The organism is Enterobacter sp. K510, assembly GCF_055804875.1.
In genome coordinates this window covers 165,469-221,272 of the sequence record NZ_JBNRLQ010000003.1, presented here as the reverse complement: position 1 = coordinate 221,272, position 55,804 = coordinate 165,469, and the positions used below count along the sequence as shown (strand labels likewise).

Genomic DNA, 55,804 nt, shown 5'->3' with positions numbered 1-55,804 from the left:
TTATCTGGCCCGCGAGGGCTGTCCGCGCACGGTAGAGGAATTAATAAAGCACCGCGCCATTCTTTACGAGCGGGTGGATGGCAGCACCAAGCCCTGGCTGTTCACTACCGCCGACGGGCATCAGAACTGGCGAAACGTGCCGTACCGCATGGCGCTGGGGGATGTGGATGCCCAGCTGCAGGCGGTGGTGGCGGGGCTGGGCGTGGCGCAAATGCCCACCTGGCTGGTGCGCGCCCCGCTGTTGCGCGGGGAGCTTAAAGTGATTATGCCGGAATTGCAGCCCGACGGTCTGGCGCTGTCGCTGGTCTGGCCGCGCCGTAAGCAGTGGCTGCCGAAAGTGGATGCCCTGCTTAACGTGCTAAGCCAGCTGGACATTACCGCGCCGCTGAATGCGTTAGCCGTTTAACAGCGCCAGCACCATTTGCGGCGTCTGGTTAGCTTTCATCAGCACCTGCGCCCCCGCCTGTTGCAGGATCTGCGCCCTCGACATCGCAGAGACTTCCGTGGCGTAGTCGGCATCTTCAATGCGCGATCGGGCGGCGGCGATAGTTGCCGTCGCGCCGCTCTGTAAATTCTGCACAGAAGAGAGGCGATTGGCCACCGCGCCGAGCTTCGTGCGTTGCGCATCCACCATGCTGATGGCTTTATCGAGGGTGGCGAGCGGGTTATCCGGATTGCGTAAGCGGATCTCATCGCCCACTTCCGCAATGCTCATGGTGGTGGCGTTGGTTGACGCATCGGTGGTGGCGCTGTAAGTGGTGGCGAAATAGATCTGCACATCGCCCACGCCCTGCAGGGTTTTCAGCATCAGCGTACTGGCGGCATCATTCTGCCGGACCAGGGTTGCGGTTTTCCCCGTGGTGGAGCCTGACGCGTCCATAAAATAGTTGCCGTCGGCATCCTGACGCAGCACATCATTAGTGGAACGGCCATCGGCATCGGTATAACGCAGCTCGACGTTAGCGCGATCCATGGTTACCACTGAGATACCGTTAACTGAATTCACCGCCGTGAAAGCGTTCTGGCTGGTGGCGCTCAGGGCGCTGACCTGCATGCTGGTGGTGGTGCCGTTCGACGTCGCGGTCACCGAGGCGTTGTAATACTGTACGTTGCCGCCGCCATTATCGACTTCCATCAGATACTGACTGCCGTTCTTCACCAGCCGGGCCGCGCCTGCCACCGGGTTGCCGCTGGCATCGGTAAAGCTTGCGGTGCTGGCATTGGCGAAGGGTGTGCTGGTCACCGCCGTCGGCAGGGTGGCAAAATCGGTATCCAGCAGGCCGGTCGCACTGGACATTTGCGCGCTGACCGCACCGGTCGGGCCGAAGCTTACCGTGGCGGGATACCAGGTATTATTCTGCTCAATATAATACTGACCGCTATCCATGGTCAGCGCCGGGGGCGGGCTGGCACTTAAAGGCGTGCCGCTGATGTCGGTAAAATTCACGGACGGAATAGTGCGGGCGGGCAGGCTGGCGACCGGGCTGTACAGCGGCGAGGTGCTGGTGGTGCCCACGGAAACCGTACCGCTGCCGGTGGCGGTGTACCAGCTGGCGTTGTAGGTTGCCGGGAAAAAGGTCGCCTGGCCGTTGCTGTCGTTGCCCTGGATATAGAGCTGATTATTGACGGTGCTGCGCACCAGTTGCGGGGAGGTGATCCCGGCAGGGGTGGCATAGCTCACGCTCGCCGTGCCATTGGTCAGGGAAATATTATTGGCGATGCCCGTGACGGTGTTCTCATCGGTCACTTTACCGCTGATGCCGCGAATGATCAGATCCTTTAAGCCCAGTTCATCCACGCTGAAGCCCGGTGAGGAAAGGTCGAGATCGATTTTTTCGTTATCGTAAGCGCCGACCTGGAAACCGAGTTTACCGGCGCTGCCATCCAGCAGATTGATGCCGTTAAACGTGGTCGCTGTGGTCAGGCGGTCGATCTCTTTCAGGTTGAGGTTGATTTCTGCCTGAATGGCGTCTGAATCCTGCTGATTCCAGGTGTCGTTAAGCCCCTGAACCGTCAGGTCACGAATGCGTTGCAGCCTGCCGTTAATGGCGCTCATCGCGCCTTCCGCCGTGTCCACCAGCGACAGCCCATCCCCGGCGTTACGCTGTGCCTGCGCCAGCGCGTGTTGCTGGCTGGAAAGCCGGTTGCTGATGGCCTGGCCTGCGGCGTCATCGCTGGCACCGTTAATGCGCAGCCCGGAAGATAAACGACGGATCGCCTGGTCGAGCGACGACGCGCTTTTGCTGAGATTGTTTCCGGCGTTCAGTGAAAACACATTGGTTTTTAGACTTATCATTACCCTGCTCACGAATGGCATCCCTGAGAGGAATTATCGGCAGGCAGGAATTTTCTTTAGGGACAAATTAGGACGTAGTGAAGTTTGCCGATCACTCAGGGCAAATTTCTGGTATTTACTGTGGGATAAGTCGTTTCTTAACAGGTTTTATGCTGCTGGCCGCGACATTAAGCGAAGCGGCCAGCAGCATCAACTGCGATCTACAAACTCTGGTAGGTGGGCTTACTGCTCGCGCCTGCCTTCTTCCATAAAGTCATCGTCCAGCTCGTCAACGTTGCCCTGATGATCTTTACCCGAGAGTAAATTCCAGCAGGCGATAAAGAGCGCGGCGATCAGCGGGCCGATCACAAAACCGTTGATGCCATAAATTTCCATGCCGCCGAGCGTGGTGATAAGGATCAGGTAGTCCGGCATTTTGGTGTCTTTGCCGACCAGCAGCGGACGCAGCAGGTTATCCACCAGACCGACGATCACCACAAAGAAGCCGACAATAAAGAAGCCCTGCCACATCTGCCCGGTGGAGAAGAGGAAAATCGCCGCCGGAACCCAGACAATCGCCGAGCCTACTGCCGGGATCAGCGACAGGAACGCCATCAGCGCGCCCCACAGAATGCTGCCATCGATGCCGACAATGGAGAAGCCGATGCCGCCGAGCACGCCCTGGACCACGGCCACCACCACGGTGCCTTTTACCGTCGCCCGCGATACGGTGGCGAATTTGGCGAATAAATGATGTTTAACGTAGCGGGAGAGGGGCAGCGCCTCCAGCGCCTGATGAACGATCACCGGGCCATCCTTCAGCAGGAAGAAGAGCAGGTAGAGCATGACGCCAAAGCTGATGGTAAAGCCAAAGGTGCCCTTACCAATAATAAAGGCGCTGCCCGCCATATATTGCCCGCCCTTCAGCGCGACGCCGGAGAGCGCCTGCTGGATCTGTGTGGCGTTATTCAGCTCATGTTCCGCAAGGAAATTGCGCGCCCAGTCAGGCAGATGGCGCAGCAAATCGGCAATCACCACCGGGAACTGGGTGTTGTTCTCCTGTAACTTGCGGTACACAACGTTAATTTCAAAGGCCAGCGATGACAGGATGATGGCTAAGGGGGTGAAAACGATAAGGCAGATGATTAAGACGGTGATAAGCGAGGCGATACCGTTTTTATCCGCCATCTTTTCGCGCAGCTTGTTCTTTAGCGGCTGGAAGATCACCGCGAGGATAGTGGCCCACAAAATCGCCGAGAAATAGGGCGACAGGACATCAAAAAACGCCAGCGTGACGACAAACAGGATCAGGATGAAAAATCCTTTCGTTAGTCCCTTAAATCTCATAACTACAACTCCCGATATGCATTCTGTTTCCGAAATATAGAAGGTACTGGCGAGAATACAATAAAGCCTGGCTACGCTTAAAAAAATCATTAGCCGCTGGAGTGTTGTTATGCCGGAAATTTCTTATCCGAATGTCGAAGTGTTGCTGCTGGAGGCCCATGACTGGGTGCCGAACAATTCCCGCCTGCCGGTGCTGCTATATCGTGGCGTTTTCACGGCGGGCACGCAGGCCATCGCCGATGTGGAACGGCTGTTTGCCGATAACGGCTGGCCGGCGCAGTGGGTGGACGGCATTTTCAATTATCACCATTACCACAGCGAAGCCCATGAAGTGCTGGCTTTCACGCAGGGGGAGGCGCAAGTGATGCTTGGCGGACCTGGCGGGACCTTAGTCACCGTGCATGCGGGAGATATTGCGTTGCTGCCTGCCGGAACCGGGCACTGTAATAAAGGCAGCAGCGATGACTTTACGGTGGTGGGGGCATATCCGCCGGGACAGAGTGCGGATATTTGTCGGGCTGCGCCGTCGCCGGAGATGCTGAAAAGCATTGCTACCACGCCGTTTCCGGCATGCGATCCGGTGTATGGCGCAAAAGGGCCTTTATTAAGTCACTGGCTGGGAAGCGAACGGGAAGATGCAAAGCAGGGAGGGTGAGACGAAGAAAGTCGGTAAGGCGACATCGAATCCCCTACCGACAAAAATTTCGTTCATCTGTAAACCGATGTTTCAAAAGCGGGCAAATAGTAACCACCTCTGAAATCTGGAGCAAGTAAAACTTGATCGCCATCACTATATTTACATTACCTTAAGAATACCTTAAGACAGCAATTATTAGCGTTGCTAATTTCGTATTAAGCACTAATTAAACTTAGTGATTATACGACTATTTTGCTCTGCCGCTGCGCATGTAAATTGGCGTAATTTTCAGGTAATTATTCTCTGTAAAGTCCGAAAAAGAGGAATGGCTGACGCAGTTGGACTATAAAAATAATATGTGACAAAAAAAACAGACCCGCCTGAGGTACCGCTATGCAAATAATTTATTTCAAAGCTGAATGCCCTTTTCCTGAACTTTTACCGTCATCGCCGGTTTCCTTACAGGAAGTGATCCTCACCCGTGATGGTGAAATAATTTCAAGCTTCTCGGATTTAAAACTAAAAACATTGCCTTTTTATCTTTTTCATCTGGTTCCGATTGGCTTTCGTAAAATTGAACATCAGGTAAGCGGTGCCAGCGACAGCCATTTGCAGTTCTCATCCGGCTATTTGCAAAGCGGAGAGTATCGGGTGGAAACGCCGGATGGCGATAAAACAATGCGTTATGATGCGCTGACCGCCTTGTGGAAGCCGGATGCGAATATCGAGCGTTATCTGACGACTAATGATTTCACTGCGGAAAATTACTGCATATTGCGACCGCTAAAATTATTTTATCGCAATCGCCGGGACATCATTTGCTGAATGGGATTAACCCTACTAAGCTCAGGTATCAGGTGCACGGATGTACCGACATTTTATTTTTGTGCCAGAGTCTTCAGCGTTAAAAATAACACCTCAAATAAGTGTTGCTTTCCCAAATCAGACGTGCGTTAATGGATCAGTCGGTTTGATACGCAGACATTATCTCGGGTAGTTAACTAAAGCAGTCCTCATTTCTCAGTGTATCTTTGATACCTCTTCTTTGAGCCTCCACTTTTTAAGCGCTGATTAAACTCTGTATTTCAGACCATCTCTGGCCAAAAGGCCCACAGAAAAGGTTAAAATACTCAATGACAACAACTTCTATGCACTTCACCTGTCCGCGTTGCCACGGTTCGCAGTACAGGACATCACCTTTTGACATGACCGAAAGCAACCCGTATGGCGCAAAATGTATATTTTGTAAATCAGCGATGATGGCCAGAACGGTGGTTTATACGCCGGACGTTCATGCAGACAAACGCCTGGTCGGGGCGCGTTAATCCCGACCCGAAGAGAGCCTTGCAGCGATGTGAGGCTTTTTTATGCCCGGACGAAAAAAATCCTCATGCAGCGCCACCTGGTTACGGCCACGCCTTTTCGCGTCATACAGCGCCGTATCCGCCGCCGAATAGAGGGTTTCAAAATCGCTATTGCGCACCCCTAAACTGACGCCAAAGCTGGCGGTCACGTACCGATCCGGCAGGCACTCCAGCGGCGAAGCGTTCAGTGACGCATGCAGATAACCGGCGATCAGCATTGCCTCTTCAATGCGCGCGCGGGGCAGCAGGATCGTAAATTCTTCCCCGCCGACCCGCCCGATTGCGGCGTGATCCGGTAGCGCACGCCGCACCCGTGACACCAGCGAGCAGATCACCCGATCCCCGGTCGGATGGCCGTACTCATCGTTAATGCGCTTGAAATGATCGATATCCAGCAGGATCAGCGCCACGTCGCCGGTCAGCAGAGATTTATCGATCTGATTAATAATGGCGCTGCGGTTGTATACCGCGGTGAGCGGATCGTGCGTCGCTTCATATTCCAGCCTGGCCGCCAGCTTTTGCAGCTCCTCGTTGATGCGGGTTAACTCCCGCTCGGCGCGATCGCTGCGGGAGATGAGGCGGTAAGATTCACGGATCAAACGCTGATAATGCTTCGCGATGGTCCACAGCTTTTCGCGGCAGACCTCCGCAGGCAGCTGCGCATTGGCGGCGGCGATCCGGGCGTCTTCCAGGACGTTATACTCTTCCTGAAAAAGCTCGTTAATATCTAGCATGCGCTCAGGTCCGCTTTTAAAAAGACGGCGATTGCCGGGAAATCCATGCTCACTTCCTGCCCAAACTCTTCCGAGATGTCATCGTCTGCGTCGTAATACCAGTGCAGCTCGCAGGCTGTTCCATGCAGGGCAAAACCGTTCAGCAGTTCGAAAAACTCAAACAGCAGTTTGGTGCTGGAGCTGTTGAAATAGCTGAGCGCCACATGCAGTTGCAGGGGCGCGGTATTGGCCGGTTGTTCTCCCAGCCAGGTTTCCACCGCCAGCAATAGCGGGCGGAAAAAGGCCGCGGCGTTTTCCGGCCAGGATTCGCCTTTCAGCACCAGACGGCGGGCCGCGAAATCGAAATTCACTTCCGGGGTGGCAGGGGTGGCGGCCAGCACGATAGCAGGCGTCAGTGTCATATCAGTCATGGGCGAAAGTGGCCTTAAGATGAAAAGCGGACAACGTGCTGGCCGCTAAAGGATGGATGCGATATTCCAGCGGTTCGCTGGTCTCCCGCGCCATGGTCAACAATCCAATATTTGCGCCCTTACTGCTGGCAGGCGCTTCACTGCGTAAGCCTTCTTTCCAGGCCTGTTTAATTTCGGCCTGCGTCATGGTGCGCAGCACGTCGAGATTGTTTTGCAGTAAGGAAGAGGCTTCATGCCCGACCAGGTTGGCGGTCTCCAGATAATAGTTACCGGCATCGGTGTGAAAGCACAGCGAACCAAAACGCCGCTCGTCAGCCCCGCAGCCAAGGTAACGTTCATCGCAGGAGTAGCGCACGATGTTCTGGCCCATCTCGATAAATACTGAAAACAGACGGCGGCGTAGCGGCAGCGAGGCTTCATGTTTATCCAGCCACGCCCGCACCACATCGCCCATCGACACAATGTGCGCCTGGGAAAAATAGCCGGTGTAAAACAGTTCGACGGCGCTTTGCCGTTGCAGACTAATCAGCGGCAGCAGCACCGCCTCTTTGGCCTGGAGGTCATTAAATTTCATCTCATCACTCACCAGCGAAAACCAAACCATGTAATGTCGTCCCGCGACAACTCCTGTCCCTGCCATGTCTGCAACGCCGAGCCCAGCGCGCGGGAGAGATCCTGCATCGGCAGGTGTCTTTCCTGCAGCAGAACCGACTGAATGCGTTTTTTGCCGAGCATAATGCCCCGCTCGCCGCCAATCTGATCGGTCAGCCCGTCGGTGACGATCAGCACCTGATCGCCCTTCACGAGTGGACGCTGATAGCGACGCCACTGGTGATCGGACGACGTATCGCTGTAGCCCAGGCCTTTGCGATCCGCCTCCAGCACGATGACTTCCTCCGCCTGCGCCCCCAGCACAAAGGCGTGCATTTGCGCGTTCGCCCACACCATCTGCGCATTCTGGTTATCGACATACAGGGCGATGGCATCACAGCCGTCGTTGGACTGGCTGAGATCGGCGCTGGGGTGCAGCTGGCTGAGCGTCTGTTTGATATAGCGGTTGATGATGGCAAGCAGGCGCTCCGGTTCGTGCGGCGCGGCCAGGGTCTGCGCTTTTTCCAGCGCCGAGGCGAAGATAAAGGTCATAAAAGCGCCGGGGACGCCGTGGCCGGTACAGTCGGCGATCACCGCCAGCCAGCCCTGTTCATCACGACGGAATGCATAAATATCGCCGCCCACGCAGTCGCGCGGCTGCCAGAACAGGCACCAGTCGTTAAGGGTTTCCTCAATGCTCTGCCGTGAACGGGAAAGCATCGACTCCTGGATCACCCGCGCATATTCAATGCTCTGCATAATCTGAAAATGCTGTTTGGCCTGTAAATCCGACACGGTTTTGATGAGGTCGATGCCCAGCCCGATGCCGATGTACTGACCGTCTTCCGTCAGGATAAAGCCTTCCGTCACCGCTTTATCGCCGGTTTCCACCACCTGGCCTGCCAGAAACTCCAGCCCGGCGCTGGCCTCGACGATCAGCGGCGTCTTATCCATAAACGCAATACAGCTTTTTTGATCGTAAAGCTCATGAAAGAACGGGCGGCTCATCTGCGAGAGAAAAATATGGCGATTGATCATGCCGACCGGGCGATTATTTTCCAGCACCGGCAGGCCAATCAAAGACTTGTGTTCGTTAAACAGCGCCATCACCCGCAGATTGGTGGAATCGGGTGTGACATGTGGAACGTCAATACGCAACATTCCTGCGTTAAGCTGTCGGGAGGAAAGAGGAATATCCATGAAAATCCGCGTGTTCCCTGAGATAAGAATTATCTGAATCCTACAGGGCATGTATGACGGTTTTATTTCAGTAACAGGGCAGCGGTGGGGCGTTTGCGCAAAAAAAAGCCCGCACAAGGCGGGCAACATAATACTGGAAGCAATGTGAGCAATGTCGTGCTGAATACCTGAGTGTTTTGCTCAACTATTCAGTAATGAGAAAGATAATCCTTATCATCTGAACTATCAACCCCTTCTTTATTGCGGATTTTTTCCTGAGGTTTTGCTGCCTGTTACTGCTGCTGACAATTCGTTAAGGATTGTGGCAAATGATCTTGCTTGCAGAAACATAATGCGTATAGTTCTCATTCTCTTTATTGTTATGGCGCATGAGCGCTACCTCCCTGACTATTCGCATTGAAGGCAAAGGATTTTCCACATGAAAATGAAAACGTCTGCACTGGCTCTGCTGGTTGCGGTTGCCCTGAGCGGGTGCAGCGCGCCGCACAGCTCCGACGCAAAAAAACCGGCTGAAGCGCCGAAAACCCAGACCACCGCTCAGGCTGACAGCAGTGTGGTAAAACGCGTGCTGGCGGAAGGTGTGTACGAACTGGCGTTAAGCCCGGCGGGCGATGCGCTCTATGTCGCCAGCGCAGAAGGCTTCAAAGATGTGCAGGGCGGGATGGTTTACAAACTTGATCCGAAAACGCTGAAAACCCTCGGCGTCACCCATACCGATCTGAAAAACTTCGGCGTGGATATGTCGGCAGACGGCAAAACCCTGTACGTCACCAACTCGCTGGACGCGGGGATCAGCGCCATCAATACCGCCGACGGTAAAGTCATCGACCGCGCCCTGTTCCCGGAGCGTAATCCGGAAGGCTTCCCGTACGGCGCGCGTCAGGTGTTGCTGCACAACGGCCTGCTGTATATCGGCGCGGTCGCCGATCCGGCGCTGATCTGGGTCGTGGATGCGAAAACCATGAAGCTGAAAACGCGCATCAAAAACACCGGCAAATGGATGACCGGCCTGCATTACTCAGAAAAAACCGGGCGCATCTATGCCGCAAACGGCGGCGGCGAGATCCTGGTGATCAACCCGCGTAACAACCGCGTCGAAAAACGCTGGAAGCCGCTCGGCGAAAAAGAGGCGCTGCTGCTGAATATCGCGGAAGACAGCGCCACCGGCCGCCTGTTCGTCACCGATAACTCGAAGGCGAAAACCACGCTGGTGCTGGATATCAACACCGGCACGGTGATCAAACAGCTGCCGGTCGGCGATTCCCTGGCAGTGAAATTCAATGCCAAACGCAACGAGCTTTATATTTCCCAGCGTGATTCCGGCAAAGTGCTGAGCCTCGACGCCACCACCTACGCGGTGAAAAAATCCTGGGATCTGCCGCCACACCCGAACAGCCTGCTGCTTTCCGCTGACGGCCAGACGCTGTTTGTCACCGTCAAGCAGGCGTTTAATAAAGATCACTCCACCAAAGGCCCGGACAGCGTGGTCCGTATTGACCTGAATAAATAACCGAACCGGCCCGGCGACGGGCCTTTTATCCCTTTCTCATAAAAGATGACAATGAACAGTACTGCTCCTTTGCATAAGACGTTGCTGGCGCTGGCGATCGGTGCCGTAACCCATACCGCGACGGCGGAAACCCAGCCCCCGGCGGCGACGGAAGATACGATAGTGGTCCAGGCGGCGGGCAGTGATTTTACCGCTGGCGGCGACCAGCTGGTTCCCGCGTACCTGGATGGACAGGTGGCGCACGGCGGGCGTCTGGGGATGCTCGGCGAGCAAAACGCAATGGACGTGCCGTTCAACGTCATCGGTTACACCGCGAAAGCGGTGCAGGATCAGCAGGCGAAAACCATCGCCGATGTGGTCAGCAACGACGCGGGCGTGCAGGCGGTGCAGGGCTACGGTAACTTCGCGGAAACCTACCGCATTCGCGGCTTTAAGCTCGACGGCGACGACATGACCATGGGCGGTCTGCCGGGCATCGTGCCGCGTCAGGTGGTGGATACGCAGATGCTCGAACGTGTGGAGATCTTCAAAGGCGCAAACGGCCTGCTGAACGGCGCGGCGGCCAGCGGCGTGGGCGGCATGATCAACCTTGAGCCTAAGCACGCGGAAGACACGCCTGTCACCCGCGTTGGCGTGGATTACGCCAGCCAGGCGCAGATCGGCGGCTCACTGGATCTGGGGCGTCGTTTTGGCGATGACAATCAGTTCGGCGCGCGCGTTAACCTGCTGCACCGGGAAGGCGAGGGGGCGGTGGATGACGATCACCGTCGCACCACGCTGGCCGCCATCGGGCTGGATTATCGCGGCGAGCGTCTGCGCACCTCGCTGGACGTGGGCTACCAGAAGAAAACCTTCCACGGCAGCAACGTTGGCATCAAAATCAGCAAGGTTGATTTCATTCCCGATCTGCCGGATCCCACGCACAACTACAGCCAGCAGTGGGGCTACAGCGACATCGAAAACGAATTTGGCATGGCGCGTGCCGAGTTTGATGTGACGGATGCCTGGACCGCGTACACGGCGTTTGGTGGTCAGCATGCCCATGAAACCGGGCTGTACAGCTCACCGGAGATCATCAATAAGCAGGGCGATGCGTGGATTGGACGTCTGGATACCAACCGTATTTCCGACTCCTTCAGCGGCATGGCCGGGCTGCGCGGGCAGTTTGATACCGGCGTGGTGTCTCACAAGGTGAATGCCGGTTATTCGGCGCTGACCAAAAAAGACAACACCGCCTGGCGATCCACCGCCGAAGCGAACCGTCCGCGGATCAATATCTATGATACCGACAGCGTATCGCGTCCGGGTTATAACTCCGTGGGCGGTAACTATTTCGATCCGCTGACCACCAGCCGCAACCGCACCCAGGGCTGGCTGTTCAGCGATACCTTAGGCGTGCTGGATGACCGCCTGCAACTGACCGTCGCCGCCCGTCATCAGAAAGTGGTGGTGCGTAACTACAGCAACGCCACCGGCGCGGAAACCCTGACCGCGCGCTATACCGAAAGCCGCTGGATGCCAACCTATGGCGTGGTGTATAAGCCGTGGGAGCAGGTATCGCTCTACGCTAACCACACCGAATCTTTACAGCCAGGCAGCAACGCGCCGAAAGACGCGGCCAACGCCTTTGAATCCGTCGGTATCATTCACGCGAAGCAAAACGAAGTGGGCGTGAAGGTCGACTATGGGCGTGTCGGCGGGACGCTGGCGCTGTTTGAAATCAAAAAGCCTTCCGCCATTCTGGACAGCGCCACAAAACGTTACGGGCTGGACGGCGAGCAGCGTAACCGTGGCGTGGAGCTGAACGTCTTCGGCGAGCCGGTACTTGGCCTGCGTCTGAACGGCAGCACCACCTGGATCGATCCGGAAATGACCCGCACCAAAGACGGCATCAACGACGGCAAAGACGCCATCGGCGTACCGAACTTCTTCATGGTGGTGGGCGCGGAGTATGACATCAAACCGATCGACGGCCTGACCGCCACCGCGCGCGTCAACCACACCGGTTCACAGTATGCCGACGCCGCCAACACCAAAAAGCTCGACAGTTACACCACCCTGGATCTCGGCATGCGCTACCGGATGCGCCTTAACGAGGCGCAGAACGAGATGATCTGGCGCGTGGGCGTGGATAACGTCACTAATGAGAAATACTGGTCCGGCGTGGAAGATCTCGGCACCTATATTTTCCAGGGCGAAGGACGCACGCTGAAAGTCTCCATGAGCTACGATTTCTGATCCCCCGCACCTCGTTATGACGGGCAGGGACGCCCATCATAATTGCTACCTCCGGCGCTAAATGTTAAAACGTGCCCCTTCAAATAAAAGACACACAGGGGAAAGACGTGAAAAACGCGTCACAAGTCGTGCCGGAAACCGGGCCGACGCTGCAACGGGGCTTAAAAAACCGACATATTCAGCTTATCGCCCTCGGCGGCGCTATCGGTACCGGACTGTTTCTCGGCATTGGTCCGGCGATCCAGATGGCGGGCCCGGCGGTACTGCTCGGCTACGCGCTGGCCGGGATCATCGCTTTTTTGATCATGCGCCAGCTGGGTGAAATGGTGGTCGAAGAGCCGGTATCCGGATCTTTTTCCCATTTCGCCTATAAATACTGGGGCCCGTTTGCCGGCTTCCTCTCCGGCTGGAACTACTGGGTGATGTTCGTGCTGGTGGGCATGGCGGAACTCACCGCCGCGGGCATTTACATGCAGTACTGGCTGCCGGACGTCCCGACCTGGGTGTGGGCGGCGACCTTCTTTATTCTCATTAACGCCGTCAATCTGGTGAACGTGCGCCTGTACGGTGAGATGGAGTTCTGGTTTGCGCTGATCAAAGTGCTGGCGATTATTGCGATGATCGGCTTTGGCCTGTGGCTGCTGTTCTCCGGCAGCGGCGGCGAGCGTGCCGGTATCGACAACCTGTGGCAGCACGGCGGCTTTCTGGCCACCGGCTGGCACGGGCTGATCCTGTCGCTGGCGGTGATCATGTTCTCCTTTGGCGGGCTGGAGCTGATTGGCATTACGGCGGCGGAAGCCAGTTCCCCGGAAACCACCATCCCGAAAGCGGTCAACCAGGTGGTGTACCGCATTCTGCTGTTTTATATCGGCTCGCTGGTGGTGCTGTTAGCGCTCTATCCGTGGGTGGATGTGAAAGCCAACAGCAGCCCCTTTGTGATGATTTTCCACGATATGAACAGCAATATCGTCGCCTCGGCGCTGAACTTCATTATTCTGGTGGCCTCGCTGTCGGTGTTTAACAGCGGCGTTTACTCCAACAGCCGTATGCTGTTCGGCCTGTCGGTGCAGGGCAACGCCCCGGCGTTTTTAACCCGCGTCAACAAACGCGGCGTGCCGGTGAACTCCCTGTTCCTGTCAGCGGCCATCACCTCGCTGGTGATCCTGGTGAACTATCTGCTGCCGCAAGAAGCTTTTGGTCTGCTGATGGCGCTGGTGGTTGCCACCCTGCTGCTCAACTGGCTGATGATCTGCCTCGCGCACCTTAAGTTCCGCGCCGCCATGCGCCGCAAGGGACGTGATACCCAGTTCAAAGCGCTGTTTTACCCGGCGAGCAACTACCTGTGCATCGCCTTCCTGCTGATGATCCTCGGCCTGATGTGCACCATGGAAAGTATGCGTACGTCCGCCATCCTGCTGCCGGTGTGGATCCTCTTCCTGTTTGTCGCCTTTAAGGTGATGCGCCGCCCTAAAGCGTGATCCTTTTCCCCTCATCCCACGGTGAGGGGAGTCCCTGATTATTTATCGTGATCCGCCTCGCGGATCCCATACGATCACCATGCACCTTATTTTGTAATCGATTACTTTTTAGCTGACGGTAATTTGTAATCGATTACTTTTTCAGGTGAGGCAATAAAATGGTGTCAACAACCGAAAGTAGCGGAAGCAATCTGGCGCAGCACCGGTTACTCGTACCGCGGCTGTCGCTGATGATGTTTTTACAGTTTTTTATCTGGGGAAGCTGGTCAGTGACCCTCGGTCTGGTGATGACGCAGCACAATATGTCGCTGCTGATTGGCGATGCCTTTTCCGCCGGTCCCATCGCCTCCATTCTCTCGCCCTTTGTGCTCGGCATGCTGGTGGATCGCTTTTTCGCTTCGCAAAAAGTGATGGCGGTGATGCACCTCGCAGGGGCGGTCATTCTCTGGTTTGTGCCACAGGCGCTGGTGGCGGAAAACGGCGCGCTGCTGATTGGCCTGCTGTTTGGCTACACCCTGTGCTATATGCCGACGCTGGCATTAACCAACAACATTGCCTTTCACAGCCTGCGCAATATCGATAAAACCTTCCCGGTGGTGCGCGTATTCGGCACCATCGGCTGGATTGTGGCGGGGATCTTTATCGGCGTCACCGGCATTGCCTCCAGCACCAGCATCTTTATGGTGGCGGCCATCTGCTCGGTGGCGCTGGCGATTTACAGTCTGACGCTGCCGCACACGCCCGCCCCGGCCAAAGGGCTGCCGGTGAAGGTGCGCGATCTGTTCTGCGCCGATGCCTTTGCGCTGCTCAAAACCCGCCACTTCTTTGTCTTCTCGCTGTGCGCGATGCTCATTTCCGTACCGCTGGGCACCTATTACGCCTATACCGCGTCTTATCTTGCCGACGCTGGCGTCGCGGACGTCAGCTCCGCCATGTCCTTCGGGCAGATGTCCGAGATTTTCTTCATGCTGGTGATCCCGCTGCTGTTCCGCCGCCTGGGAGTGAAATACATGCTGCTGATCGGCATGTTCGCCTGGTTCGTGCGCTACGCCTTTTTTGCGCTGGGCGTCAGCGAAGAGGGGCGCTTCCTGCTCTATCTCGGCATCCTGCTGCACGGCATCTGCTATGACTTCTTCTTCGTGGTCGGCTTTATCTATACCGATCGCGTGGCGGGGGAAAAGGTGAAAGGCCAGGCGCAAAGCATGATCGTGATGTTCACTTATGGTATCGGCATGCTGCTCGGCTCGCAGATTTCCGGCGCGCTCTATAACCGTCTGGTGGCCGGGCAAAGCGTGCCGCAGGCATGGGTAACGTTCTGGTGGATCCCGGCGGTCGCCGCCGCGGTGATCGCGCTGATTTTCATGTTGTCATTTAAATACGACGATAAAGAACAGGCTTAAGTTGTGGGAGAGGTTATGAAAACCATTAAAGGACCGGGTATTTTCCTGTCGCAGTTTATTGGCAGCGACGCGCCATTTAACACGCTGGACGGCCTCGCGGCCTGGGCGGCGGAACGCGGTTATAAAGCGCTGCAAATTCCCTGTCACCACCCGGCGATTTTTGACGTCGCGCAGGCGGCGGAAAGCCAGGCCTACTGCGACGATATTATCGCAAGGCTGGCGGGCCACGGGCTGGTCATCAGCGAACTTTCCACCCATCTGGAAGGACAGCTGATCGCCGTGCATCCCGCGTACGATGCGGCTTTTGACGGTTTCGCCCCGCCGGAGGTGCGCGGCAACCCCGTGGCGCGTCAGGCGTGGGCCGTGGAGAAGCTTGAGCAGGCGGCACGGGCGTCACAGCGGCTTGGTTTAACGGCGCACGCCACCTTTTCCGGCGCGCTGGCCTGGCCCTATTTCTATCCCTGGCCGCCGCACAACGCGCAACTGCTGGAGGAAGCCTTTCATGAACTGGCCGCCCGCTGGCGTCCGATCTTCGACGTTTTCGATCGCCACGGGGTTAACGTCTGCTTTGAGATCCATCCGGGGGAAGATCTGCACGACGGCGCGACCTTTGAGCGCTTTCTTGAGTTAGTGGATCATCACCCGCGCTGCAATATGCTGTTCGATCCGAGCCATCTGCTGCTACAGCACATCGATTATCTGGCGTTTATCGATCGCTATCATGCGCGTATTAAAGCCTTTCACGTTAAGGATGCGGAGTTCCGCAGCAACGGGCGCAGCGGCGTCTACGGCGGCTATCAGCCGTGGATTGACCGCGCCGGACGTTTTCGCTCGCCGGGCGACGGGCAGATCGACTTCGGGGCGATTTTCAGCAAGCTGACGCAGTACGGCTACGACGGTTGGGCGGTACTGGAGTGGGAGTGCTGCCTGAAAGAGGGCGACGCAGGGGCGCGGGAAGGCAGCGAGTTTATCCGCCGTCATATCATTCCGGTGGCGGATCGCGCCTTTGATGATTTCGCCGCCAGCGCGGCGGATCGCGCCAGCATACGCAATATGCTGGGGCTGGGAGACGCCTCATGATCCGGGTCGGTATTATCGGCAGCGGTTTTATCGGCCCGGCGCATATCGAAGCCCTGCGCCGTCCGGGCTTCGTTGAGGTGGTGGCGCTGTGCGACAGCTCGCTGGCGGCCGCGCAGGAGAAAGCGGCGGCGCTGAACGTGCCGCATGCCTACGGCACGGTGGCGGATTTTCTGGCGCATCCGGGGCTGGACGTGGTGCACAACTGCACGCCCAATCATCTTCATGCGGACATTAACCGTCAGATCCTGCGCGCCGGAAAGCACGTCTTTTCCGAAAAACCGCTGTGCATGACGCCGGAAGAAGCCCGCGAACTGGTGGCGCTGGCACAGGCGGCAGGCGTGGTGCATGGCGTCAGCTTCGTTTACCGGCAGTTTGCGATGGTGCAGCAGGCGGCGAGTATGCAGCGCCACGGGCAGACGGGGCGGCTGTTCTCGGTTAACGGCAGCTATTTGCAGGACTGGATGCTGCTGGAAACCGACTATAACTGGCGGGTGGACGCGGCGAAGGGCGGCCTCTCCCGCGCGGTGGCGGATATTGGTTCCCACTGGTGCGACACGGTGCAGTTTGTCACCGGGCGGCGCATCACCGAAGTGATGGCGGATCTGGCGATCGTCTGGCCGACGCGCAAAGCACGCACCGACGGCGGGGCGACCTTCAGCCAGGGGGATGAGGCCGCGCAGTATGAGGATAAACCGGTCACCACCGAGGACGGTGGCGCGGTGCTGCTGCGTTTTGACGACGGCAGCAAAGGTTGTTTCAGCGTCTCGCAGGTCAGCGCCGGACGCAAAAATCGCCTCAGCTTTGAGCTGAACGGCAGCGCCTGCTCACTGGCCTGGGATCAGGAAGTGCCGCAGCAGCTGTGGATCGGCCATCGTAACCAGCCTAATCAGATCCTGACTGACGATCCGGGACTGATGGCGCGGGACGCCGCCGCCAGCGCCCACTTTCCCGGCGGGCATATCGAAGGCTGGCCGGACGCCTTTAAAAATATGATGCTGCACTTTTATGAGGCGGTGCGCGCCGGAAAAATGCCCGATGCCGGAACGGCGGCTTTCGCCACTTTTGAAGACGGCGCGAACGTGATGTTTATCATTGATGCGATTATAAAAAGCCACCAGCAGCAGCGCTGGATCCGCGTGGCATCCTGAACCACAGCCCGGTTCGCCGGGCAGCAAATTTGTGATAGCCTGCAAACATTGCATTGCGTCAACCGCAGGATGTGTCCTCGTTATGTCAATTCAGAAAATCGCCCGGCTGGCGGGCGTTTCCGTCGCCACGGTGTCGCGCGTGCTCAACAACAGCGACTCCGTGAAAGCGAAAAACCGCGAACGGGTGCTGGCGGCTATTCAGGAAAGCAATTATCAGCCCAACCTGCTGGCCCGCCAGCTGCGCACCGCGCGCAGCTATATGATCCTCGTGCTGGTTTCCAATATCGCCAACCCCTTTTGCGCGGAAGTGGTGAAGGGCATTGAAGAAGAAGCCGAAAAAAACGGCTACCGCATTCTGCTGTGTAATTCCGGCTCTGACGTGGCGCGTTCCACCTCGGCGCTGAAATTGCTTTCCGGCAAAATCGTCGACGGCATTATCACCATGGACGCCTTCAGCAAATTGCCGGAACTGACCGCCATGATTGGCCAGGCCCCCTGGGTGCAGTGCGCCGAATACGCCGATTCCGGGAATGTCTCCTGCGTCGGCATTAACGACGTTGACGCCGCCCAGCACGTGATCGGGAAACTGGTGGCCGGTGGTCGCCAGCGCATTGCGCTGATCAACCACGATCTCAGCTATAAATATGCCCGGCTGCGCGAGCGCGGCTATAAAACCGGACTGCATCAGGCCAGGCTGGACTATAACGCCGTGGAATATGCCAGCGAACTGAGCTTTCGCGCGGGCGTTGCGGCGATGGAAAAACTGTTGCAGGGCGACGTGCGCCCGGACGCGGTCTTTGCGGTATCGGACACCCTGGCGGCAGGGGCGATGCTGGCAATTGCTAACGCCGGACTGAAAACGCCGGAAGATATCGCGGTCGTCGGCTTTGACGGCACGGCGCTGGCGGAGATGGTTTCGCCGCCGCTCAGCACCGTTGAGCAGCCTTCTCAGGACATTGGCCGCACCGCGGTCGGGTTACTGCTGAATAAAATTGATAACCCGGACGCGCCCGCCCAGCGGGTGATGATGGACTGGCACTATATTTCTCGCCTCAGCGCGTAGTTTTTAAGGGAGTGTTCCGGTGAACCGGCAACGACAAGCTGATCTTTTTCTCGTCCTGACCACCATGATTGCCGCCTGCGGCTGGATCTTCTCCCGTGAAGCCATTGCCGGGATGCCGGTATTCGCTTTCCTTGCGCTGCGTTTTTGCGGCGGCGCGCTGGTGCTGCTGCCGTTCTGCCGCGGCCAGCGCATTGCCCGTACCCAGCTCAAGCCGGTAGTGATAAGCGGCCTATGGATGGCGCTCAACCTGTGCCTGTGGATCTGGTCGGTGTCGGTGACGCCGTCGCTGGGGGAGGGGGCGTTTATTATGAGCCTCTCCATGCTGTTCGTGCCGCTGGTGGCCTGGGGCATGATGGGCGTGCGTCCGGCGCGGGCCTACTGGGAGTGCCTGCCGCTGGCGATTATCGGGCTGGCGCTGTTAAGCCTGCACGTGCCCATCACCTTTCACGCAAGCCAGGGCTGGTTTTTACTCACCGCCTTTGTGCAGTCGATCTCTTTTTGCTACACCAGTCGCGTCGCCCGCGACGTGCCGCTGATCCCGCTCACCACCGCGCAGCTGGCCATCACCGGCCTGAGCGCGCTGTTGATCTCCGCGCTGTTTGAGCCCTGGACGCAGGGCATCAGCCTCAGCACCTTTGGCTGGCTGATCGCCAGTATTTTCATCGCCACTGCGCTGCGCTTTGGCCTGCAATTGCAGGGGCAAAAACACGCCGCCGTCGCCAGCGCCGCCATCATTATGGTGCTGGAGCCGCTGCTGACGGTGATCGCCGCCTCGGTGTGGTACGGCGAACGGCTGCCGCTGCAGAAGATCATCGGCGGCGTGCTGATCCTCGTGGCGCAAATCTGGTTCCGCTGGCGGATGGTGAAACGGCTGCCTGCGTAGGGTTACTGTTTGTCGGTGCAGACCGGCATCAGGTGCTGACGACCGCAGACCGCTGCCGTCGCCAGCGCCAGCATCATCACCACTTCCACGGCGAGAAAGCCGCTCAGCGCCGACGAATAATTTCCCTGGCTGCGCGCCAGCAGATGCAGGAACAGACCCCCTAACACCGCCGGGCCAAGGCCGAGCGTCGCCTGTTGCAGCGTGCTGAGAATGGCGCTGCCCGCTCCGGCATCACGGGCGGCGATATCCCGCATCCCGATACGATAAAAGCTGTTCACAATTAACGCCTGTCCGTAGCCAATCAGCGCCGTGGACGGGGCCAGCGCCAGCGCGCCCACCACCCGGCCGGAGGCGGTCAGCGTGGCGATCAGCGCCAGCAGGCCGAGCACCTGAATGGCGATGCCGGTCAGCAAAATGGTGCTGGTGGCGTGGCGGGCAATCAGTCTGGGGGCATAGCAGGCGGAAACAAAATAGGCGACGCCGAGCGCGATAAAACTGTTTCCCGACTGCCACGGCGCCATGCCCATACCCGCCTGCATCGTCAGCGCCATACAGAACATAAAGCCGGACCAGGCGCTGAAAAACAGCAGGGCGATAAGAATACCGAAACGGATGCTGGCGAGCTTCAGCAGGCGTGGCGGCAGCAACGGTTGCAGGCCACGCTGTTGCTGGCGCGCGGCATCGCTGCGCATCCACAGCGCCAGCGGGATCACCGCCAGCAGCGCCGCCGTTGTCGGCCACGGCCAGTGCAGTTCCGGGCCGAGGGCCAGCGGGAACAGCAGACAACAGAGGATCAGCGCCAGCAGCAGCGTGCCGCGCCAGTCGATACGTGACGGCGCATCGCTGCGGGTTTCCGGCACGTAACGAGGCGTCATCGCCAGTACCAGCAGACAGATCGGCACGTTAATGAAAAAGGCATTCCGCCAGCCCAGCCCGGCGATATCCGCCGACACCAGCCAGCCGCCGCCCATCTGCCCGATGATAAAGGCGATGCCGCCAATGCCGCCGTACAGGCTGATGGCTTTCGCCCGCGCGCTGCCCGACAGCGTAACGTGCAGGGTAGCGAGAATTTGCGGCACGATCAGCGCCGCGCCCATGCCCTGCAACGTGCGGGCAGCCAGCAGCGCGCCAACCGAGTTCGCCATGCCGCACAGCAGCGAGGCGAGGCCAAAAGCCGCCACGCCCCACATAAACACCCGGCGACGACCAAGGTTGTCGCCGAGCTTACTGCCCATCGCCAGACAGACCGCAAAGGCCACGCCGTACAGGGCGACGATCAGCTCCAGCTGGGTGGCGCTGGTGTGCAGCGAGCCGGTAATGGAATCAAGGGCCACATTGGTAATTGAGGTGTCGATCAGCGGTAACATTTGTCCGGTCAGCAGGACGATCAGCGCCGCCCGACCCGGCGAAACAGCAGCGGTATTCATGGTAACTCCATTGCGTCATTCATCAGATGGACGTAGCATCGCGGAATCATTAAACGGGTACCAGTTCTTGCTTATACTGGTACTGGCACTACCATGCTGGGGATGATTATGACGATGCTGGTTGACCGGGCGGCGACGCTGACCATTCAGGATGAGAACCGCAAACAGCTTGGCGCGTTCTTACGTGCGCGGCGGGAAAGCCTTGATCCGCAGCGTCTGGGGCTGCCGCGCAGCGGGCGGCGGCGCACGCCAGGCCTGCGACGCGAAGAGGTGGCGATGCTCGCCGATGTCGGCGTCACCTGGTACACCTGGCTTGAGCAGGGGCGGGAGGTGAATCCCTCAGCAACGGTAATGCAGGCCATTGCCACTGCGCTGCAATGTTCCCCCACCGAAACCCGGCATCTGTTTGTGCTGGCTGGCTTAACGCCTGGTGAAATCCCGCCGTTGTCCGGCTGCGAACTGATCAGCGACGGCACACGCCGACTGCTCGACAGTCTCAATCCGCAGCCCGCCAGCATCCAGCGCCCGAGCTTTGACATCGTGGCGTGGAACGACAGCTTTAGCCGTCTGATGGGCGTTGATTTTGCGCAGATCCCCGACGATGAGCGCAACTGTATCTATCTGTATCTCACCAATCCCGTCTGGCGCAGCCGCCTGGGAGTGAGTGATACCGTGTTGCAGACCTTTGTGGCCTATTTCCGCGCGGCGATGGCGGAACACCGGGGCGAGCCGTTCTGGGAGAATAAACTGGCGCGCTTTTTTGCCGTCTCGCCGGAATTCGAGGCGCTGTGGCATAAACGCTATGAGGTGTCTGGCGTAGAAAATAAAATAAAAACCTTCAGCCATCCGCAACTGGGGGAATTCACCTTGCAGCAGATGTACTGGTATTCCGCGCCGCGTAACGGCTCGCGGCTGCTGGTTTATCTGCCGGTCGATGCGGCGGGAGAGCAGGCGCTGGCATTTCTGGCGCGCGGCTAAGCAGCGGCAGTATTATTCCGGGCGAATACGCTGACGCGCTTTTTTCGGCAGGCGGTCCACCACCAGATGCCAGGCGTCGAGGACCAGATCTTCCACCAGTCCTTCGCTGATATCCTCGCCGGCGTAGACTGAGATCCAGTGTTTTTTATTCAGATGCCAGCCCGGCTCAATGCTCGGGTAGATCTGCCGGTTGAGCAGCGATTTTTGCGGATCGGCTTTCACGCTGACCAGCGGACGCCCGCGGGCGGTGGCGGTCATCATGAAAATCTTACCGTTGACCTTAAAGACGTCGATGTCAGGACCAAAGGGCCAGCAGTGCTCGGTAAAGGGGAGTTCCAGCGCCACGCGATGCGCGCAGGTCTGAAGTTTTTTGCTGTCCATTATTCGTCCTCAATGGACAGGGCGCGCCACATCGCTTCAAAGCCGTGGGCTTTAATATCTACTGCGCGCGCGGGCTGGCGGCTGGCGAACTCCATGGTGGTTTCCGCCAGCGATAAAAACAGCGCATCGCCGAAGGCGCGAAATTCTTCCGTCATAAATACCGGCAACAATGAACGGCGACACAGCTGACGCAGTTCCGGGAACATGTCTTCCACGATTTGCAGCGTTTCGGGGGTGATCTTTTCGCTGACGGCGAGCTGGCGGATCGCCCCATGGCCGTTGAGATTACAAATGCCCCAGTCGATATAGCGATTCCAGATATGGCGGGTAAAACGCTTTGGATCGCTCTCCGAACGGTCGAGATCCGCCAGCATTGCCTGGCAGAGATCGCTTTTCAGATGCACATAGAGGGCGTTTAAGAGGTCGTCTTTCGTGGCGAAGTAGCGAAACAAGGTGCCTTCCGCCACGCCCGCTTTACGGGCAATGAGCGCGGTGGACGCCGTGATGCCGGATTGCGCAATAGCTTCTGTCGCCGCATCCAGCAGGGCCTGCTTCTTATCTTCACTTTTCGGACGAGCCACTACAGATTTCCTCACATTGGGCAAAAACGCTGATTGAATCATGCCAGACGCGATGTCGCAACGCTCTGTGTCAAAGATCGAAAATCGACTTGACGACTTTCGATGCCTTTCTATAATGAGTGCTTACTCACTCATAATCAAGTTTGCACTTATCGTTCCAGCGGACAGGAGCGATTTTTTTTGAGCCAGGATATGAAACGACTCCTTTTCAGCGTGGTTATTGTCATGTTAGTCGCAGCAACGGCCAGTTTACCTTTTGTCCTGAATGCGGGCTTCGGCCAGCCGCCGCAGGGCGCACAGCTTACTGAAGTGGAAAAATCGCCGCACTATCGTGACGGTCAGTTTCATAACGCGCTGCCCACGCCGGGTTTTACCGGTAAGAAAAATATGCTGGCGGCGTGGTGGGAGTTTCTGGTTACCAAACGCGAGAACGCCCGTCCGGCGCAGCCGCTGCCGATGGTGAACACCGATCTGGCGGGCCTGCCGTTGCAGGAAGACACCGTCGTCTGGCTGGGGCACTCATCCTGGTACATGCAGCTGGCAGGCAAACGCATTCTCATCGACCCGGTGTTCAGCAATTACGCCGCGCCGTTTTCCTTTATCAATAAGGCCTTTGCCGGAGAGTATCCGTGGCGGGCAGAGACGATGCCGGACATCGATCTGCTGATTATTTCCCATGACCATTACGATCATCTCGATCACGCCACCATTACCGCGCTGCTGCCGAAAGTGAAGCGGGTGGTGACGCCGCTTGGTGTGGGATCGCATCTGCGCTACTGGGGTATGGATCCGGCGATTATCACGGAAGCCGACTGGAACCAGGCGGTGCAAATCAGCGAAGATCTGCGCGTGCACGTGCTCCCCGCGCGGCATTTCTCCGGGCGCGGCCTGAAGCGTAATCAGACGCTATGGGCCAGCTTTATGCTGGAAACCCCGGCGCGCAAGGTTTACTACAGCGGCGATACCGGCTACGGCCCGCATTTCAGGGCGATAGGCGAGCAGTTCGGCAGCGTCGATCTGGCGATCCTTGAGAACGGTCAGTACGACGAAGACTGGAAATACATTCATATGATGCCGGAAGAAACCGCGCAGGCTGCCGTTGATCTGCATGCCCGCGCCGTTTTACCCGGTCACGCCGGACGCTTTGTGCTGGCAAAACACACCTGGGACGACCCGTACAAACGCCTGGCCACAGCCAGTGAGAACCGGGATTACCGGCTGCTTACGCCGCGCCTGGGCGAACCTGTACATGCCGCCGACGCGCTACAGCAGTTCAGCGCCTGGTGGCGGTAATCCATCCTGATATAACTTTCGAAGAGCAGAGGGGGAGAAAAATGACTATTTCCGCTCAGGTTATCGACACTATCGTCGAGTGGATCGACGACAATCTGCATCAGCCTTTGCGGATTGATGACATCGCCCGCCACGCAGGTTACTCAAAGTGGCACCTGCAACGCCTGTTTATGCATTACAAGGGTGAAAGTCTGGGGCGTTATATTCGGGAACGTAAACTGCGGCTGGCCGCGCGGGATCTGCGCGACACCGATCAGAAGGTTTACGATATTTGCCTGAAATATGGCTTTGATTCACAGCAGACCTTTACGCGAATTTTTACCCGCACTTTCCATCAGCCGCCGGGAGCCTATCGCCGCGAGAATCACGGCGTAGCGCATTGAGATCCAGAGCAGGGGCGGGGCTTAGACCCAGTCCCTGACCTGAATAAATTCACTCAGTGCCGCTTCCGGGCTGCCGGTTTCCGGCTGATAGTTATATTCCCACGCCACCTGCGGCGGCAGCGACATCAGGATCGATTCGGTGCGGCCGCCGGTTTGCAGGCCAAACAGCGTTCCGCGATCCCACACCAGATTAAATTCCACATAACGCCCGCGACGATATAACTGGAAAGCGCGCTCGCGCTCGCCGAACGGCAGCGATTTGCGTTTTTCGACAATCGGCAGATAGGCGCGGGTATAACCTTCGCCCACCGCCTGCATAAAAGCAAAGCACTGCGCAAAGTCCGGGGTATTCAGATCGTCAAAGAACAGCCCGCCGATGCCGCGCTGCTCGTTGCGGTGTTTTAAGAAAAAATAGTCGTCGCACCATTTTTTGTAGCGCGGGTAGACGTCTTCGCCAAACGGCAGGCAGAGATCCCGGGCGGTACGGTGCCAGTGCACGGCATCCTCTGCAAAACCGTAAAACGGCGTCAGATCAAAACCGCCGCCAAACCACCATACCGGATCGGCGCCGGGCTTTTCGGCAATGAAAAAGCGCACGTTGGCATGGCTGGTGGGCACATACGGGTTATGTGGATGCACCACCAGCGAGACGCCCATCGCCTCAAAAGAGCGTCCGGCCAGCTCCGGGCGGTGCGCGGTAGCCGAGGCGGGCATCGCCGCGCCATAAACGTGGGAAAAATTCACGCCCGCCTGCTCAAACACGCCGCCGTTGCGAAGCACGCGGGTACGCCCGCCGCCACCGGCTTCGCGCTGCCAGTTATCTTCCAGAAAGTTTGCGCCGTCGACGGCGGAAAGCTGCTGACAGATCTCGTCCTGTAATTGCAGCAGGAAGGCTTTTACCAGGTTAGCGTCAGGTGTGGTCATTAACGTTTTCTCGAATGCGCTTTCTGGTTATCGAACCAGTTGAAGTAACTGATGACGCCTGACGCAATGGCGCTGGCGATCTTCTGACGAAAGGCGGCGGTGCCGAGCAATTTTTCTTCCGCCGGATTGGTGATGAATGACGTCTCCACCAGCACCGAGGGCACGGAGGGCGACTTCAACACCACAAACGCCGCCTGTTCCGTGTGCTTACTGTGCAGACGATGCACCGGTTTAATCTGCTTCAGAATATGCGAGCCCAGCGTCAGGCTGTTTTTGATGGTGTCGGTCTGCACCAGGTCGAACAGCACCTGCTGCAAAAGGTGATCTTTATCGGTGGCTTTTTTACCGGCCAGCTCATCCACGGCGTTCTCGCGCTCTGACAGGTATTTCGCCATCGCGCTACTGGCCCCCCGGTTGGAGAGGGCAAACACCGACGCACCCGCGGCGCTGGGATTGGTAAAACCGTCCGCATGGATCGACATAAACAGATCCGCGCCGTGCTTATGGGCAATCTCGACGCGATCGTAGAGCGGGATAAAGGTGTCCCCGGTGCGCGTCAGACGGGCATCGATGCCTTTACTGCGCAGAATGGAGCGCACATTTTTGGCGATCGCCAGCACCACATGCTTCTCTTTCGAGCCGTTACCGCCAATCGCGCCGGTATCAATACCGCCATGACCGGGATCCAGTACCACGACACGGCGTGCGCCGCTTTTTTTCGCCTTCGGCTGGCTATGACTGTTGGCAACCTTCAGCGACGCTTCTTCTTTGGCGAGGGCTTTTGACATGCCGGACAGCGTAAGAACGGCCAGACCGGCTTTGAGCACCTGGCGACGCGAGGTGAGTGTTTTTAAGGGTTTGAATGTGTTCATACGGCCTGAACTGTAAAAAAGGGGTCCGTGGTGTTATATCGTATCGTGTTATCCGTTACGACACTCGTTGTTAAGAATTGTTTTACTTTTCATTTCAATACGTGACAGAGTCCTATTATGCCATTTTTTCGCGCTGACTTCGCCGGATATTGGTTTCCCCGGCACTTCACGCCATAATCAACGTTTTAGCCTGAAAAGAGTAGGTCAAACCATGGAGATACGCGTATTTCGCCAGGCCGATTTCGAAGAAGTCATTACCCTGTGGGAGCGTTGTGAACTCCTGCGCCCGTGGAACGATCCGGAAATGGATATCGAACGTAAGGTAAATCATGACGTCAGCCTGTTTCTGGTGGCGGAAGTGAACGGGGAAGTGGTGGGTACCGTAATGGGTGGCTACGACGGGCATCGCGGTTCGGCCTACTATCTTGGCGTGCATCCGGAATATCGCGGGCGCGGCATCGCCAATGCGCTGCTCAATCGTCTTGAAAAAAAGCTGATTGCCCGCGGCTGCCCGAAAATTCAGATCATGGTGCGTGAAGATAACGACGTGGTGCTCGGCATGTATGAACGTCTGGGCTACGAGCACGCCGACGTGCTCAATCTGGGCAAGCGCCTGATTGAAGATGAAGAATATTGAGTTTTTACCCGCCGATTTTGACCAGCACGGACGCTTACGCCTGCCCCTGATGCTCTGGTGCGTGCTGTTATTACAGGCGCGCACCTGGGTGCTGTTTGTGATGGCGGGGGCATCCCGTGAGCAGGGCAGCGCGCTGCTGAGCCTGTTTTATCCGGACCACGATCTGTTCTGGTGGGGGCTGTTACCGGGTCTTCCGGCAGTGCTGACGTTTTTGTTCAGCGGGCGTCGTCAGCACTATCCGCGCTTGTGGCCACGGTTGCGTGGCCTGTTGATCCTGGCGCAACTGGCGCTGCTGGTCTGGCAGCCGCTGCTGTGGTTGACGGGCGAGGACATCTCCGGCACGGGGTTAACCCTGCTTGCGATCGACAGTTTTGCCCTCTGGTGGTTGCTCACCGACCGCCGTCTGCGCGCCTGCTTCACGCCGGAGGCGTAACCATGGCACTTTTTGCCGTTCTGGTACTCAAACTGGCGTTAACTGAAATAAAAAGGAAGTCATCATGAAATCGCTGCGTTTACTGTTATGCGCTACGCCACTGCTGCTTACCGGCTGCTCCACGCTCAGCAACGTTAACTGGTCGGCGGCAAATCCGTGGAACTGGTTTGGCTCATCACTGGAAGTCACCAAAGAGGGCGTCGGCGATCTGACGGGCAGCACGGCGCTTAACGAAGAGGCCATCAACGCGGCGCTGGGCGGAGATTATCGCCTGCGCAGCGGCATGAAAACCGAAAACGGCGCCATTGTGCGTTATTTCGAAGCGCTGAAAGGCGACGAACTGGCGATGGTGATCCAGGGCGAGCAGGGGACGGTCAGCCGTATCGACGTGCTGGACAAGGACATCGAAACCGCCAGCGGTACCGCCATCGGCACGCCTTTTGGCAATCTCTATGAGAAAGCCTACGGCAACTGTGAAAAAGCCACCGGCGACGACAGCAGCGCCGTGGAATGCCGGGCGAAAGAGAGCCAGCACATCAGTTATCTGTTCAGCGGAAACTGGAGCGGCCCGGAAAACCTGATGCCTGCCGATGACGCCCTGAAAAACTGGACGCTGACGAAAATTATCTGGCGTCGCTAATTTGCGGCGGATCATCTGTCCCTGAGAAAAAACGGGTACAATACGCCCATCAATGCCACGGTCGCGTGGCATCTTTTTTTCAGGAGCGATCGATGTCTCAGGTACAGAGCGGCATTTTGCCGGAACATTGCCGTGCGGCAATATGGATGGAAGCAAACGTCAGGGGCGACATCAACGCCCTGCGTGCAGGCAGTAAAATTTTTGTCGATAAACTGGCCACCTTTCAGGCAGCATACCCGGACGCGGCCCTCGGCGCGGTTGTGGCCTTCGGGCATAACGTCTGGCGCGAGCTGAGCGGCGGCGTGGGCGCAGCCGAACTGAAAGATTTCGTGCCTTACGGTAAAGGGCTGGCCCCCGCGACCCAGTACGACGTGCTGATCCATATTTTATCCCTGCGCCATGATATTAACTTTTCCGTCGCCCGGGCGGCGCTGGAAGCCTTCGGCGATGCGCTGGAGGTGAAAGAAGAAGTGCACGGTTTCCGCTGGGTGGAAGATCGCGATCTGAGCGGTTTTGTCGACGGTACCGAAAACCCGGCGGGCGTGGAAACGCGCACTGAGGTGGCGGTGATCAAAGACGGCGTGGACGCGGGCGGCAGCTATGTATTTGTGCAGCGCTGGGAACATAACCTGAAACAGCTGAACCGCATGAGCGTGCCGGATCAGGAGATGATGATTGGCCGCACCAAAGTCGCCAACGAAGAGATCGACGGCGATGCGCGCCCGATCACCTCGCACCTGTCCCGCGTCGATCTGAAAGAGAACGGCAAGGGGCTGAAAATCGTCCGTCAGAGCCTGCCTTATGGTAAGGCCAGCGGCACGCACGGCCTTTACTTCTGCGCCTACTGCGCCCGCCTGTACAACATTGAACAGCAACTGCTGAGCATGTTTGGCGACACCGATGGCAAGCGCGACGCCATGCTGCGCTTCACCCGTCCGGTCACCGGCGGTTACTATTTTGCGCCGTCGCTGACGCGGTTATTAGCGCTGTAAAAGCCCTGTTGATTCGCAGGCCGGGTAAGCCTTAGCGCTACCCGGCAATTTCCCTGCTGCCTTATTCTCTTTTCAACTTGCAAATCACCAAACGGTATATAAAACCGTTACTCCTTTCGTACTGCTTATAAATAAACTGTGATCCGAACAGTCTTTCTACTTATAAGGGTGCGCACCGCCATGACCAAACTGAAAAAAGGATATCTGACGCTTGCAGCATCCCTGTTGCTGGTGGCTCAGGCGCAGGCAACGGAACTGCTTAACAGCTCCTATGATGTCTCCCGCGAGCTGTTTGCCGCCCTGAATCCGCCGTTTGAACAGCAGTGGGCGAAGGACAATGGCGGCGACAAACTGACCATCAAACAATCCCATGCTGGTTCTTCAAAACAGGCGCTGGCGATCCTGCAAGGCCTGAAGGCTGACGTGGTGACCTACAACCAGGTGACTGACGTGCAGATCCTGCACGACAAAGGCAAGCTGATCCCGGCGGACTGGCAGAGCCGTCTGCCGAATAACAGCTCGCCGTTTTACTCCACCATGGCGTTCCTGGTGCGCAAAGGTAACCCGAAAAATATCCACGACTGGAACGATCTGGTGCGTTCTGATGTGAAGCTGATCTTCCCGAATCCGAAAACCTCCGGCAACGCGCGTTATACCTATCTGGCGGCCTGGGGCGCTGCGGCAAAAGCCGACGGCGGCGATAAAGCCAAAACTGAAAAATTCATGACCCAGTTCCTGAAAAACGTCGAAGTCTTTGATACCGGCGGACGCGGCGCGACCACCACCTTTGTGGAGCGCGGTCTCGGCGATGTGCTGATCACCTTTGAATCGGAAGTAAACAACATCCGCAAACAGTATGAAGCGCAGGGCTTTGAAGTCGTGGTGCCGAAGGTGAATATCCTCGCGGAATTCCCGGTCGCCTGGGTGGATAAAAACGTTAAGGCCAATGGCACAGAGAAAGCGGCGAAAGCTTATCTGAACTGGCTGTACAGCCCGCAGGCGCAGACCATCATCACCGATTACTACTACCGCGTGAACAATCCGCAGGTAATGGAAAAACTGCAGGATAAATTCCCGCAGACCGACCTGTTCCGCGTGGAAGATCAGTTCGGCAGCTGGCCTGAAGTGATGAAAACCCACTTCACCACCGGCGGCGAGCTGGACAAACTGCTGGCGGCGGGGCGTAGCTGATGTTTGCCATGTCGACCCGGCGCGTGCTGCCGGGCTTTACCCTGAGTCTTGGCACCAGTTTGCTGTTCGTCTGCCTGATTTTATTACTGCCGTTAAGCGCGCTGGTGATGCAGCTGGCGCAAATGAGCTGGGCGCAGTACTGGGAAGTGATCACTAATCCGCAGGTGGTGGCGGCCTACAAAGTCACGCTGCTGTCGGCTTTTGTGGCGTCTATTTTCAACGGCGTGTTTGGCCTGCTGATGGCGTGGATCCTCACCCGTTACCGTTTTCCGGGGCGTACGCTGCTCGACGCGCTGATGGATTTACCCTTCGCGCTGCCCACGGCGGTGGCGGGCTTAACCCTGGCGTCGCTGTTTTCCGTTAACGGCTTTTACGGCCAGTGGCTGGCGCAGTTCGATATTAAAGTCACCTATACCTGGCTTGGTATCGCGGTGGCGATGGCCTTTACCAGCATCCCCTTTGTGGTGCGTACCGTACAGCCGGTGCTGGAAGAGTTAGGTCCGGAATACGAAGAAGCCGCGCAAACCCTGGGCGCAACCCGCTTACAGAGTTTCCGCAAAGTGGTGATGCCGGAGCTTTCCCCGGCGCTGCTGGCGGGCGTGGCGCTGTCCTTTACCCGTAGTCTGGGGGAGTTTGGCGCGGTGATTTTTATCGCCGGTAACATCGCGTGGAAAACGGAAGTGACATCGCTGATGATTTTCGTGCGCCTCCAGGAGTTTGATTATCCGGCGGCGAGCGCCATTGCCTCGGTGATCCTCGCGGCATCCTTACTGCTGCTGTTTTCCATCAATACCCTGCAAAGTCGCTTTGGCCGGCGTGTGGTAGGTCACTAATGGCGGACGTTACCCAATTGAAACGCTTTGACGCGCCCCGTATTAACTGGGGCAAATGGTTTTTAATTGGCACCGGGATGCTCCTTTCTGCGTTCATCCTGCTGGTGCCGATGATCTATATCTTCGTGCAGGCCTTCAGCAAAGGGCTGATGCCGGTGCTGCAAAACCTTGCCGATCCGGACATGCTGCACGCCATCTGGCTGACGGTAATGATTGCGCTGATCACCGTGCCGGTGAACCTGGTGTTCGGCATTCTGCTGGCCTGGCTGGTGACGCGCTTTGATTTTCCGGGCCGTCAGCTGCTGCTGACGCTACTGGATATTCCGTTCGCCGTCTCGCCGGTGGTCGCCGGTTTAGTCTATTTGCTGTTTTACGGCTCCAATGGGCCCCTCGGCGGCTGGCTGGACGCGCATGATATGCAGATCATGTTTGCCTGGCCCGGCATGGTGCTGGTGACCATCTTTGTGACTTGTCCTTTTGTGGTGCGCGAGCTGGTGCCGGTGATGTTAAGCCAGGGCAGCCATGAAGATGAGGCCGCCATTTTGCTCGGCGCGTCCGGCTGGCAGATGTTCCGCCGCGTCACCTTACCCAATATCCGCTGGGCGCTGCTCTATGGCGTGGTGCTGACCAATGCCCGTGCCATCGGCGAGTTTGGCGCAGTGTCGGTGGTGTCCGGCTCGATCCGCGGTGAAACCTTGTCGCTGCCGTTACAGATAGAATTGCTGGAGCAGGATTACAACACGGTAGGCTCCTTTACCGCCGCCGCCCTGCTGACGTTAATGGCTATTTTGACCCTGTTTTTAAAGAGTGGGTTGCAGTGGCGTTTGCACAATCAGGAAAAACGCGCGCAACAGGAGGAACATCATGAGCATTGAGATCGCCAACATTAAGAAGTCATTCGGACGCACCCAGGTGCTCAATGACATCTCGCTGGATATTCCTTCCGGACAAATGGTAGCGCTGCTGGGGCCGTCCGGCTCCGGGAAAACCACGTTGCTGCGTATTATTGCCGGGCTGGAGCACCAGTCCAGCGGTCGCATCCGTTTTCAGGGCACCGACGTCAGCCGTCTGCATGCCCGCGATCGTAAAGTTGGCTTCGTGTTCCAGCATTACGCGCTGTTCCGCCATATGACGGTATTCGACAACATCGCCTTTGGCCTGACGGTGCTGCCGCGTCGCGAGCGTCCGGATGCCGCCGCCATCAAAGCGAAAGTGACCAAATTACTGGAGATGGTGCAGCTGGCGCATCTCGCCGATCGTTACCCGGCCCAGCTATCCGGCGGGCAGAAACAGCGTGTGGCGCTGGCCCGCGCGCTGGCACCGGATCCGCAGATCTTACTGCTCGACGAGCCTTTCGGCGCGCTGGATGCGCAGGTGCGTAAAGAGCTGCGCCGCTGGCTGCGTCAGTTGCATGAAGAACTGAAATTCACCAGCGTGTTCGTCACCCACGATCAGGAAGAGGCAATGGAAGTCGCGGATCGCGTGGTGGTAATGAGTCAGGGCAACATCGAGCAGGTGGATGTGCCGGAGCAGGTGTGGCGCGAACCGGCGACCCGCTTTGTGCTGGAATTCATGGGCGAAGTGAACCGTCTGAAAGGCACGGTACGCGGCGGGCAGTTCCACGTCGGCGCGCACCGCTGGCCGCTGGGTTATACGCCAGCCCATCAGGGGGAAGTGGATCTGTTCCTGCGCCCGTGGGAAGTGGACATCAGCCGTCGTACCAGTCTGGATTCGCCGCTGCCGGTGCAGGTCATCGAAGCCAGTCCGAAAGGGCATTATACGCAGCTGGTGGTGCAGCCGCTGGGCTGGTATGACGAACCTTTAGCCGTAGTGATGCGCGGAGATGATGCGCCGGTGCGCGGCGAACGGCTGTTTGTCGGCCTGCAACACGCGCGTCTGTACCACGGCAATGAGCGAATCGAAAATCACGAAGAACTGCCGCTGGCGGAATCCGCGTGAGGACGTAATGCCCGGTGGCGCTTCGCTTACCGGGCCTACATAATGGCTCCTTACCTGTAGGCCGGGCAAGCGAATGTGCCGCCCGGCAAAAAAACACAACCCTGTCGCTTTTTTATTTCCTCCACACACTCGAAATGCAGGTAAGGTCACACTGACTTTCATTCCACTGCCATTTCCTCATAATGACTTGTCATTCATTATGCGCTCTAATAAAACCCATAAATGGTAATACCTGTTATCAGGAGCGCCAGCATATGGATATTAAATTAAGTCAGGATTTTTTCCTGTCGGACACCCATGCCTTTTGTCTTTTTAAATTAAACAATCAGGCCATGGCAGATATTCACGGGCATGAATTCGATGAGTTGGTAATTGTATGTGGTGGCTGCGGATTTCATGTCATTAACGATCAGGTTGAGTTAATTCACCAGGGTGATTTTTTTTACGTGTCGGCAAATGATGTACATTATTATAATCAGACTAGTCATTTGTCACTTATCAATATACTGCTTCACAAACAGCGTCCGTTTCATTTTATTCATCATGTAGATGATCTGCTGGTAATGGTAAAAAAACACACCGTACCCTTTACGCAGCACTATCAGCCGCTTGGTGAAAATGAACTCCGGCAGGTGATCGCCGAGGCGGCAGCAGTAAGCGCACGACGCGATGACAGCTATGACTGCGCCTATTTTGCGCATACAGAGTCGCGGCTGCTGGGGATCTTCTCCACGCTGTATCAGCGTATCGAACAGTCGGCGCATCGCACTGCTCCGGGCGGCAACGGTGTTCTGTATTTATTGAATTATATCCGCCATAACTACCTGCAACAGATTAACTGGCAGAGCTTGTGCGAAACGGCAGGGCTTTCCCAGCGCACCATGTATCGAGCTTTTCACGATCTGACCGGAGTTACTCCGCAAAAATTCCAGCAAATTTTTCGTTTATTAAAAGCGCAGGAGAAATTGCGTACCACCGATTTGCCAGTGAAAACTATTGCCACGCATTGTGGCTTTATTAATGCCCCGCATTTAACCGAAATGTATAAAAAACACTTTTCACGTACGCCCACACAGGAGCGCCAGTTAAGCCGTTCGGTCAGCGAAACATGATCCTCTAATGGGTGGTCAATAATAAGGAAATGGAGTGAATGTTATGGATAAAAATACACAACCGAATGCCTGGTATGTGGGCGTCGTTTCGGGCATGGCGTCTTATATCGACTCAGCGGCCATTGTTTCTAATGGCACTGCGCTGGTTATTTATCAGAAAGCGATCGGCACCACAGCGACAGAAATTGGCATTTTGTCGGGCATATTAACCTTATGCATCGCACTGGGTGCCTGCGTCGGCGGGCGTCTGGGGGATCGCCTCGGCAGGCGTAACGTCTTTATCACCACCATGGCGATGATCGTGGCCGGTACGCTATTACTGGCGTTTGGCAAACTCTTCCCGCTGTTATTTATCGGCACAGTACTGGTGGGGCTGGCGACCGGGGCCGATCTACCGGTATCGCTCGCCACCATCGCCGAAGCCGCCAGCGATACGAATCGCGGCAAGATCATTGGACTGTCGAATTTGCTGTGGACGCTGGGCATTGGCACCACCATGGCGATCTCCGCCGTGGTGGGCGGCTGGGGGGCGACGGGGGCGCAAATCATGTATCTGCATGTGGGCGTGGTGGCGGCAACGCTGCTGGTGCTGCGCTGGTGGATCCCTGAATCCCCGCTGTGGCTGACGGCACGTGATGAGCGATTACGCGGCGTGAGCACGGTGCGTGCGCAAAAGGTGGCGTTTAAAGATCTGCTGCGCGGCAAATATGCCTGGCCATTTTGCGCGTTGTGTCTGTTTTATTCCTTCACCAATCTGGCGGCAAATACCGGCGGGCAGTTTGGTACCTATGTGGCGGTTAACGTCGTCGGCATCAGCGTGGAGCAAAATTCCTTGTGGAACCTGCTCATCATGCCGGTCGGCATGGTATCGGGACTGCTGTTTATGAAGATGGTGGATACGGCGCACCGGATGCGGGTATTTGTCGCGGGGGCCTGTTTTTTTGCCGGTGGGTTCTTGATGCCGGTGCTGCTGAGCTTTTCGCCGCTGTCGTGGTTCTGCTGTCTGTTGTTTACCGGCATCGGCAGCGGTCTGGCGTTTGAGGGCATCATGAAAGTCTGGTCGCAGGAGTCTTTCCCCACCATGCTGCGTTCCACCGCGCAGGGCGCTATTGTCGGCCTGTCACGCCTCTCCTGCGGCATTCTCGCCTTTGTTACCCCGGTGTTGCTCGATGCCGGGCCTGTTGTGCTCTACACCATTTTATCTTCTATCGTCGCCTCGGGGCTGTTGATCGGCTGGCTGTGCTTCCATGGCCAGCAGCGCAATGAATTCAGCCTTGAGGCCAGCGAATTACAGGACGAATTTAAACACCTTCAGCAATAAGGAGTCAGAATTATGCTGGCAGTAAGCAAGATCACCCTCAATTATGAACCCGGACTGTGCGGCGTGGACGCATTTCCGCTGGTGGGCTGGCAAATTGTCAGCGATCGGCAAAACGTCTATCAACAAAGCTGGCGGCTACAGTGCAGTACGGACACCGCGTTTTCACAGCTTCACTATGACAGCGGTGTGGTTACGGATAACGCGTCGGCGAATATCACGCTGCCGGACATCCCGCTATTGCCTTCGACGCGCTATTTCCTGCGCGTGTGTATCAGCGATAACGATGGCGAACAGAGCCGCTGGAGCGAGGCCGCAGAATTCGTCACTGGTATGCTAAATGCCCCCTGGCAGGCGGATTTTATCTCGGCGGAAACGCCGGAAAATCGCCACCAGTCGAACGGCACCTTGCTGCGTCATACCTTCAGGCTGGCAGATAAAGCTATCGCGGTGGCCTTTGTCCACGTCACCGCACTTGGGCTTTACCATCTTTATCTCAATGGCCAACGGGTGGGCAATGATGAACTGGCCCCCGGCTGGACAAGCTATAAGCAGCATTTGCTGTATCAGACCTGGGATGTCACAGCACAACTCCGTCAGGGCAAGAATGCCATTGGCGCGGAAGTAGGCGCAGGCTGGTTTAAAGGGGACATGGGCTTTATGCGGCACCGCAATTTTTACGGTGAGCAAACGGCGCTGCTCTGCCAGCTGGTGGTTCGCTATGACGACGGGACACAGCAGGTGATCGGTTCCAATGACGGCTGGCGCACGGATGCCTCGCCGATCCGCTTTTCCGAACTCTACGATGGCGAAGTGTATGACGCCCGGCTGGTGCAAGATGGCTGGGCGAATACGGAGTTTGACGATCATGGGTGGCGTCCGGCCAGCGTGGTGACTTTTAACCGGCAGGCGCTGACCGCTCAGGGCGCAGGTAAGGTGAAGGCGCAGGAAACGCTGTTGCCTCAGGCTATCATCACCACGCCGCAGGGCGATACGGTGATTGATTTCGGCCAGAATATGAGCGGCTGGGTGGCGTTTTGCGTTAACGGCCAGCGTGGCGACAGGGTGGTATTGCGCCATTTCGAAACGCTGGACGCTCAGGGAAATGTCTATCTGGACAATCTGCGCAGTGCGCAGCAGCGCATCGAATACATCCTTAGCGGCGATGGCGAAGAAACTTACCATCCACACTTCACCTTTCAGGGCTTTCGCTATGTAAAAGTGGAGCAGTATCCGGGCCGGATTGAGGCTGAGAATTTTAAAGCCATTGTGCTGCATTCGGATATGCAGCAAACCGGGCGATTTAGCTGTTCACACGCAGGCCTTAATCAGTTACATCATAATATTTTATGGGGACTGAAGAGCAATTTCGTCGATGTGCCGACGGACTGCCCGCAGCGTGACGAGCGGCTGGGATGGACGGGCGATGCGCAAATCTTCTGCCGCACCGCCAGCTACCTGATGCAAACGCGCAACTTTTTCGCCAAGTGGCTGACCGATCTGAAAATCGACCAGACGCCGGAGGGCGGCGTTCCTCATGTTATCCCGGATATTCTGACCGGACACTGCGAGGCTGACCGTTTTCTGTCTGAAGGGGGAACGCATTCGTCCTCTGCATGGGCCGATGCAGCGGTGGTGATTCCCTGGACGCTGTACCTGATGTACGGCGATACCCGCATACTGGAAACGCAGTATGACAGCATGAAAGCCTGGGTCGATTTTATGCATGCCCATGCTGACAATCACTTGTGGCGCTATAAATTGCAGTTCGGTGACTGGGTGGCGCTGGATGCCGCCGAAGGCAGCTATTTCGGCGCTACGCCGGATGCGCTGATTTGTACCGCCTGGTATGCGTATTCCACCGGGCTTTTCGCCCGCGCGGCGGCAGTGCTGGGTCGCCATGATGATGCGACGAATTACCGGGCGTTATATCAGGCCATTGTGCAGCGCTTTCACAGCGACTTTTTCACCGCTGACGGCGCGATGACCGCCAGAACCCAGACGGCGCATATTCTGGCATTGTATTTCAATCTTGTTCCCGATGCCTGGCGTCAGCGCACGGTAGATACGCTGGTGGAATTGTTGGCGGAACAGGAGGGACATCTGGTAACAGGCTTCGTCGGCACACCCTATTTTTGTCATGCGCTGAGTCAGAACGGGCGGATCAACGAGGCATGGGCTTTGCTGATGAAAGACGATTTCCCGTCATGGCTGTATCAGGTGAACGCCGGGGCGACCACCATCTGGGAGCACTGGGACGGCATCAGACCGGATGGTTCAATGTGGAGTCCTGACATGAACTCCTTTAATCATTATGCCTACGGAGCGGTAGGGGAGTGGTTATATCGTGCGGTGGCGGGTATTGAGGTCGACGAGGCACAGCCCGGCTTTAAGCACGTCATTATTTCCCCGCTGCCGGGCGGTGAGGTGAGTTTTGTTGATGCCGGTTATCAGTCACTGTATGGCGAAATCGCCGTGCACTGGTGTCGTGTTGATGGGCGCATCCGACTAAGCGTGCGTATTCCGGCAAACACTACCGCCACGCTGAAACTCGCCGCCTGCGAGATTATTGTGGCGGGCGGGCTGGCGTTTACGCTACACGGTTCGCAATGGTGTGCAACAACCGGCTCGGGGGCGTATCAGGTGGAATATCTGCCTGCTGACGATAAGGCATAAGGGCTTTTGCCGGGCGGCGCATTCGCTTGCCCGGACTGGGTTGGTTTGCATGCCCGGTAATCGTAGCGCCATCGTGCAACACAGAAACGTCACAGTGAATATAGACCTGACCGGGCGTGGCTGATAAGTTATCGCCATCTTGTTTTTGCCGGGTGGTCCAGGTCTGGGTTATGCATGTAAGCCCGGTAAGCGAAGCGCCACCGGGCTTTTTATTGGACAGCGTTTGTGAATACATTAGAAGACACTATCGGCAATACGCCGCTGGTGAAACTCCAGCGCATGACTCCGGATAACGGCAGTGAAATCTGGGTCAAGCTGGAGGGCAATAACCCGGCGGGATCGGTAAAAGATCGCGCGGCTTTATCGATGATCGTTCAGGCGGAAAAGCGCGGTGAAATTAAACCCGGCGATGTGCTGATCGAGGCCACCAGCGGGAATACCGGCATTGCGCTGGCGATGATCGCCGCGATGAAAGGCTACCGCATGAAATTGCTGATGCCGGACAACATGAGCCAGGAGCGCAGGGCGGCAATGCGCGCCTATGGCGCTGAACTGGTGCTGGTCAGCAAAGAGCAGGGTATGGAAGGCGCACGCGATCTGGCGGCTGAGATGGCGCAGCGCGGCGAAGGCAAGCTGCTGGATCAGTTCAATAATCCTGATAACCCTTACGCACACTACACCACCACCGGGCCGGAAATCTGGCAGCAAACCGGCGGGCGGATCACTCACTTTGTCTCCAGCATGGGTACCACCGGCACCATCACCGGCGTATCCCGTTTTCTGCGCGAGCAGGAAAAAGCGGTGACCATTGTCGGCCTGCAACCGGAAGAGGGCAGCAGCATTCCCGGCATCCGTCGCTGGCCCGCTGAATATATGCCGGGGATCTTTAATGCCGCGCTGGTGGACGAGGTACTGGATATTCATCAGCGTGAAGCGGAGAATACCATGCGCGAGCTGGCCACCCGGGAAGGCATCTTCTGCGGCGTCAGTTCAGGCGGCGCGGTCGCCGGGGCGTTACGCGTGGCAAAGGCCACGCCGGGCGCGGTCGTGGTGGCCATTATCTGCGATCGCGGCGATCGTTATCTCTCCACCGGCGTGTTTGGTGAAGAGAGTTATTCTCAGGGTTCAGGCATCTAAAGGAGGCAACAATGAACATGGTGTTGTTCAACGATAAAACCAGAGCGTTACAGGCGGATATTGTCGCCGTGCAGTCGCAGGTAGTTTACGGCAGCGTCGGTAACAGCATTGGCGTGCCGACCATCAAACGTCACCATCTCAATGTGATCGCCGTTCCGACGGTGCTGCTCAGTAATACCCCGCATTACGATACCTTCTACGGCGGCGTGATCCCCGACGAGTGGTTCAGCGGTTATTTACAGGCGTTGCAGGAGCGGGATGCGCTGCGCCAGGTACGCGCGGTGACCACCGGTTATATGGGCAATGCGTCGCAGATTGCTATTCTGGCGCGCTGGCTGACGGCGCTGAAGGCGCAGCATCCTGATCTGCTGATCCTGGTGGACCCGGTTATTGGCGACATCGACAGCGGTATTTACGTCAAGCCGGAGCTGCCGGACGCCTATCGCCAGCATCTGCTGCCGCTGGCGCAGGGGCTGACGCCGAACGTTTTCGAACTGGAAGTGCTGACCGGCAAACCGTGCCGCGATCATGACAGCGCCATTGCCGCCGCCAAAGGGCTGCTCTCTGATTCTCTGAAATGGATTGTTATCACCAGTGCGCCGGGCGTTGCCGACAGCGACGACATGCACGTGGTGCTGGTCACGGCAGACAGTGTGGAAGTGATCACCCATCCGCGCGTGGCGACAGATTTAAAAGGCACCGGCGATCTGTTCTGCGCCGAACTGACCAGCGGCATCGTAAAAGGCTTAAGCCTGAGCGACGCGGTGAAAAAGGCGGGTACGCGGGTTTTTGAGGTGATGCGTTATACGCTGGATACCGGCCGTGATGAACTGCTGCTGCCGCCAGACCGGACCTGAACGCAAAGCGACAGGCAAAAAAAAGGCACCCTGACGGTGCCTTTTTTATGTGCGGCAAGAATTACTTCTTGATGCGGATAACCGGGGTTTCGCCCACGGTCACGCTACCGGACAGTTTGATCAGCTCTTTGATTTCGTCCATGTTGGAGATAACAACCGGCGTCAGGGTAGACTTGGCTTTCTCTTCCAGCAGTGCCAGATCGAACTCGATGACCGGGTCGCCAACTTTAACGCGCTGGCCTTCTTCGGCGATACGTTTGAAACCTTCGCCTTTCAGTTCAACGGTATCAATACCGAAGTGAACGAACAGCTCAATGCCGCTATCGGATTCGATAGAGAAGGCATGGTTGGTTTCAAAGATTTTGCCGATGGTACCGTCAACCGGTGCCACCATTTTGTTGCCGGTTGGTTTGATAGCGATGCCATCACCAACGATTTTTTCAGCAAACACTACATCCGGCACATCTTCAATATTGACGATCTCGCCAGACAGCGGAGCGATAATCTCAATGGTTCCGGTATCTTTCTTATCGTCAGAAACCAGAGATTTCAGTTTATCGAACAAACCCATGATCTTCTCCTAAGCAGTAATTTGGGCCGCATCTCGTGGATTAGCAGATTGTTTTTTCTTCAATGAACTTGTTAACCAGCGTCATTAACTCGTCCGTTGTCGGTTGAGCAAGAGCCTGCTCTGCTAATACCTTCGCATCTTCGAAGTTCGTGTTACGGATAATCTTCTTAATGCGCGGGATAGAAATGGCACTCATACTGAATTCATCCAGACCCATCCCCAGCAACAGAAGTGTAGCACGTTCATCGCCTGCTAGCTCACCACACATGCCAGTCCATTTGCCTTCAGCATGAGAAGCATCAATGACTTGCTTGATAAGCGTCAGCACGGACGGTGACATCGGCTGGTAAAGATGTGAAATCATATCATTACCACGGTCAACTGCCAGCGTATACTGCGTTAAATCATTGGTACCGATGCTAAAGAAATCAACTTCTTTCGCCAGGTGACGGGCAATGGTCGCTGCGGCAGGGGTTTCCACCATCACGCCCACTTCAATGCTCTCGTCAAAGGCTTTACCTTCGTCACGCAGTTCCTGTTTGTAGATCTCGATCTCTTTTTTCAGCGTACGTACTTCTTCTACAGAGATGATCATCGGGAACATGATGCGCAGTTTGCCGAAGGCGGAGGCGCGCAGGATGGCGCGAACCTGATCGCGGAGGATCTCTTTACGATCCATGGCGATACGTACCGCACGCCAGCCCAGGAACGGGTTTTCTTCTTTCGGGAAGTTCATGTACGGCAGCTCTTTATCGCCGCCAATGTCCATGGTACGGACGATAACCGCTTGCGAGCCACAGGCTTCCGCAACCGCTTTATACGCCGCAAACTGCTCTTCTTCGCTTGGCAGAGAGTCGCGATCCATGAACAGGAATTCGGTACGGTACAGGCCAACGCCTTCCGCGCCGTTGCGCTCAGCACCGTCTACATCACGGACAGTACCAATGTTGGCGCACACTTCAACCTGATGGCCGTCAAGCGTAATTGCCGGCAGATCTTTCAGCTTCGCCAGTTCAGCTTTTTCGCTGGCAACCTGTTCCTGCACGGCACGCAGTTTTTCGATCTCTTCGTTGGTCGGATTGACGTAAACCAGATTGTTTACGGCATCCAGAATCAGATAGTCGTCGTTTTTCACCTGCGAGGTGACGCTACCGGTGCCCACAATCGCTGGCAGCTCAAGAGAACGCGCCATGATAGAAGTGTGGGAGGTACGGCCGCCAACGTCGGTGATAAAGCCCAGCACCTTCTTCAGGTTCAGCTGTGCGGTTTCGGACGGAGTCAGATCGGCAGCGACCAGGATGACTTCATCCTGAATTGCGCTGAGATCGATAATCGCCAGGCCAAGGATATTGCGCAGCAGACGTTTACCGATGTCACGCACGTCAGCGGCGCGCTCTTTCAGGTATTCGTCATCCAGTTCTTCAAGAGCGGTGGCCTGACCTTCGATAATTTCGTGCGCGGCTGCATCAGCAGTGACGTGCTTATCTTTAATCAGGGCTATGATTTCCTGCTCAAGCTCCTCATCCTCGAGCAGCATAATGTGCCCTTCGAAGATGGCTTCTTTTTCTTCACCGAAAGTTTCGCCAGCTTTAGTCTTAATGGCTTCCAGTTGCGCTGATGCCTTGGCACGACCGCTCAGAAAACGTTCAACTTCCTGATCAACCTTGTCGGCAGAAATTTTTTTCCGGTCGATGACGATCTCGTCTTCTTTCAGCAGCAATGCTTTGCCGAAAGCGATACCCGGGGATGCTAAAATGCCTGAAATCATAACCCTACCTTACTTGTGACTGATTTTTAAAAGAACCCGTGAACTTACTCGAGTTCAGCCATCAGTTTAACCAGATGCTCAACGGCTTTCTGCTCGTCTTCGCCTTCTGCGGACAGCGTAACCACAGTACCCTGAGTCAGACCCAGAGTTTGCAGTTTGAACAGGCTTTTAGCACTGGCGCTTTTGCCATTGGAGGTCACAGTGATCTCAGAGGAGAAGCCTTTTGCTTCTTTAACAAACTGAGCAGCAGGGCGGGTATGCAGACCGTTCGGAGCGGTAATGGTAACTTCTTGCTGGAACATTGTATTTCCCCAACTTATAGGTTTAGTGTTGTGGAACTAAAGTCTAGCCTGGCGGCTTAACTTTAGCCTGTATTGTTAGCGCCGAGAGTAACGGGACGCGATACAGAAGCGTGTTGACGCAAATCCGGGCCGGAAACTTCTGGCCGTTAAGGTTTCGTCCGTCATTAATCATTATGCCGCGAAAGCGAGACCTGAACCAAATGATTAAATCGATTCAGCTGGCACAAAGTCACAATTCGATTAATTTCGCGCTTCGAAATAAATGTGGTGCTTAAATACCAGACCTGCAGGGGCGAAGCAATGCTGTGCGAGCGGAAACTTTGACGTGCGCCACAAAAAAGCACCCTGACAGGTGCTTTTTTGCGCGATTTTACTGTGCGGACATTACTGTTGCAGTTCTTTTTCAGTGAAGAGATCGGCAAACAGCGCAGTGCTCAAATAACGCTCACCTGAAGAGGGAAGAATAACGACAATATTCTTGTTGGTAAAGGTTTCGTCTTCCTGCAATTTCAATGCTGCCGCAACGGCGGCTCCGGAAGAGATGCCTGCCAGAATACCTTCTTCTTCCATCAGACGTCGCGCGGTGTCGATGGCTTCTTCGTTAGTGATGGTGACCACTTTGTCGATCAGCTTCAGATCCAGGTTGCCAGGAATAAAGCCTGCGCCGATACCCTGGATTTTATGCGGGCCTGGCTTCAGCTCTTCGCCCGCCAGCGCCTGCTTGATCACCGGGGAGTCGGTCGGTTCAACCGCCACGGTGATGAGATCCGTTTTGCCTTTGGTATTTTTAATATAACGACTCACGCCGGTCAGCGTACCGCCGGTGCCCACGCCTGCGATAAATACATCAACCTGTCCGTCGGTATCTTCCCAGATTTCCGGGCCGGTGGTTTTTTCGTGGATTTCCGGGTTCGCCGGGTTGCTGAACTGCTGAAGCAGCAGGTATTTGGATGGATCGCTGGCGACAATTTCTTCCGCCTTCTGGATCGCGCCTTTCATGCCTTTCGCGCCTTCGGTGAGCACCAGGTTCGCGCCCAGCGCTTTTAGCAGTTTGCGGCGTTCAATGCTCATGGTTTCCGGCATGGTCAGCGTCAGCTTGTAACCGCGCGCGGCAGCCACATAGGCCAGCGCGATACCGGTGTTGCCGCTGGTCGGTTCAACCAGTTCAACGCCCTGTTTCAGCACACCACGTTTTTCGGCATCCCAAATCATATTGGCACCGATACGGCATTTCACGCTGAAGCTCGGGTTGCGGGATTCAACCTTCGCCAGGATGCGTCCATTGCCGATGCGGTTCAGTCGAACCAGCGGCGTATGACCGATAGTCAACGAGTTGTCTTCAAAAATCTTACTCATAGCCCGTCCTTAACTGTATGAATTTGGGAACGTCATCAGCATACGCGGTTAAGAATGATGCGGAAGTAAGGATTTCGCATATCTATATGCTGATGAGAAATAATGACAACAAGTATGGAATAAGAAGAGGAATAATCCACTCACTTCCACATCGCATGTTTTGGCCGATAACAGTCAACCCACATCGCCGTTGCGCCGCATACCGCCACCGGCATGATGACCAGGTTAAGGAACGGGATCAGCGTAAACAGGCTGGTCAATGCGCCAAACTGCATATTTGTGACCTTTTGCTGGCGTAACGCCTCGCGCATGGTTTTAAAGGGCACTTTATGATTATCAAAGGGATAATCGCAGTACTGGATCGCCAGCATCCAGGCGCTGAACAGGAACCACAGCACGGGGGCGACCGTCTGACCAATGCCTGGGATAAAATAGAGCAGTAGCAGCACCAGGGCCCGCGGCAGATACCAGGCCAGCTTCTGCCATTCGCGCTTCATAATGCGCGGAATGTCTTTCATGATGGCACCGATGCCGGTATCCGGCGGCGTTGCGCCGGTCAGACGCGCTTCCAGCTGTTCCGCCAGCAGGCCGTTAAAGGGGGCGGCAATCCAGTTGGCGAGGGTTGAGAAGAAATAGCCGAACACCAGCACCACCGAAATGACCACCAGAGGCCACAGTAAATAGCTCAGCCACTGGAGCCAGTCGGGTACGTGGGACATAAGTTGCGGGATCCAGCTGTCGAGCTGTAAAAAGAGCCATAAAAACGCGGCGCCCATGAGCAGAATATTGATCAGCAGCGGCATGATCACAAAGCGGCGAATGCCGGGGAGGGTGATGAGCTTCCAGCCCTGAGAAAAGTACCAGACGCCGCTACGAGGCGCGGTTGCAGATGATAAACCCATATCAGGCCAGACTCCTTTATTAACAGCCAGGGAAAGTGCACGGCTATATTAGCGGTTTACGCGCCGCTGGCTAGTTCGGAAATGTTCGAAAAAACAGCAAAAAGCACGATTTTGTTCATCTTTATGCAGTGAAAGCCATGTGTGCACTTGCACTTGCGGGAATCGGCAAATACTCTTAGTGAGTAAATGTTTGCCGTGGTGGCAAGGTGTTAGAACAACAGAGAATATAATGATGCAGGATTTGCGTCTGATATTAATCATTGTTGGCGCGATCGCCATAATCGCTCTGCTGGTACATGGGTTCTGGACCAGCCGGAAAGAGCGCTCTTCTATGTTCCGCGATCGCCCATTAAAACGCATGAAGTCGCGTCGCGATGATGAACCTTTTGAGGATGACATCGACGAAGACGCCGACGATGGCGTAGGTGAAGTTCGGGTTCACCGGGTTAACCCTGCACCGGGAACAGCCCCTGAGCAGGATGCCCCGCGTTCGCCTCAGCACCAGTATCAGCCGCCTTATGCGTCGGCACAGCCTCGCCCGACGGCACCCGTGCCGCCGCGTGACAGCGCGCCGGTGGCTTATGAGGAGCCGCCGCGTCAGCCGGTACAGCAGCCGCAGCAGCCTGTTAATCAACAGCCAGTGCATCAGCAACCGGCTCAGCCGCAACCCGTACATCAACAGCCAGTTCATCCGCAACCGGCTCAACAACAGCCTGTTCACCAGCAGCCTGTCACGCATCAACCGCAGCCTGCGCCGCACGTCGAGCCGCAGTACAGCGCGCCGCAGCAGCCAGAACCCGCTCCAGCGCCCGTCGTTGAAGAGCCCGTTACCGCGCCTGAACCGCCGAAGCGTAAAGAAACGGTGATTGTGATGAGCGTGGCCGCGCATCAGGGCACTGAGCTGAACGGCGACGTGCTGCTTAACAGCATTCAACAGGCCGGCTTTATGTTTGGCGACATGAATATTTTCCATCGCCATCTCAGCCCGGACGGCAGCGGCCCGGCCCTGTTTAGCCTGGCAAACATGGTCAATCCCGGCACCTTCGATCCGGAAATGACCGGCAACTTCACTACCCCTGGCGTTACTATCTTTATGCAGGTGCCGTCTTACGGCGATGAGTTGCAAAACTTCAAGCTTATGCTGCAATCTGCTCAGTACATTGCTGATGAAGTCGGCGGCATGGTGTTAGACGATCAGCGCCGTATGATGACGCCGCAAAAGCTGCGTGAGTATCAGGCCCGCATTCGCGAAGTTAAAGAGGCAAACGCATAAACTGCGTATGGCTGTTCTAACCCCTTCCTGAACCCCCGCCTGTCGGGGGTTTTTATTATTGATGGTGTGTTATGGAATCAATCGAACAACAACTCACAGAACTGCGAACCACGCTTCGCCATCATGAATACCTGTATCACGTGATGGACGCGCCGGAAGTGCCCGATGCCGAATACGATCGGCTGTTGCGTGAACTGCGTGAACTGGAAGCGCAGCATCCCGACCTGATCACCCCCGACTCGCCAACCCAGCGCGTGGGCGCCGCACCTTTAAGCGCCTTTACCCAGATCCGCCACGAAGTGCCGATGCTGTCGCTGGATAACGTCTTTGATGAAGAGAGCTTTCTGGCTTTTAACAAACGCGTACAGGATCGACTGAAAAGCACCGACGCGCTGAGCTATTGCTGCGAGCTGAAGCTGGACGGCCTTGCGGTGAGTATTCTTTATGAGAACGGTGTGCTGATCCGCGCTGCCACGCGCGGCGACGGCACGACCGGTGAAGACATCACCACCAACGTGCGCACCATCCGCGCCATTCCTCTGAAGCTGCACGGTGACAATATTCCGGCGCGCCTCGAAGTGCGCGGCGAAGTGTTCCTCCCGCAGGCGGGATTTGAGAAGATCAACGAGGAAGCCCGGCGCACCGGCGGTAAAATTTTTGCCAACCCGCGTAACGCCGCCGCGGGCTCGCTGCGCCAGCTTGATCCGCGCATTACTGCCAAACGCCCGTTAACCTTCTTCTGCTACGGCGTCGGTATTCTGGAAGGCGGCGAACTGCCGCGCAGCCATCTTGAACGGTTACAGCAGTTCAAACGCTGGGGACTGCCGGTCAGCGACCGTATCCGCATTTGCGACACGCCGCAGGCGGTGCTGGATTTTTATCACAAGGTCGAAGAAGACCGCCCGCAGCTGGGTTTCGATATTGACGGCGTGGTGATCAAGGTGGACTCGCTGGATCTCCAGGAGCAGCTGGGCTTTGTCGCCCGTGCGCCGCGCTGGGCGGTGGCCTTTAAATTCCCCGCTCAGGAGCAGATGACCTGGGTGCGCGATGTTGAATTCCAGGTGGGGCGTACCGGTGCCATCACGCCGGTGGCGCGTCTGGAGCCGGTGCATGTCGCGGGCGTGCTGGTCAGTAACGCCACGCTGCATAACGCCGATGAAATTGCCCGTCTGGGGCTGAAAATCGGCGATAAAGTGGTGATCCGCCGCGCCGGGGATGTCATCCCGCAGGTGGTGAACGTCATTGAGTCGGAGCGTCCGGCGAATATCCGCGAAGTAGAATTCCCGACCCATTGCCCGGTCTGCGGCTCGGATGTGGAGCGCGTAGAAGGCGAAGCGGTAACCCGCTGTACCGGCGGCCTGATCTGCGGCGCGCAGCGTAAAGAATCTCTTAAGCACTTTGTCTCGCGCCGTGCCATGGATGTCGACGGCATGGGCGATAAAATTATCGACCAGCTGGTGGAGAAAGAGTACGTCCATACGCCAGCCGACCTGTTCAGGCTCACCGCCGGGAAACTCACCGGGCTGGATCGCATGGGGCCGAAATCCGCGCAGAATATCGTTAACGCGCTGGAAAAATCGAAAGAGACCACTTTTGCCCGTTTCCTGTACGCGCTGGGCATTCGTGAAGTGGGTGAAGCCACCGCCGCCGGGCTGGCAGCCTATTTCGGCACGCTGGACGCGCTGATCGCCGCCTCCATCGACGAACTGCAAAAAGTGCCGGACGTCGGCATTGTGGTCGCCACCCATGTGCGTCACTTCCTGGATGAAGAGAGCAACAGGGACGTTATCCGCCAGCTGGTGGAAGAAGTGGGGATCCACTGGGCTGCGCCTGTGGTGGTCAACGCCGAAGAAATCGACAGCCCGTTCGCCGGTAAAACCATCGTGCTGACCGGCAGCCTGAGCCAGATGTCACGTGATGATGCCAAAGCGGCGCTGCTGGCGCTGGGAGCGAAAGTCGCGGGCAGCGTATCGAAGAAAACCGATCTGGTGATCGCCGGCGAAGCCGCCGGATCGAAGCTGGCGAAGGCGCAGGAGCTGGGGATCGAGGTGATCGACGAGGCGGAGATGATCCGTTTATTAGGTGCGTGAAATGGACAAGGCGCAGCTGATTGAAATCGCCAATACCGAAATGCCCTTTGGGAAATACAAAGGGCGCAGGCTGATTGATTTACCGGAAGAGTATTTGCTGTGGTTTGCCCGTAAGGATGAATTCCCCGCCGGGCATCTTGGTCAGCTGATGGCATTCACCCTGCTGATAAAAACTGAGGGGCTGACGCAGCTGGTGCAGCCCCTGCGACGTCCTTAACCCTGCGTGGCGTCGGAGGCGGTAGCCTCCTGCGCCTGCAACACCTCTGTCTGATGCTTATAGCGTCGCGCCATCACCGCACAGACCATCAGCTGGATTTGGTGGAAAATCATTAGCGGTAACACCATCATGCCGACCGCCGACGCGGGAAAGAGAATGTTCGCCATCGGAATACCGTTGGCGAGACTTTTCTTCGAGCCGCAGAAAACAATAGTGATCTCATCAGCCTTGTTAAACCCGAAGCGGCGGGCGGCAAAAATATTGATGCCGATGATAATCGCCAGCAGCACAATGCTGACGACGACAATAAACAGCAGCGAGCCTGCGCCCACTTTATGCCAGATGCCGTTGACGACCGCCTCGCTGAAGGCTGAATAGACCACCAGCAGGATCGACGTCTGGTCCGTTTTCGAAATCCATTTTTTATGCTTGGTCACAAAGCCTGCGGTCCACGGACGCGACAGGTGGCCCAGCACGAACGGCAGCAGCAGTTGCAGCATAATTTTTCCTACCTGCTCAAGGCTGCCTTCCGCGCCGTGCATATTCATCACCAGGCCCACCAGCAGCGGCGACAGGAAAATCCCCAGCAGACTCGACGCTGACGCCGAACAGACGGCCGCGGCCACGTTACCCCCGGCAAGGGAAGTAAAGGCAATGGCGGACTGCACGGTAGCGGGCAGAATGCACAGATACAGAAAACCGGTGTACAGCTCCGGGCTGACGTTAACCGGCGCCCACCAGGCAAACAGGACGCCCAGCACCGGGAACACCACAAAGGTGCTGCACATCACCCACAGATGCAGCCGCCAGTGGCTGCCGCCGGCGATGATGGCTTCGCGGGAGAGTTTTGCGCCATGCATAAAGAACAGCAAGGCGATGGCGGCGGTGGTCAGTCCCTCAAAAAAGGGCACAAAGCCACCGCGCGCCGGGAAGAACGACGCCAGTAATACCACCGCCACCAGTGTTAAGGTGAAGGGATCGAGAATGCGGAAAATTTTCATAAACACTCCTGAAGTCAGTATCGTTATTCTGCGTTTTTCTCTCTGCGAAATAAAAGTCATTTCTGTCATTCATTTATGAAACAGATAGGTTAAGGATCCGATACGTGCAATTCAGAAGAGTAAAAAAGGCAGGGCGGGGGAAAGGCCCGGCGGATCGCCGGCGCCTTGCGTAACCGTGAGGTTAAATATAGATATCGATATTGTGCTCGTCGGACGGCGTGTTGACACCTTCGACTTTAGCCAGCTGCTTCTCTTCTTGTTTCTTTTCCGCTTCTTTAGCCTGCTGATTTTGCAACTGCGCGATTTGTGCCTGCAACATCTGTATTTGCGACTGGAGCTGCTCCTGCTGCTTGCGCTTCTCTTCGGTCGTACCTGAGCCGTTGGCTACTTCTTTAAGCTGGGCAGTCAGTTTGGTAACTTGCTGCGTCAGACGGCTGATCTGGGCTGCGATGTCATTTCCTGCGCTGGACGAGCCTGAACTGCCGCCGGTTTGCATTGACGGGGTGGTCGTCGAGATGGTCGTCATCATGAACTCCTTGTTTGCCATAAAATTGTTTTATCGGCATTTTTCAGCAGAGCTTGAGACTCGCACTCTTTACCATTGCCAGCGTAAATAATTCTGAGGACATTTTGCTGACCCCCGCCATTGATACAGAGGCGCTATCAATAGGCACCGAAAAGTGTATTGGTCAGGAAAGCCGCTGACTCGTTATAAAGCCAGAGTACCCGCGGAACCCTCTCCGCATGGCAATACATAACGATTAAGGACGCGCCATGACCTCTTCGCATTTTTCAGATCATCCTTTTACCTGTGCTGACATCATCCGCGCACGCAAACCCAACTTCACCCCGCGCGTGGCCTTTATTTTAGGTTCCGGGCTGGGCGCGCTGGCAGATCAGATCCAGGATGCGGTAGCCATCTCTTATAAAGACTTACCGGGCTTCCCGGTCAGCACCGTCCACGGTCACGCGGGAGAGCTGGTGCTCGGTACGCTGGCGGGCGTGCCGGTCGTCTGTATGAAAGGGCGGGGGCACTATTATGAAGGCCGCGGCATAACGGTAATGACCGATGCGGTGCGCACTTTCGATCTGCTGGGCTGTGAACTGCTGTTCTGTACCAATGCTGCCGGATCGCTGCGTCCGGAAGTCGGGCCGGGCAGCCTGGTCGCCCTGTCAGATCACATCAACACTATGCCGGGATCGCCGCTGTGCGGGCCGAACGATGACCGCTTCGGCGAGCGGTTTTTCTCCCTGGCGAACGCCTATGACGCGGATTACCGTGCGCTGCTGCACACCGTGGCGCAGGAAGCGGGTTTCCCGCTCAGCGAAGGGGTGTTCGTCTCTTACTCCGGTCCGAACTTCGAAACGGCGGCGGAGATCCGTATGATGCAGATTATCGGCGGCGATGTGGTGGGCATGTCCGTGGTGCCGGAAGTCATTTCCGCCCGCCATTGCGGAATGAAAGTGGTGGCGGTGTCGGCCATCACCAACCTGGCGGAAGGGCTGGGGGAGGTGAAGCTTTCTCATGCGCAGACTCTCGCGGCGGCGGAGCTGTCCCGCCAGAACTTCATCGACCTGATTTGCGGTTTCCTGCGCAAGCTGGCCTGATAATCACACCTACCGCTCCGCTGGCCGGGGCGGTTTGTCCTTCTGCGACAAGGAAAAGACCATGGGGATCACGGTTCGCTTAAAAATCATGTCGTTTTTGCAGTACTTCATCTGGGGAAGCTGGCTGGTGACCCTCGGTTCGTACATGATCAATACCCTGCATTTTACCGGCGCAAATGTGGGGATGGTCTACAGCTCGAAAGGGCTGGCGGCCATTATCATGCCGGGCATTATGGGGATCATCGCCGATAAATGGCTGCGGGCGGAGCGGGCTTACCTGCTGTGCCATCTGGTGTGCGCCGGGGCGATGTTTTACGCCGCCAGCGTCAGTACGCCGGATCTGATGTTCTGGGTGATGCTGGTCAACGCAATGGCCTTTATGCCGACCATTGCGCTGTCGAACAGTATTTCATACTCGTGCCTGGCGCAGGCAGGGCTGGATACGGTCAGCCATTTTCCGCCGATCCGCGTTTACGGCACCGTGGGCTTTATCATCGCCATGTGGGCGGTCAGCCTGATGGATCTGGAGCTGAGCAGCGCCCAGCTCTATATCGCCTCCGCTTCATCGCTGTGCCTTGCGGCCTACTCCTTAACGCTGCCCAGAATCCCGACGGTGGCGAAAAAAGTGTCGCAGTCGTGGAGCAGTAAGCTCGGCCTCGATGCTTTTGTGTTGTTCAAAAATCCCCGTATGGCGGTGTTTTTTCTCTTTGCCATGCTGCTGGGCGCGGTGCTGCAAATCACTAACGTGTTTGGCAATCCCTTCCTGCATGACTTTGCCCGCCAGCCGGAGTTTGCCGACAGCCTGGTGGTAAGATACCCGTCGATTTTGCTGTCTGTATCGCAAATGGCGGAGATCGGTTTTATTCTCACCATCCCGTTTTTCCTGCGGCGTTACGGCATAAAAACGGTGATGCTGATGAGCATGGTGGCGTGGATGCTGCGCTTTGGGCTGTTCGCCTTTGGCGATCCGTCGCCGTTCGGCTGCATGCTGCTGCTGATGTCGATGATTGTTTACGGCTGCGCTTTTGATTTCTTCAATATTTCCGGTTCGGTGTTTGTTGAGCAGGAGGTCAGTTCAGAGATCCGCGCCAGCGCGCAGGGCCTGTTTATGACCATGGTCAACGGCGTCGGCGCGTATGTCGGCTCTATCCTGAGCGGGCTGGCGGTGGATTATTTTTCCGTTGATGGCGTGAAGGACTGGCAGACCATCTGGCTGGTGTTTGCCGGATATGCCCTGGCGCTGGCGGTGATCTTTTATTTCGCCTTTAACTATAAACATCAACCTGATAAGCGCGCAGATGTGGTACGTTCAGAGGTTTAATGATCCTCGCAGGCGTGCGAATCTGATGGAACCGCTGTACAAAATCGACCTGAAACTGCTGCGCTATTTTCTGGCTGTGGCAGAAGAACTGCACTTCGGGCGGGCTGCGGCCCGCCTTAACATGTCGCAGCCGCCCCTGAGTTTTCACATCAAAGACCTGGAAAACCAGCTGGGGACGCAGCTGTTTGTCCGCCATTCCCGCAGCGTGGTGTTAACCCATGCGGGAAAGATTTTGCTGGAGGAGTCGCGCTGTCTGCTGAGTAACGTCAACCAGGCGCTGGCGCGGGTGGAGCAGATCGGGCGAGGCGAGGCAGGGCGCATTGAGCTGGGCGTGGTGGGCACGGCGCTGTGGGGCGGCATGCGTAACGTCCTGTATCGCTTTCTGAAGGACAATCCGGACGTCGAGGTGCGGTTTCGCGAGAAATCACCCGGAAGGCAGCAGACGCTGCTGGAGCGGCGGGAGCTGGATGCCGGCATCTGGCGGATGGCGCAGGATCTGCCCGCCGGTTTGACCCGCCAGCGGGTGCAGCAGGCGGTGTTTCTGGTGGCGATGCCGGATGAGCATCCGCTGACGGCCCGCTCATCCATTCCGCTGTCGCTATTGCGCGATGAACATTTTGTCACGCTGCCGTCGGTGCATTCTGACTGGGCGTTCCTGCAACGGGTCTGCCAGCGGGCGGGATTTTCGCCGGTGATTGTGCGCGAAGCGGTGGAGCCGCAAACGGTGCTGGCGATGATCAGCATGGGGATGGGCATCACCCTGATGGCGGACAGCTACGCGCAAATGCAGTGGCCCGGCGTGGCATTTCGTCCGCTCGAAGAGCGGATCCCCGCGGATTTGTATGTGGTGTATGAGGAAAAACAGGTGACGCCGGTGTTAGCGGGTTTGCTGGCGGCGCTGACGCAACAAGCGTAACTCATGCCCGGCGGCGCAGGCTTGCCGGGCCTACGCCAGAATTGCAGGCCAGGTAAGCGCAGCGTGAGGATTGTAGGCCGGGTAAGCGCAGCGCCACCCGGCAAAAAACGCATAGCAAAAAGGCGCCTTTAGGGCGCCTTTCCACATTGGTGGGTCGTGCAGGATGACTCGCTTCGCTCGCCCTTCGGGCCGTCGCCGCAGGCGGCTCCGTTGTCTCGCTTCGCTCGACCCGAACCTGCGGCAGGTTCTCATCCTGCATTTCACGCATAGCAAAAAGGCGCCTTTAGGGCGCCTTTCCACATTGGTGGGTCGTGCAGGATTCGAACCTGCGACCAATTGATTAAAAGTCAACTGCTCTACCAACTGAGCTAACGACCCGAAATGGTGGGTGATGACGGGCTCGAACCGCCGACCCCCTCCGTGTAAAGGAGATGCTCTACCAACTGAGCTAATCACCCATTTCGGTACTGCTGTTGATAAGGTGAGATATGGTGGGTGATGACGGGCTCGAACCGCCGACCCCCTCCGTGTAAAGGAGATGCTCTACCAACTGAGCTAATCACCCCACGTCTCAAGTCTTATCTGCACTGCGGGTCTACGTTTAAGTAGATGGTGGGTGATGACGGGCTCGAACCGCCGACCCCCTCCGTGTAAAGGAGATGCTCTACCAACTGAGCTAATCACCCCCGCTGTGTGGAGTCGCATTATAGGGAGAGTTGAAAATGAGTCAACGCCTTTTCTAAAGATTTTGTTTGTTCGTCGTAAAATTAAACAACGTGGCGACAAAGCCTGCATTCGCGCATGATTTCTCAACAAAAAACGGATTTGCCATGCCCATGGCGGTAACAACATTGAGGAATCAGCCTGGAGTGATAGAATATTGCCCACTCGATTTTCCAGGACTTGCCGGTTATCGGCATCTTTATCAACGTAAGGCCAATTCATGAAAATTAAAACTCGCTTCGCGCCAAGCCCCACTGGCTATCTGCATGTTGGTGGTGCGCGTACCGCGCTCTATTCCTGGCTTTTTGCACGTCATCACGACGGTGAGTTTGTGCTGCGTATTGAAGACACCGATCTTGAGCGCTCTACGCCGGAGGCTATCGAAGCCATCATGGACGGCATGAACTGGCTGAGCCTGGAGTGGGATGAAGGCCCGTATTTCCAGACTAAACGTTTTGATCGCTACAACGCGGTGATCGACGACATGTTGAAAGTTGGCACGGCGTATAAATGCTACTGCTCTAAAGAGCGCCTGGATGCGCTGCGTGAAGAACAGATGGCGAAGGGCGAAAAGCCGCGCTACGACGGTCGCTGCCGTCACGGTCATGAGCAACACGCTGACGACGAACCCTGCGTTGTGCGTTTTGCTAACCCGCAGGAAGGTTCGGTGATTTTTGACGATCAGATCCGCGGCCCGATTGAATTCAGCAACCAGGAGCTGGACGATCTGATTATCCGCCGTACCGACGGTTCCCCGACCTATAACTTCTGTGTGGTGGTGGACGACTGGGATATGGAGATCACCCACGTGATCCGCGGCGAAGACCATATCAATAACACCCCGCGCCAGATCAACATCCTGAAAGCGCTGAATGCGCCTGTGCCGGTGTATGCGCACGTATCGATGATCAACGGCGACGATGGCAAAAAACTGTCCAAACGTCACGGCGCGGTCAGCGTCATGCAGTATCGCGATGACGGCTATCTGCCGGAAGCGCTGCTCAACTATCTGGTGCGCCTCGGCTGGTCCAGCGGCGATCAGGAAATTTTCTCCCGTGAAGAGATGATCAAGCTGTTTTCACTCGGCGCGGTCAGCAAATCTGCCAGTGCGTTCAACACCGAAAAACTGCAGTGGCTGAACCACCATTACATCAACACCCTGCCGCCGGAATACGTTGCCACCCATCTGCAATGGCATATCGAGCAGCAGAACATCGACACCCGCAACGGCCCGCAGCTGGCGGATCTGGTGAAACTGCTGGGCGAGCGTTGCAAAACCCTGAAAGAGATGGCGGAGAGCTGCCACTACTTCTACCAGGACTTCGAGGAGCTGGATGCGGATGCGGCGAAAAAACACCTGCGTCCGGTAGCGCGTCAACCGCTGGAAGTGGTGCGCGACAAGCTGGCAGCCATTACCGACTGGACGGCGGAAAATGTGCATCACGCTATTCAGGCTACCGCAGACGAGCTGGAAGTGGGGATGGGCAAAGTGGGGATGCCGCTGCGTGTGGCGGTGACGGGCGCAGGCCAGTCTCCGGCGCTGGACGTTACCGTGCATGCCATCGGTAAAACCCGCAGCGTTGAGCGCATCAATAAAGCGCTGGAATATATTGCCGCACGCGAAAGCCAGCAGTAATTCTTTCAGGTCAGCATAAAAACGAACGGCAGGTTTATCCTGCCGTTTTTTTATTTTCCTGCGGCGTCCCTGTCATGGATGTCGAGGCGGCTCAGCATGTACTGCAATCCTTCCCTCTTCAACAGACGATCCAGTTGC

General features: G+C 56.7%; 54 protein-coding genes, 4 tRNA genes and 1 other RNA gene (2 of these 59 running past the window's edge). 35 read left to right on the top strand and 24 right to left on the bottom strand.

The features are described 5' to 3' along the window. A protein-coding gene (locus tag ACQUTD_RS06510; RefSeq protein ID WP_318363294.1) for a LysR family transcriptional regulator crosses the window boundary here: on the top strand, positions 1-406 show its final stretch. The gene continues 521 nt to the left of window position 1, outside the view; only the last 406 of its 927 coding nucleotides appear in the window; the start codon falls outside the window, past its left edge; its stop codon occupies positions 404-406. Here the strand turns inward: ACQUTD_RS06510 and ACQUTD_RS06505 are convergent. Both ACQUTD_RS06505 and ACQUTD_RS06500 read right to left on the bottom strand, forming a co-directional pair. Then, positions 395-2,296, bottom strand: coding sequence for a flagellin N-terminal helical domain-containing protein (locus ACQUTD_RS06505; RefSeq protein ID WP_473274146.1), 1,902 nt, complete (start codon positions 2,294-2,296; stop codon positions 395-397). The two genes, ACQUTD_RS06510 and ACQUTD_RS06505, sit on opposite strands and share 12 nt — an antisense overlap. A 222-nt stretch (positions 2,297-2,518) precedes the next feature. Then, positions 2,519-3,622: an AI-2E family transporter gene (locus ACQUTD_RS06500; RefSeq protein ID WP_072567634.1), complete on the bottom strand. Its 1,104-nt coding sequence runs from the start codon at positions 3,620-3,622 to the stop codon at positions 2,519-2,521. Between the two features lie 109 nt (positions 3,623-3,731). Here ACQUTD_RS06500 and ACQUTD_RS06495 point away from each other — a divergent pair, with 109 nt between their 5' ends. The 3 genes from ACQUTD_RS06495 to ymcF all read left to right on the top strand — a co-directional run bounded on the left by ACQUTD_RS06495 (position 3,732) and on the right by ymcF (position 5,584). Next, positions 3,732-4,277: a cupin gene (locus tag ACQUTD_RS06495; RefSeq protein WP_318373958.1), complete on the top strand. Its 546-nt coding sequence runs from the start codon at positions 3,732-3,734 to the stop codon at positions 4,275-4,277. A gap of 375 nt (positions 4,278-4,652) precedes the next feature. Continuing rightward, complete coding sequence (locus ACQUTD_RS06490; protein ID WP_072567636.1) at positions 4,653-5,084, top strand: hypothetical protein; 432 nt, start codon at positions 4,653-4,655, stop codon at positions 5,082-5,084. A 308-nt stretch (positions 5,085-5,392) separates the two neighbouring features. Further along, entirely contained in the window at positions 5,393-5,584 is a 192-nt protein-coding gene (gene ymcF / locus ACQUTD_RS06485; protein ID WP_072567637.1) for a cold shock small protein YmcF, read from the top strand. On the opposite strand, the gene ACQUTD_RS06480 is transcribed toward ymcF, so the two are convergent. From ACQUTD_RS06480 to ACQUTD_RS06465, 4 genes are read right to left on the bottom strand one after another with little or no spacing between them, the layout of a single operon-like run. Then, positions 5,581-6,357: a GGDEF domain-containing protein gene (locus ACQUTD_RS06480; protein ID WP_318363298.1), complete on the bottom strand. Its 777-nt coding sequence runs from the start codon at positions 6,355-6,357 to the stop codon at positions 5,581-5,583. The genes ymcF and ACQUTD_RS06480 overlap by 4 nt on opposite strands. Then, positions 6,351-6,767: a SiaC family regulatory phosphoprotein gene (locus ACQUTD_RS06475; protein WP_473274148.1), complete on the bottom strand. Its 417-nt coding sequence runs from the start codon at positions 6,765-6,767 to the stop codon at positions 6,351-6,353. The genes ACQUTD_RS06480 and ACQUTD_RS06475 overlap by 7 nt, the downstream gene beginning before the upstream one ends. Further along, positions 6,760-7,341 (bottom strand): SiaB family protein kinase, encoded by a 582-nt coding sequence (locus ACQUTD_RS06470; protein WP_234007179.1) that lies wholly within the window; start codon positions 7,339-7,341, stop codon positions 6,760-6,762. Before ACQUTD_RS06470 ends, ACQUTD_RS06475 begins: the two co-directional genes overlap by 8 nt. Positions 7,342-7,349: 8 nt before the next feature. Then, positions 7,350-8,558 (bottom strand): SpoIIE family protein phosphatase, encoded by a 1,209-nt coding sequence (locus tag ACQUTD_RS06465; RefSeq protein ID WP_473274150.1) that lies wholly within the window; start codon positions 8,556-8,558, stop codon positions 7,350-7,352. Between the two features lie 418 nt (positions 8,559-8,976). On the opposite strand from ACQUTD_RS06465, the gene ACQUTD_RS06460 reads away from it, so the two are divergent. From ACQUTD_RS06460 to ACQUTD_RS06425, 8 genes are all read left to right on the top strand, one after another. Next, complete coding sequence (locus tag ACQUTD_RS06460; RefSeq protein ID WP_072567642.1) at positions 8,977-10,068, top strand: YncE family protein; 1,092 nt, start codon at positions 8,977-8,979, stop codon at positions 10,066-10,068. A gap of 45 nt (positions 10,069-10,113) precedes the next feature. Then, the gene (locus tag ACQUTD_RS06455; RefSeq protein ID WP_473274151.1) at positions 10,114-12,306 is read left to right on the top strand and encodes a TonB-dependent siderophore receptor; all 2,193 of its coding nucleotides are present in this window, start codon (positions 10,114-10,116) and stop codon (positions 12,304-12,306) included. A gap of 107 nt (positions 12,307-12,413) precedes the next feature. Next, a complete protein-coding gene (gene pheP / locus ACQUTD_RS06450; protein WP_473274153.1) occupies positions 12,414-13,784 on the top strand; it encodes a phenylalanine transporter in 1,371 nt (456 codons plus the stop codon). 158 nt (positions 13,785-13,942) lie between these two features. Next, complete coding sequence (locus tag ACQUTD_RS06445) at positions 13,943-15,184, top strand: MFS transporter (protein WP_473274156.1); 1,242 nt, start codon at positions 13,943-13,945, stop codon at positions 15,182-15,184. A gap of 15 nt (positions 15,185-15,199) precedes the next feature. Next, entirely contained in the window at positions 15,200-16,264 is a 1,065-nt protein-coding gene (locus tag ACQUTD_RS06440) for a TIM barrel protein (protein ID WP_473274158.1), read from the top strand. Next, the gene (locus ACQUTD_RS06435) at positions 16,261-17,412 is read left to right on the top strand and encodes a Gfo/Idh/MocA family oxidoreductase (protein WP_473274159.1); all 1,152 of its coding nucleotides are present in this window, start codon (positions 16,261-16,263) and stop codon (positions 17,410-17,412) included. The genes ACQUTD_RS06440 and ACQUTD_RS06435 overlap by 4 nt, the downstream gene beginning before the upstream one ends. Positions 17,413-17,494: 82 nt before the next feature. After that, positions 17,495-18,475 (top strand): LacI family DNA-binding transcriptional regulator, encoded by a 981-nt coding sequence (locus tag ACQUTD_RS06430; protein ID WP_318376756.1) that lies wholly within the window; start codon positions 17,495-17,497, stop codon positions 18,473-18,475. A 19-nt stretch (positions 18,476-18,494) separates the two neighbouring features. Continuing rightward, the gene (locus tag ACQUTD_RS06425; RefSeq protein ID WP_318363306.1) at positions 18,495-19,358 is read left to right on the top strand and encodes a DMT family transporter; all 864 of its coding nucleotides are present in this window, start codon (positions 18,495-18,497) and stop codon (positions 19,356-19,358) included. Between the two features lie 2 nt (positions 19,359-19,360). On the opposite strand, the gene ACQUTD_RS06420 is transcribed toward ACQUTD_RS06425, so the two are convergent. Beyond that, positions 19,361-20,785 (bottom strand): MFS transporter, encoded by a 1,425-nt coding sequence (locus tag ACQUTD_RS06420; RefSeq protein ID WP_473274162.1) that lies wholly within the window; start codon positions 20,783-20,785, stop codon positions 19,361-19,363. Positions 20,786-20,893: 108 nt separating this feature from the next. Between ACQUTD_RS06420 and ACQUTD_RS06415 the strand changes: the two genes are divergently transcribed. Further along, a complete protein-coding gene (locus ACQUTD_RS06415) occupies positions 20,894-21,763 on the top strand; it encodes a helix-turn-helix transcriptional regulator (protein WP_321987030.1) in 870 nt (289 codons plus the stop codon). A 12-nt stretch (positions 21,764-21,775) separates the two neighbouring features. Here the strand turns inward: ACQUTD_RS06415 and ACQUTD_RS06410 are convergent, their stop codons facing one another. Both ACQUTD_RS06410 and ACQUTD_RS06405 read right to left on the bottom strand, forming a co-directional pair. Continuing rightward, entirely contained in the window at positions 21,776-22,144 is a 369-nt protein-coding gene (locus tag ACQUTD_RS06410; protein WP_473274165.1) for an MmcQ/YjbR family DNA-binding protein, read from the bottom strand. After that, a complete protein-coding gene (locus ACQUTD_RS06405; RefSeq protein ID WP_321987032.1) occupies positions 22,144-22,725 on the bottom strand; it encodes a TetR/AcrR family transcriptional regulator in 582 nt (193 codons plus the stop codon). Before ACQUTD_RS06405 ends, ACQUTD_RS06410 begins: the two co-directional genes overlap by 1 nt. A 192-nt stretch (positions 22,726-22,917) precedes the next feature. On the opposite strand from ACQUTD_RS06405, the gene ACQUTD_RS06400 reads away from it, so the two are divergent. Further along, positions 22,918-24,018 (top strand): MBL fold metallo-hydrolase, encoded by a 1,101-nt coding sequence (locus tag ACQUTD_RS06400; protein WP_473274167.1) that lies wholly within the window; start codon positions 22,918-22,920, stop codon positions 24,016-24,018. A gap of 41 nt (positions 24,019-24,059) precedes the next feature. Next, on the top strand, positions 24,060-24,401 hold the full coding sequence (locus ACQUTD_RS06395; protein ID WP_321987034.1) for a RamA family antibiotic efflux transcriptional regulator: 342 nt from the start codon (positions 24,060-24,062) through the stop codon (positions 24,399-24,401). A gap of 21 nt (positions 24,402-24,422) precedes the next feature. Here the strand turns inward: ACQUTD_RS06395 and hemF are convergent, their stop codons facing one another. Beyond that, positions 24,423-25,325, bottom strand: coding sequence for an oxygen-dependent coproporphyrinogen oxidase (gene hemF / locus ACQUTD_RS06390; RefSeq protein ID WP_473274169.1), 903 nt, complete (start codon positions 25,323-25,325; stop codon positions 24,423-24,425). Beyond that, positions 25,325-26,197 (bottom strand): N-acetylmuramoyl-L-alanine amidase AmiA, encoded by an 873-nt coding sequence (amiA, locus tag ACQUTD_RS06385; protein WP_318363313.1) that lies wholly within the window; start codon positions 26,195-26,197, stop codon positions 25,325-25,327. Before amiA ends, hemF begins: the two co-directional genes overlap by 1 nt. A gap of 211 nt (positions 26,198-26,408) precedes the next feature. Between amiA and ACQUTD_RS06380 the strand changes: the two genes are divergently transcribed. The 13 genes from ACQUTD_RS06380 to pdxK all read left to right on the top strand — a co-directional run bounded on the left by ACQUTD_RS06380 (position 26,409) and on the right by pdxK (position 39,982). Beyond that, a complete protein-coding gene (locus tag ACQUTD_RS06380) occupies positions 26,409-26,834 on the top strand; it encodes a GNAT family acetyltransferase (protein WP_072567657.1) in 426 nt (141 codons plus the stop codon). Beyond that, entirely contained in the window at positions 26,821-27,267 is a 447-nt protein-coding gene (locus ACQUTD_RS06375) for a DUF2919 family protein (protein WP_473274171.1), read from the top strand. The genes ACQUTD_RS06380 and ACQUTD_RS06375 overlap by 14 nt, the downstream gene beginning before the upstream one ends. Before the next feature lie 64 nt (positions 27,268-27,331). Further along, the gene (locus ACQUTD_RS06370; RefSeq protein ID WP_473274173.1) at positions 27,332-27,907 is read left to right on the top strand and encodes an RpoE-regulated lipoprotein; all 576 of its coding nucleotides are present in this window, start codon (positions 27,332-27,334) and stop codon (positions 27,905-27,907) included. A gap of 92 nt (positions 27,908-27,999) precedes the next feature. After that, positions 28,000-28,899 carry a Dyp-type peroxidase gene (locus ACQUTD_RS06365; protein WP_473274175.1) on the top strand — a complete coding sequence of 300 codons (900 nt, stop codon included), beginning with the start codon at positions 28,000-28,002 and terminating at the stop codon, positions 28,897-28,899. A 180-nt stretch (positions 28,900-29,079) separates the two neighbouring features. Next, positions 29,080-30,090: a sulfate ABC transporter substrate-binding protein gene (locus ACQUTD_RS06360; protein WP_072567661.1), complete on the top strand. Its 1,011-nt coding sequence runs from the start codon at positions 29,080-29,082 to the stop codon at positions 30,088-30,090. Next, positions 30,090-30,923 carry a sulfate/thiosulfate ABC transporter permease CysT gene (gene cysT, locus ACQUTD_RS06355; protein ID WP_072567662.1) on the top strand — a complete coding sequence of 278 codons (834 nt, stop codon included), beginning with the start codon at positions 30,090-30,092 and terminating at the stop codon, positions 30,921-30,923. Before ACQUTD_RS06360 ends, cysT begins: the two co-directional genes overlap by 1 nt. Beyond that, positions 30,923-31,798, top strand: a complete 876-nt coding sequence (gene cysW, locus ACQUTD_RS06350; RefSeq protein WP_072567663.1) for a sulfate/thiosulfate ABC transporter permease CysW — start codon at positions 30,923-30,925, stop codon at positions 31,796-31,798. Before cysT ends, cysW begins: the two co-directional genes overlap by 1 nt. After that, entirely contained in the window at positions 31,788-32,882 is a 1,095-nt protein-coding gene (gene cysA / locus ACQUTD_RS06345) for a sulfate/thiosulfate ABC transporter ATP-binding protein CysA (RefSeq protein ID WP_473274181.1), read from the top strand. The genes cysW and cysA overlap by 11 nt, the downstream gene beginning before the upstream one ends. Before the next feature lie 254 nt (positions 32,883-33,136). Next, positions 33,137-33,994, top strand: coding sequence for a helix-turn-helix domain-containing protein (locus ACQUTD_RS06340; protein ID WP_473274183.1), 858 nt, complete (start codon positions 33,137-33,139; stop codon positions 33,992-33,994). 43 nt (positions 33,995-34,037) lie between these two features. After that, entirely contained in the window at positions 34,038-35,315 is a 1,278-nt protein-coding gene (locus tag ACQUTD_RS06335) for an MFS transporter (RefSeq protein WP_473274185.1), read from the top strand. A gap of 12 nt (positions 35,316-35,327) precedes the next feature. Continuing rightward, entirely contained in the window at positions 35,328-37,988 is a 2,661-nt protein-coding gene (locus ACQUTD_RS06330) for a family 78 glycoside hydrolase catalytic domain (protein WP_473274186.1), read from the top strand. Between the two features lie 225 nt (positions 37,989-38,213). Beyond that, on the top strand, positions 38,214-39,125 hold the full coding sequence (gene cysM, locus ACQUTD_RS06325) for a cysteine synthase CysM (protein WP_072567668.1): 912 nt from the start codon (positions 38,214-38,216) through the stop codon (positions 39,123-39,125). Between the two features lie 11 nt (positions 39,126-39,136). Beyond that, the gene (gene pdxK, locus ACQUTD_RS06320) at positions 39,137-39,982 is read left to right on the top strand and encodes a pyridoxine/pyridoxal/pyridoxamine kinase (protein ID WP_473274188.1); all 846 of its coding nucleotides are present in this window, start codon (positions 39,137-39,139) and stop codon (positions 39,980-39,982) included. Between the two features lie 61 nt (positions 39,983-40,043). Here the strand turns inward: pdxK and crr are convergent, their stop codons facing one another. The 5 genes from crr to cysZ form a co-directional block, all read right to left on the bottom strand. Next, complete coding sequence (gene crr, locus ACQUTD_RS06315) at positions 40,044-40,553, bottom strand: PTS glucose transporter subunit IIA (RefSeq protein ID WP_049841435.1); 510 nt, start codon at positions 40,551-40,553, stop codon at positions 40,044-40,046. A 40-nt stretch (positions 40,554-40,593) separates the two neighbouring features. Then, the gene (gene ptsI, locus ACQUTD_RS06310; protein WP_072567670.1) at positions 40,594-42,321 is read right to left on the bottom strand and encodes a phosphoenolpyruvate-protein phosphotransferase PtsI; all 1,728 of its coding nucleotides are present in this window, start codon (positions 42,319-42,321) and stop codon (positions 40,594-40,596) included. Positions 42,322-42,365: 44 nt separating this feature from the next. Further along, on the bottom strand, positions 42,366-42,623 hold the full coding sequence (gene ptsH, locus ACQUTD_RS06305) for a phosphocarrier protein Hpr (RefSeq protein ID WP_043017126.1): 258 nt from the start codon (positions 42,621-42,623) through the stop codon (positions 42,366-42,368). Positions 42,624-43,007: 384 nt separating this feature from the next. Next, positions 43,008-43,979: a cysteine synthase A gene (gene cysK / locus ACQUTD_RS06300; protein WP_072567671.1), complete on the bottom strand. Its 972-nt coding sequence runs from the start codon at positions 43,977-43,979 to the stop codon at positions 43,008-43,010. Positions 43,980-44,119: 140 nt separating this feature from the next. Further along, positions 44,120-44,881 carry a sulfate transporter CysZ gene (gene cysZ / locus ACQUTD_RS06295; RefSeq protein ID WP_473274193.1) on the bottom strand — a complete coding sequence of 254 codons (762 nt, stop codon included), beginning with the start codon at positions 44,879-44,881 and terminating at the stop codon, positions 44,120-44,122. A gap of 229 nt (positions 44,882-45,110) precedes the next feature. Here cysZ and zipA point away from each other — a divergent pair, with 229 nt between their 5' ends. The 3 genes from zipA (at position 45,111) to ACQUTD_RS06280 (ending at position 48,461) form a co-directional block, all read left to right on the top strand. After that, positions 45,111-46,154 carry a cell division protein ZipA gene (gene zipA, locus ACQUTD_RS06290; protein WP_473274195.1) on the top strand — a complete coding sequence of 348 codons (1,044 nt, stop codon included), beginning with the start codon at positions 45,111-45,113 and terminating at the stop codon, positions 46,152-46,154. Positions 46,155-46,225: 71 nt separating this feature from the next. After that, positions 46,226-48,244: an NAD-dependent DNA ligase LigA gene (gene ligA / locus ACQUTD_RS06285; protein WP_473274198.1), complete on the top strand. Its 2,019-nt coding sequence runs from the start codon at positions 46,226-46,228 to the stop codon at positions 48,242-48,244. 1 nt (position 48,245) lies between these two features. Next, on the top strand, positions 48,246-48,461 hold the full coding sequence (locus tag ACQUTD_RS06280; protein WP_072567675.1) for a DUF3820 family protein: 216 nt from the start codon (positions 48,246-48,248) through the stop codon (positions 48,459-48,461). Here ACQUTD_RS06280 and ACQUTD_RS06275 read toward each other — a convergent pair. After that, on the bottom strand, positions 48,458-49,462 hold the full coding sequence (locus ACQUTD_RS06275; protein ID WP_473274201.1) for a bile acid:sodium symporter: 1,005 nt from the start codon (positions 49,460-49,462) through the stop codon (positions 48,458-48,460). The genes ACQUTD_RS06280 and ACQUTD_RS06275 overlap by 4 nt on opposite strands. Before the next feature lie 181 nt (positions 49,463-49,643). After that, on the bottom strand, positions 49,644-49,988 hold the full coding sequence (locus tag ACQUTD_RS06270; RefSeq protein ID WP_318373990.1) for a FlxA-like family protein: 345 nt from the start codon (positions 49,986-49,988) through the stop codon (positions 49,644-49,646). Positions 49,989-50,236: 248 nt separating this feature from the next. Between ACQUTD_RS06270 and xapA the strand changes: the two genes are divergently transcribed. The 3 genes from xapA (at position 50,237) to ACQUTD_RS06255 (ending at position 53,307) form a co-directional block, all read left to right on the top strand. Continuing rightward, positions 50,237-51,070 carry a xanthosine phosphorylase gene (gene xapA, locus ACQUTD_RS06265; RefSeq protein WP_473274204.1) on the top strand — a complete coding sequence of 278 codons (834 nt, stop codon included), beginning with the start codon at positions 50,237-50,239 and terminating at the stop codon, positions 51,068-51,070. A gap of 61 nt (positions 51,071-51,131) precedes the next feature. Further along, entirely contained in the window at positions 51,132-52,391 is a 1,260-nt protein-coding gene (locus ACQUTD_RS06260; RefSeq protein ID WP_473274205.1) for a nucleoside permease, read from the top strand. Between the two features lie 25 nt (positions 52,392-52,416). After that, on the top strand, positions 52,417-53,307 hold the full coding sequence (locus ACQUTD_RS06255; protein WP_473274207.1) for a LysR family transcriptional regulator: 891 nt from the start codon (positions 52,417-52,419) through the stop codon (positions 53,305-53,307). Between the two features lie 147 nt (positions 53,308-53,454). Here the strand turns inward: ACQUTD_RS06255 and ACQUTD_RS06250 are convergent. The 5 genes from ACQUTD_RS06250 to ACQUTD_RS06230 form a co-directional block, all read right to left on the bottom strand. Continuing rightward, a non-coding RNA gene (locus ACQUTD_RS06250) (RtT sRNA) lies at positions 53,455-53,580 on the bottom strand. A gap of 29 nt (positions 53,581-53,609) precedes the next feature. Then, positions 53,610-53,685, bottom strand: a tRNA-Lys gene (locus tag ACQUTD_RS06245). A 4-nt stretch (positions 53,686-53,689) separates the two neighbouring features. After that, a tRNA-Val gene (locus ACQUTD_RS06240) sits at positions 53,690-53,765 on the bottom strand. Between the two features lie 31 nt (positions 53,766-53,796). Then, positions 53,797-53,872 (bottom strand) — tRNA-Val (locus tag ACQUTD_RS06235). Between the two features lie 45 nt (positions 53,873-53,917). Next, positions 53,918-53,993 (bottom strand) — tRNA-Val (locus ACQUTD_RS06230). Positions 53,994-54,250: 257 nt separating this feature from the next. Here ACQUTD_RS06230 and gltX point away from each other — a divergent pair. Further along, positions 54,251-55,666, top strand: coding sequence for a glutamate--tRNA ligase (gltX, locus tag ACQUTD_RS06225; RefSeq protein ID WP_473274209.1), 1,416 nt, complete (start codon positions 54,251-54,253; stop codon positions 55,664-55,666). Positions 55,667-55,716: 50 nt separating this feature from the next. Here gltX and ACQUTD_RS06220 read toward each other — a convergent pair whose 3' ends face one another. Beyond that, on the bottom strand, positions 55,717-55,804 hold the 3' portion of the coding sequence (locus tag ACQUTD_RS06220; protein WP_072567682.1) for a YfeC-like transcriptional regulator. 311 nt of this gene lie beyond the right edge of the window; 88 of the gene's 399 nt are visible here — the last part of the coding sequence; the start codon falls outside the window, past its right edge — the gene reads right to left on this strand; the stop codon is at positions 55,717-55,719.

What these genes read in the sequence shown, in the direction of transcription:
- ACQUTD_RS06340 (WP_473274183.1), top strand. Translation starts at nt 33,137, where the DNA reads ATGGATATTAAATTAAGTCAGGATTTTTTCCTGTCGGACACCCATGCC.
- ACQUTD_RS06365 (WP_473274175.1), top strand. Translation starts at nt 28,000, where the DNA reads ATGTCTCAGGTACAGAGCGGCATTTTGCCGGAACATTGCCGTGCGGCA.
- pdxK (WP_473274188.1), top strand. Translation starts at nt 39,137, where the DNA reads ATGAACATGGTGTTGTTCAACGATAAAACCAGAGCGTTACAGGCGGAT.
- ptsH (WP_043017126.1), bottom strand. Translation starts at nt 42,623, where the DNA reads ATGTTCCAGCAAGAAGTTACCATTACCGCTCCGAACGGTCTGCATACC.
- zipA (WP_473274195.1), top strand. Translation starts at nt 45,111, where the DNA reads ATGATGCAGGATTTGCGTCTGATATTAATCATTGTTGGCGCGATCGCC.
- ACQUTD_RS06470 (WP_234007179.1), bottom strand. Translation starts at nt 7,341, where the DNA reads ATGAAATTTAATGACCTCCAGGCCAAAGAGGCGGTGCTGCTGCCGCTG.
- ACQUTD_RS06395 (WP_321987034.1), top strand. Translation starts at nt 24,060, where the DNA reads ATGACTATTTCCGCTCAGGTTATCGACACTATCGTCGAGTGGATCGAC.
- ACQUTD_RS06475 (WP_473274148.1), bottom strand. Translation starts at nt 6,767, where the DNA reads ATGACTGATATGACACTGACGCCTGCTATCGTGCTGGCCGCCACCCCT.
- ACQUTD_RS06255 (WP_473274207.1), top strand. Translation starts at nt 52,417, where the DNA reads ATGGAACCGCTGTACAAAATCGACCTGAAACTGCTGCGCTATTTTCTG.
- ACQUTD_RS06445 (WP_473274156.1), top strand. Translation starts at nt 13,943, where the DNA reads ATGGTGTCAACAACCGAAAGTAGCGGAAGCAATCTGGCGCAGCACCGG.
- ACQUTD_RS06410 (WP_473274165.1), bottom strand. Translation starts at nt 22,144, where the DNA reads ATGGACAGCAAAAAACTTCAGACCTGCGCGCATCGCGTGGCGCTGGAA.
- ACQUTD_RS06260 (WP_473274205.1), top strand. Translation starts at nt 51,132, where the DNA reads ATGGGGATCACGGTTCGCTTAAAAATCATGTCGTTTTTGCAGTACTTC.
- ACQUTD_RS06460 (WP_072567642.1), top strand. Translation starts at nt 8,977, where the DNA reads ATGAAAATGAAAACGTCTGCACTGGCTCTGCTGGTTGCGGTTGCCCTG.
- cysK (WP_072567671.1), bottom strand. Translation starts at nt 43,979, where the DNA reads ATGAGTAAGATTTTTGAAGACAACTCGTTGACTATCGGTCATACGCCG.
- hemF (WP_473274169.1), bottom strand. Translation starts at nt 25,325, where the DNA reads ATGACCACACCTGACGCTAACCTGGTAAAAGCCTTCCTGCTGCAATTA.
- xapA (WP_473274204.1), top strand. Translation starts at nt 50,237, where the DNA reads ATGACCTCTTCGCATTTTTCAGATCATCCTTTTACCTGTGCTGACATC.
- ligA (WP_473274198.1), top strand. Translation starts at nt 46,226, where the DNA reads ATGGAATCAATCGAACAACAACTCACAGAACTGCGAACCACGCTTCGC.
- ACQUTD_RS06275 (WP_473274201.1), bottom strand. Translation starts at nt 49,462, where the DNA reads ATGAAAATTTTCCGCATTCTCGATCCCTTCACCTTAACACTGGTGGCG.
- gltX (WP_473274209.1), top strand. Translation starts at nt 54,251, where the DNA reads ATGAAAATTAAAACTCGCTTCGCGCCAAGCCCCACTGGCTATCTGCAT.
- ACQUTD_RS06360 (WP_072567661.1), top strand. Translation starts at nt 29,080, where the DNA reads ATGACCAAACTGAAAAAAGGATATCTGACGCTTGCAGCATCCCTGTTG.
- ACQUTD_RS06440 (WP_473274158.1), top strand. Translation starts at nt 15,200, where the DNA reads ATGAAAACCATTAAAGGACCGGGTATTTTCCTGTCGCAGTTTATTGGC.
- cysW (WP_072567663.1), top strand. Translation starts at nt 30,923, where the DNA reads ATGGCGGACGTTACCCAATTGAAACGCTTTGACGCGCCCCGTATTAAC.
- ACQUTD_RS06430 (WP_318376756.1), top strand. Translation starts at nt 17,495, where the DNA reads ATGTCAATTCAGAAAATCGCCCGGCTGGCGGGCGTTTCCGTCGCCACG.
- ACQUTD_RS06335 (WP_473274185.1), top strand. Translation starts at nt 34,038, where the DNA reads ATGGATAAAAATACACAACCGAATGCCTGGTATGTGGGCGTCGTTTCG.
- ACQUTD_RS06380 (WP_072567657.1), top strand. Translation starts at nt 26,409, where the DNA reads ATGGAGATACGCGTATTTCGCCAGGCCGATTTCGAAGAAGTCATTACC.
- ptsI (WP_072567670.1), bottom strand. Translation starts at nt 42,321, where the DNA reads ATGATTTCAGGCATTTTAGCATCCCCGGGTATCGCTTTCGGCAAAGCA.
- ymcF (WP_072567637.1), top strand. Translation starts at nt 5,393, where the DNA reads ATGACAACAACTTCTATGCACTTCACCTGTCCGCGTTGCCACGGTTCG.
- ACQUTD_RS06280 (WP_072567675.1), top strand. Translation starts at nt 48,246, where the DNA reads ATGGACAAGGCGCAGCTGATTGAAATCGCCAATACCGAAATGCCCTTT.
- crr (WP_049841435.1), bottom strand. Translation starts at nt 40,553, where the DNA reads ATGGGTTTGTTCGATAAACTGAAATCTCTGGTTTCTGACGATAAGAAA.
- ACQUTD_RS06495 (WP_318373958.1), top strand. Translation starts at nt 3,732, where the DNA reads ATGCCGGAAATTTCTTATCCGAATGTCGAAGTGTTGCTGCTGGAGGCC.
- ACQUTD_RS06435 (WP_473274159.1), top strand. Translation starts at nt 16,261, where the DNA reads ATGATCCGGGTCGGTATTATCGGCAGCGGTTTTATCGGCCCGGCGCAT.
- ACQUTD_RS06455 (WP_473274151.1), top strand. Translation starts at nt 10,114, where the DNA reads ATGACAATGAACAGTACTGCTCCTTTGCATAAGACGTTGCTGGCGCTG.
- ACQUTD_RS06420 (WP_473274162.1), bottom strand. Translation starts at nt 20,785, where the DNA reads ATGAATACCGCTGCTGTTTCGCCGGGTCGGGCGGCGCTGATCGTCCTG.
- ACQUTD_RS06505 (WP_473274146.1), bottom strand. Translation starts at nt 2,296, where the DNA reads ATGATAAGTCTAAAAACCAATGTGTTTTCACTGAACGCCGGAAACAAT.
- ACQUTD_RS06480 (WP_318363298.1), bottom strand. Translation starts at nt 6,357, where the DNA reads ATGCTAGATATTAACGAGCTTTTTCAGGAAGAGTATAACGTCCTGGAA.
- amiA (WP_318363313.1), bottom strand. Translation starts at nt 26,197, where the DNA reads ATGAACACATTCAAACCCTTAAAAACACTCACCTCGCGTCGCCAGGTG.
- cysA (WP_473274181.1), top strand. Translation starts at nt 31,788, where the DNA reads ATGAGCATTGAGATCGCCAACATTAAGAAGTCATTCGGACGCACCCAG.
- cysT (WP_072567662.1), top strand. Translation starts at nt 30,090, where the DNA reads ATGTTTGCCATGTCGACCCGGCGCGTGCTGCCGGGCTTTACCCTGAGT.
- ACQUTD_RS06330 (WP_473274186.1), top strand. Translation starts at nt 35,328, where the DNA reads ATGCTGGCAGTAAGCAAGATCACCCTCAATTATGAACCCGGACTGTGC.
- ACQUTD_RS06270 (WP_318373990.1), bottom strand. Translation starts at nt 49,988, where the DNA reads ATGACGACCATCTCGACGACCACCCCGTCAATGCAAACCGGCGGCAGT.
- ACQUTD_RS06375 (WP_473274171.1), top strand. Translation starts at nt 26,821, where the DNA reads ATGAAGAATATTGAGTTTTTACCCGCCGATTTTGACCAGCACGGACGC.
- ACQUTD_RS06415 (WP_321987030.1), top strand. Translation starts at nt 20,894, where the DNA reads ATGACGATGCTGGTTGACCGGGCGGCGACGCTGACCATTCAGGATGAG.
- cysZ (WP_473274193.1), bottom strand. Translation starts at nt 44,881, where the DNA reads ATGGGTTTATCATCTGCAACCGCGCCTCGTAGCGGCGTCTGGTACTTT.
- ACQUTD_RS06500 (WP_072567634.1), bottom strand. Translation starts at nt 3,622, where the DNA reads ATGAGATTTAAGGGACTAACGAAAGGATTTTTCATCCTGATCCTGTTT.
- ACQUTD_RS06490 (WP_072567636.1), top strand. Translation starts at nt 4,653, where the DNA reads ATGCAAATAATTTATTTCAAAGCTGAATGCCCTTTTCCTGAACTTTTA.
- ACQUTD_RS06400 (WP_473274167.1), top strand. Translation starts at nt 22,918, where the DNA reads ATGAAACGACTCCTTTTCAGCGTGGTTATTGTCATGTTAGTCGCAGCA.
- ACQUTD_RS06465 (WP_473274150.1), bottom strand. Translation starts at nt 8,558, where the DNA reads ATGGATATTCCTCTTTCCTCCCGACAGCTTAACGCAGGAATGTTGCGT.
- ACQUTD_RS06370 (WP_473274173.1), top strand. Translation starts at nt 27,332, where the DNA reads ATGAAATCGCTGCGTTTACTGTTATGCGCTACGCCACTGCTGCTTACC.